Genomic DNA, 57,671 nt, shown 5'->3' on the forward strand with positions numbered 1-57,671 from the left:
TTCCGCTGGAGTTAATCACAGCCCAGTTTGGCACATTCGATGCCGCAAGGGGCCGTCCACCCATCATTCTATGGCGGAGCAAGGAGCGAAGCGACGCGCAGACCATAGAATCCATGCCGTGAGGTCGAGGCGTTGCCGCGGTGCAGAATTCTGCTCCGCTGCATCCCTCGGCCAAGGTCACGGAATGGATCCTCGGGTCTCCGCGTCCGCTTCGCTTCCGCTCCGCCCGTGGATGACGAAGCTGAGGGGCTTCGGCCAATCACGAACGTTCCGCGAAGCTCAACGAGATAGCCCCTCAACAAAAAACGCCCGCGCCGTTGCCGGGCGCGGGCGTCGATCCCTCGACGGATCATCAGCTCCAAAAACCGCGATGCCAGCGGCCGTGATACCAGAAGCCGGGGTGCCAATGGCGCACATGCATCGGGCGGATAATCACTCGGCCGTTCGGCACGCATCTGCCCCAGCGGTTCATGTGCCAGCCGGGGCCGCAGCGCCAGCCGACGGTTTCGATGGGTAGCGGCACGGCATTGGGTTTGGCCATCGGCATGGCCTGCGAGCCGACGCCGGACAGCATCAAGGTGCCGGCGGCCAAGGCGACGGGCAGAAAGTATTTGGTGAACATGCGTTGTCTCCGTAATTCATCCCTACATCCGTGAAACGGAGGACGGGGCCAAATTCCGTCGGAGCCGCATCGATCACATCTTCGTCAGATCGGTTCGCCGCACGGTTTCGGTCGGTGCGGCTCTATACGGCATGGCAGGCCCCGGCCTTCGCCCCGTAACAAATTGATCCATATCAATGAGCCTGGACGTGTCCCGCACTAGTATCGGCAAGAACCGATCGACAGAAATCCGCGAGGCCGAAGGCCGGCTGAAGGAGATCACACAGATGATGATCCGCACGCTCTCCACCCTGGAATGCACGAAAATGTTGGCGGCCAACCGCACTGGACATCTGGCATGTGCGAAGGACGGACGACCCTACGTCGTATGTTTCAATTACGCCTATGCCGACAGTCACCTCTATGCATTCTCTTTGCCGGGCAAGAAGATCGACTGGATGCGGGCCAATCCCCTGATATGTGCGCAGGTGGGAGAGCACACGCAGGGGCGCGGCTGGAGAAGCGTGATCGTCGACGGCCGCTATGAGGAACTGCCGGACCGAATCGGCCACCGGGTTGAGCGCGACCATGCATGGTCGGTGTTGAGCAAGCACACGGACTGGTGGGAGCCCGGCGCGCTCAAGCCTGTCATGCCTCCCGTCTCAGACAGTTTGCCGCACGTCTTCTTCCGGATCCATGTCGAGGAGGTCTCTGGACGGGAAGCGACCGAATAGCCAATCCGTGGCAACAACTCGCGCGTTACAAAGCCGGCCTATCCGCCCAGCGTCGCCACCGTCTTCAACGCGCCATCGAGCATGTCGCCCTTTTCGTCCTTCAGCGCCGCCTCGCGCAGGCGGCGGATCCAGTCGGCGGCGTCTTCACGACCCTTGAGCATGGCTAGCGCCGACAGCACGCGGTCGAATTTCGACTGGGCGCGGGCATGGGTGTCGCTGTAGCCCTTGATCAGCCGGCGGCAGTTCAGGATCTCGGTGGCCAAAGTGTAGTTGTCCCGCGCATGAGCGAGCGCCAGTTCGTACCAGCGCTCCAGATGCTCGACCTCTATCCTGTGGCGCAGCAGGCGGCGGCGCCAGCGGCGCAGGCCACCGATGAACCACAGCATGGCGAAGCCGGAAAAACTGTCGGTGCGGATGTGGCGGCCGCGATTGATGCGGCGGTCGAGGAAGGCGGCGAGTTTTGGGCGGCTCTCGATGTAGCTGCCCAGGCCCGCCGGCAGCGTGCCGCAGAACTCCTCGATGCGCGGATGGAAATATTCGGTGACCTGCAGCACCGAACCGTCCTTGACGCCGACCTCCTTGCGCACACGCTTGTTGCGGGTCGAGCGCGTCTTCAGATCGGCGACGCGGATCATGTCGTCGTAGCACATGGCGTTGGCGAGATGCTTTGCGGCCGCAATCGACAAAGCATAGCCGCGCGCCGCATCGTCCAGCGCCACCGCTCTGTCCAGCCGGTCGAGATATTCGCGGCCATAGGCGATGTCCTGATAGTCGACGACCTTTTTCAGGCCGCGTTCGGCCATGTCGCGCGGCGATTCCGGCAGCGCCGCGACGCGGCCGGCAAGCTCTTGCCAGCCTTTCAACAGCGTTTCGGGACCACTGACCTTCGCCGTTGGCTTGGGTGAGGCATCGGCAGGCTCCGCCGCTTTTTCGCCGGCCGGCGCTGCCACGACACCGCGTGCGCGATCGCAGGCAGCGCCGAAGGCGGCGAGGCTCGCCTTGACGCCACGGCCGCCGGCGCCGATCGCCTGCTCGTAGCTCTCCCGCGTGAAGGGCAGCGCATCGGCGCCGGCCAGCGCGCCGAGCAGGCTGGCCGAGATCATCGTGCCGTTCTCGGCTGCGATCTTCTCCATGTCGAAGGCGATGAAGCGCTTGGACGCAGCCTGCGCCGTCGCATGCACTTTTTCCGACGAGGCGCGGCCGTCGCCCGGTTCGATCTTTTCCGAGACCGCGGCGATGCGGTGCGAGGAGGTGATCAGTGTCGTGCGCTCGGGCGTGACGAAGCCGCGGATGATGGCGCGGCCGGCTTCCATCAGTTCGGCGGCGATCAGGATATCGACGTCGCCCTGCGAAGGCGACAGCGCGAAGACCGGCAGCCGGCCCGTGTCGCGAGCCATTTCGATGTAATAGATCGTCGCGCCCGTGCGCTGGGCGACGCCCGCGACCGAGGTGGACTGGGCGATGTAGCCGTTGCGCTCGGCGACGTCGGTGATCCAGTCGGCGAGCACACCGCCGCCCTGGCCGCCGACGGCGAGCACGGCAAGCTTGATGACGCGCTCGTCGTCATGGGCGCCCGATTTCGGGCGCAGGGGAGAGGTCTGGTCAAGCATCGGCGAACATCAAGCGGCGGCTCTCGCGGCGGCGCTGCAGGAGGCCGATGACGGCGCGGCGCGCGCTTTCCAGGAACCGGTCCCAACGGCCGGGATTGTGGACGACGTCGGCCCGGTAGAAGGACGGGCAGAGCACGGCGGCATCCGCCACCTCGCCGCAATTGCCGCAGCCGACGCAGTTCTGGTCGATCGCGGCGACCGGATCGTCGCGCAGCGGATCGTCGAGCGACTTCACCGACAGCGACGGGCAGCCGGAGAGCCGCATGCAGGCATGGTCGCCGGTGCAAATGTCCTCGTCGACGCCGAATTTCGGCTTCACCACCCGCTCGCCGCCCTTGATCGCCTTGTCGACCAGCGGCTTCTCGCGGCGCTGCCGGTTGAGCATGCATTCCGACGAGGCGACGATGACCTTCGGCCCCTTCTCTTCGGTGGTCAGCGCGTCGCGCAACGCGGCTCGCATCTTGCCGACATCATAGGTACGGTCGATGTGGCGCAGCCATTTGACGCCCATGCCCTTCACCGCCTCGTCGATCGGATGCTTGGTCGACTTGGTGCGGTTCGAAGCCCGTGAGGACAGGATGTCCTGGCCGCCGGTGGCGGCCGAGTAGAAATTGTCGACGATGACGATGACGCCGTCATTCTTGTTGAAGACGGCGTTGCCGATCGAGGAGGTCAGGCCGTTGTGCCAGAAGCCGCCATCGCCGACGAAGGAGATAGAGCGGCGTTTCGCGTCCGGCGAATTGAAGGCGGAGGCCGAGGCAGGCCCCAGCCCGTAGCCCATCGTCGTGGCGCCCAGCTCGAAGGGGGGCATGATCGAGAACAGGTGACAGCCGATGTCGGAGGCGATGTGGTGCTTGCCGAGCTCCTGCTCGACCAGTTTCGTCGCGGCGAAGATCGGCCGCTCCGGACAGCCGATACAAAAGCCCGGCGGCCGGCCGGGGACGACGTTGATGAGATCGGCCGTATCGACACCCTCGCCCAGCTTGTTCGGCGCGCGCACCTCGCCCGGCAGCAGGTGCGGCGCGTTGGCGTGCAGGAAGGAGCCAATGCCGTCGAGCATCACCTGGCCAGTATATTCGCCGGCCATCGGCAGATGCTCCTTGCCGACCAGCTTCGTGCCGCGCCCGGCCTTGTGCAGCATCGCGGCAAAGGCCTGCTCGATGTAATTGGGCTGGCCTTCCTCGACGACGAGGACCGCCTGCTTGCCTTCGCAGAAGGACAGGAACTCGTCGTCTACCAGCGGATAGACGGCGTTCAGCACATAAACCGGCACGTCGGTGTCGCCATAGGTGTCGGCGAGGCCGAGCCGCTGCAGCGCGCGGATGACGGAATTGTACATGCCGCCCTGCATGACGATGCCGACCGAGCCGTGGTCCGGCCCGAAGAGCTCGTTGATCTTGCGGCTCTTGATGAAATCGACCGCCGCCGGCCAACGCTTGGCGACCTTCTCCTTCTCATGCAGGAAGGAGGCAGGCGGTAAAACAATGCGGCCGGTGTCGCGGCGCGGCGCCGACAGCGCATCGGCGACCGACATCGGCGGGCGCTTGTTGTCCTTGGCGATGAAATGGCCGTGGACGTGGCAGCAGCGGATGCGCACCTGCAGCATCACCGGCGTGTTCGAGACCTCCGACAACTCGAAGCCATCCTCGACCGCCTTGACGATGGAGGGCAGGTTCGGGCGCGGATCGAGCAGCCAGACCTGGCTCTTCATGGCGAAGGCGTGGCTGCGCTCCTGCATGATGGAGGAGCCCTCGCCATAGTCCTCGCCGACGATGATCAGCGCGCCGCCGGTGACGCCGCCGGACGCCAGGTTGGCCAGCGCATCGGACGCGACGTTGGTGCCGACCGTCGACTTGAAGGTCGCGGCACCGCGGATCGGATAATGCACGGAGGCGGCGAGCATGGCGGTGGCGGTGGCTTCGGAAGCGCTCGCCTCGAAATGCACGCCGAGCTCGCCCAGGATATCCTGCGCATCGGCCAGCACGTCCATCAGATGGCTGATCGGCGCGCCCTGGTAGCCGCCGACATAGCCGACGCCGCATTGCAGCAGCGCCTTGGTGATGGCGAGGATGCCCTCGCCGGCGAATTCCTCGCCGGCGCCAAGTCTCAGCTTTTCAACTTCCTTGGCAAAAGACCGTTCGGCCATTTTCGCCTCCTTCCGTTGCCGTCTTCCCGTTGCCTTGGGGAGGCGGCGCGTACATCTAGATTTCGTGCTTGCGAATGTTCTTCAGCATCTTCTGGAGCGTCGCGATCAGCGCCGCGTATTCGGCATCGTCGACATCGTCGAACATCGCCTCGAAAGCGTCATGCATGGCCGGCCAGGCGCGCGTGAACAGTGCCCGTCCATCATCGGTCAGGAACACATGGCGGAAGCGGCTGTCGCTGACGCCCTGCTCGCGCCGCACCAGGCCCTGGCCTTCCAGCGTGTCAAGCGTGCGGCTCAAGGTCGACTGCTCGATAACCGTGTAGACCGAGAGGTCGTTGACGGTGACGCCGTCGGTGACCGACAGCACGGCCAGCGTGCGCACCTGCGGAATGGTCAGGCCCTGCTTGCGGAAGTCGTCACGCAGCGTGGCGTTGTAGCGGCCCATGATGCGGTTCATCAGATAGGGCGCGAACTGCTGCAGGCCAATCTCACCGAGGGTCGAGATGCGCTGGCGCCTTTCAGCGAGCTTCTGTTCCATCACAGCCTCCCCGCCAAGAGGAAGCCGGAGCCACCGCCGAGGCCGGCGCCCGGATGGGTCGAGGCGCCGATATGGTAGAGGCCCTTGATGCCGGTCTCGTGGTTGCGGCTTGCCTTGAACGGTCGCCACAGGAAGGACTGATCGATGGTGGACGAGCCGCCATAGGGATCGCCGCCGACCAGGTTGACATTCATCGCTTCGAGATCGGCCGGTGAATAGGCGCGGCGCGCGATCACGGTCTCGCGGAAACCGTCGATATGGTTGGCGAGGATCGTCTCCACGCGGTCGGCATAGGCCTCGCGCAGCGCGTCGTTCCAGCGACCGTCTGCCGGGGCCTCGAGCTTGCCGGCGGCATCGCCCTTGATGTGGCGCGGTGCCTCCGGCAGTTGCAGCCACAGGATCGCCTTGCCGTCCGGGCAGCGCGTCGGATCGAGCGCGTGCGGCTGGCCGACGCAGATCGTCGGCACCTCCGGCAGCAGGCCGCGCACTGCTTCGTTGCAGGCCTTCGACACGCTATCGAGCCCCGGCGTCAGATGCAGCAGGGCCACCTTGTCGAGGCCCTCGCCGCGCCAGGCCGGCGGCTTGTTCAGCGCATAGTGGATCTGGAAGTTGCCCTTGCCGTAGCGATAAACGCGCGCCGCCTCGACGTCGCGTTCAGGCGCATCCCTGCCGAGCAGGCGGCCGTAGAGCTGCGTCGGCGTGACCGAGCAGATGACGCTCTTCGTGGCGTTCAGCGTTTCGCCGGAAGCGAGCCGCACGCCGCTGGCCCGGCCGCCGCTCTGGACGATCGCGTCAACGTCGGCGTTGACGCGGATCTCGCCACCGCGTTCCTTGATCAGCGCCTCGAAGGCGGCGAGCAGGTTCCTGGCGCCGCCCTTGACGATCGGCGCGCCGGCGGCCTCCAGCGCGAAGGCGATGACCTTGGCGATCTGGCCGGAGAAGGCGTCTTCCGGTCCGAGCCCGGCATGCAGCACCCAGGGCGCCCAGAGCGCGCGGACGAGGTCGGAACTGTAAGTCGTTTCCAGCCAACCCCGCGCGGGCACCAGCGCCTCGCCCATGAAGGCGGCAAGGTCGCGCGGGCCGCGCCGCCAAGCCTCGCCGGCGATGAGCTTCGTCGTCGGATAGGACCAGAGCGCGCCGCCAAGCAGGCCGAACAGCAGCCCGGCATTGCGCTCGATGCCGCCGACATCGCCGCCGTGACGGTCGCCGTCGCCGGGCGCGGTCCGGTTCAGCGCTGCGATGTTGGCGGCGCGGTCCGTGGTGATGACGGCATGGCTGCCGTCGGGCGTGAGCACGCCCGTCGGCGTGGCGGTGTGGCAGAACTCCAGCCCGTGCCGCGCAAGGTCCTTGCCGAGCGCGGCAAAGGCCGGCGAGGTGATGAACAGCACGAAGGTCGTGGCCATCACGTCATGGACGAAGCCCGGCACTGTCGCCTCCTCGGTGCGCATGCAGCCGCCGATGCGGTCGTTGCGCTCGAGCACGAGCACGCTCGCGCCCTTGGCGCCAAGCATCGCCGCGCAGACCAGGGCGTTGATGCCGCTGCCGACGACGATGTGATCGGGGGCGGTCATTGGGGGCTCCCGGGTAAGGGAGCGTCAATCGCTCCATGCCGGGTTCCTTCGCGCCCCCCTCTGCCCTGCCGGGCATCTCCCCCTCTTGGGGGGAGATTGGCAGCTTCGGCGCCCCGCGCCGTCCTGCAATCTTGGAGGTTGGCGAAGGCCGGCGTGACATCCGATCTCCCCCCTGGAGGGGGAGATGTCCGGCAGGACAGAGGGGGGCGCCGTAGAGCACTGACGCTCCAGGACGGCCGCCTCGACCTCGTCATAACTCCATTGCCCTCGAGCATGATCTTCTCCCGAAGACCGCCACCCTGCATTACTTGCCCGGCACCAGCGCCAGGGCGCGGATCGGGCTGCCGGTGCCGCGCTCGATCTTGAGCGGGGCGGCAATCAGGATCGCCCCCTTCGGCGGCAGCTGGTCGAGGTTGCACAGGCTGGCCAGCCCATAGCGGTTGGCCTTGTGCATCAGCGTATGCGCCGGGAATGGCGGCTCCATCCCTCCTGCTTTACCGGCATCGGTGCCGATCGTCTCAGAACCCCAGCCCTTGATATCCTTGCTGATCAGGAACTGGATGGCTTCCGCCGTCGGGCCGGGCGTATGCGGGCCGGTCTCGTTGGCGTTGAGGAACTCGGCTTCCGAGCCGTTGCGCTTGTACCAGTCGGTGCGCATCACCACCCACTCGCCGGGATTGATGGCGCCGTGCTTGGCTTCCCAGGCTTTGATGTGGTCGACGGTGAGCAGGAAATCGTGGTCGGCCGCCGACTCCACTGAGCAATCAATGACGTTGACAGGGCCGATGAAATTCTGCGCCGGAATGGTGTCGGTGGCGCCGTCCGGATAGTCCTTGCCGGTGATCCAGTGCTGCGGCGCGTCGAAATGCGTGCCCGAATGCTCGCCGAGCTTCAGCCAGTTCCAGGCCCACCACGGACCGTTCTTGTCATATTTGGAGATCTCGTGGATCTCGACCTTCGGCGTGTCGACGGCGAGTTCCGGCGGCAGCTTGATCAGTGGCGTGTTCGGCCCGAGCGGCGCCGTCAGGTCGACCACCTTGATGGCGCCTGAAAGCAGCTGGCCGGCGACCTCGCCGAGGAGTTTCTGCGTGTCCATGGTCTTTCGTTCCCTCTTGTCGGTGATCATCAAGGCTCGTTGCGGCCCTTAATATACCTACTAGACGAAAACATATGCATCTGCAATTATCTTTAAGCATAAAGCATTTTTGGGGCGGGGCGTGAGCGAGTTCGACGCCATCTTTGTCGGGGCGGGCCACAACAGTCTGGCATGCGCCGCGCATTTGGCGCTCAAGGGCTGGAAAATAGCGGTTTTCGAGCGCAGCGAGGCAATTGGCGGCGCGGTGCGGACCGCCGAATACACGCTTCCCGGCTTCCGGCACGATTTCGGCGCGATGAATTTGAGCCTCTTCGCAGGCTCCGCCTTCCACCGGAAATATGCAAATGAATTGAAAAATCACGGGCTGGAATTCGCGCCCGTGGCCGATTGTTTCGCCAGCGCCTTCCCGGATGGTAAATGGTTCGGCGTCAGCAACGACCTCGAAAAGACGGCGGCGCGGCTGGCTGCCTTCTCCGCCGCCGATGCAGCCGCATGGCGCCGGCTGGTCGGCGCCTTTCCGGGCGAGGCCGAACACCTGTTCCGCCTGCTGGGCTCGCCGATGAGCGCAAGGGCGCTGGCCGGCACGGGCTGGAATCTGTGGCGCAAGAAGGGCCTGGCCGGCGCGCTCGATACGGTTCGATTGCTGCTGTCATCGCCGCGCGCCTGGCTGGAAGAGAATTTCGAGACGCCGCATGTGCGCACGACGCTGGCGGCCTGGGGCATGCATCTCGACTTCGCGCCCGACATCGCCGGCGGCGCCGTGTTTCCCTACCTGGAATCGATGGCCAACCAGAGTTTTGGCATGGTGCTGGGCAAAGGCGGCGCCGACACCATCATCCGCGCGCTGGCCGGCATGGTGGCCGCGGCCGGCGGCAAGATCGCCACCGGCGCGGAAATCGCCGAGATCACGGTTTCGGGCGGCAAGGCGACCGGGGTTAGGTTGGCATCCGGCGAAACCCATGTCGCGCGCAAGGCCGTGATTGCCGGTGTCGCGCCGAAAGCGCTGCCGGGCAGGCTACTGCCCAATGGCTCCGGCGACGCCGGCTTCGATGCGGCGATGAAGACATTCCGCCATGCGCCGGGCACGATGATGATCCATCTGGCGCTGGACGATCTGCCGGACTGGAGCGCCGGCGCCGAGCTTCGGCAATTCGCCTATGTGCATCTGGCGCCATCGCTCGACGCCATGTCACGTGTCTACCAGCAGGCGATCGCCGGGCAGCTGCCCGACAAGCCGGTGCTCGTGGTCGGCCAGCCGACGGCCGTCGATCCGTCGCGCGCGCCGCAAGGCAAGCATGTGCTGTGGGTGCAGGTGCGCATGCTGCCGGCGGAGATCCTCGGCGATGCGGCCGGCAAGATCGCCCCCGCTCACTGGGACGCGGTCAAGGACGCCTATGCCGAGCGCGTGCTCGACATCATCGAGAGCTACGCGCCGGGATTGCGCAAAAAGATCCTTGGCCATGCGATCTTCTCGCCTCTCGACCTCGAGCGCGAGAACCCGAACCTCGTCGGCGGCGACCAGATCTGCGGCAGCCACCATCTGGCGCAGAATTTCCTCTTCCGTCCGGCGCGTGGCTTCGCGCGCTGGAACACGCCGGTCTCGAACCTCTTCCTCACTGGCGCCGCGACATGGCCCGGCGCCGGGACGGGCGCAGGCTCCGGCTTCATGCTCGCCCAACAGCTGGGAGGGAACTAGAGCAATTCCAGGAAAAGTGTGAGCGGTTTTCCGCCCGGAATTGCGTAAAAACAAAGAGATAGGGCGTTTCGCCGTTTCCGTGAAACGCACTAGAAATTCCGGGATGGACAAGGCGCGGTTGCCCACCACCGAATGAAAACGCCGCGCGGACAAATGACAACCAACAAGGGGAACGACCATGACCATCAACAGACGTGACTTGCTTGGGTATGGCGCCGCGGCGATCGGTGCGGCGACGCTGGGCCTGCCGAAGGCGGCAAAGGCGGCGGACGAGCTCACCATCGCCTACAATGTCAACCTGCCCTCATGGGACCCGACGACCGGACCCTCGGCCGTGAACCCGACCATCCAGGGGCTCTATCAGTCGGTGTTCGACCAGATCATCGGGCAGAAGCCGGACCTTTCCTTCACGCCCGGACTGCTCACCGAATGGGGCTGGAACGACGACCGCACCAAGGTGACGATGACGGTGCGCGACGGCGTGAAATGGCATGACGGCTCGCCCTTCACGGCGGAAGACGTGGTCTGGTCGCTGCAGCGCGCCGGCGACGAGAAGACCGGCAACCCGATCCAGTTCGTCTGGAAAAACGTCAACAACTTCAAGATCGACGGCAACAAGATCACCGGCGATGTCGTGCAGTTCGACCCGGTCTATTTCAAGTGGATGTCGTTCCTGACGGGCTACATCCTGCCGAAGGCCTATTACGAGAAGGTCGGCGCCGAGGGCTTCGAGAAGGCGCCAATCGGCACCGGTCCGTATATGGTCGACAAGTTCGAGCGCAACGCCTTCCTGCGGCTGAAGGCCAATCCGCACTATTGGGGCACGAAGCCCGCCTTCGAGAATGTGACGATCAAGTTCGTCACCGACGCGGCGAGCCGCGTCGCCGAGATCGAATCCGGCTCCTCGCAGGTGACGCTCGAAATTCCCTATGAGGAATATGACCGCCTCATCAAGAAGGACGGGCTGGCCGGCTCGATCAAGAATGTCTCCGACATCGGCATGATCTTCTTCAACGACATCGAGGCGATGCTGGACAAGAACGTGCGCCAGGCGGCCGTGATGGCGGTGGACAAGGAGCTGCTGGTCAAGCGGCTGCTGCGCGGCTACGGCCAGCCGATCGCCACGCTGGAGACGCCGGAATACACGGCCTTCGATCCGTCGATCAAGGTCGAGCACAATCCGGAAAAGGCCAAGGAACTGCTCGCCGCTTCCGGCTATTCGACCAAGAAGCCGGTGAAATTCACTATACAGACCACCAAGGGCTTCAAGCCCAAGGACTATGAGATGATCCAGGCGATCGTCGGCATGTGGCGCAAGGTCGGCATCGAGGCCAATATCGAGGTCTACGAGATCGCCAAGCACTACGAGCTGCGCGCCGCCGACAAGCTGGCGCCGGCGGCCTTCTACAATTGGGGCAACTCGATCGGCGACCCGACCACCTCGACCGGTTTCGCCATGTACGGCCCAAGCCCGCACTCGGTGTGGGACAGCCAGGACCTGATCGACATGATCAACCCGCTTTGGGGCGAGAAGGACGAGGCCAAGCGCATCGCCGGCTGGAAGGCCGTCGACAAGTACATCGCCGAGCAGGCCTATGTGCTGCCGCTGATGCAATATGCGCAGCCGATCGTGCACTCGAAGAAAGTCAATGTCGTGCAGCATGTGTCCGGCGCGCTGCTGCCGGCGCTGATGACCCCGGCCGCCTGATCCTCGGTCCTGGATTACCACGCGCGCCGTCCGCAAGACGGCGCGCATTTTCATCCGGACATATGGGCGCATGCTGCTGCAGAGATTCCTCGTTCGCCTGTTGACGATGCTGGTGACGCTGTTCGGCGTCGCCATCGTCGTCTTCGTGGTCATCCGCGTGGCGCCGGGCGACCCGATCGCCATGATGCTGCCCCCCGGCGCCAGCAATGACGACATTGCGCGGCTGCGCGCGCTCTACGGGCTCGATAAGTCGATCGTGCAGCAGTTCTTCATCTGGCTCGGCGGCGTGCTGCATGGCGATTTCGGCACCTCGATCTCGCTGCGCCAGGACGTGCTCGGCCTGGTGTTCAATCGGCTGCCGGCGACGCTGGAGCTTGCGACCGTGGCGCTGCTGATGGCGATCGCGATCGGCGCCACGGCCGCGATCCTTGGCGCGCGCTCGCGCGGCACGGCTGTCGAAGCGGGCATCGACATCGCCAGCGGCGCTACGCTTTCCATTCCCGATTTCCTCTGGGGCCTGGTACTGATCCTGCTGTTCGGCGTGCTGGTGCCTGTCTTCGACATTTCAGGGCGAGTTTCGCCGCAGCTCGATTTGCCTTTCGTCACCCAGTTCTATCTCGTCGAGAGCATTCTCAGACTTCGCTTCGACCTCACCTGGGACCTGCTGAGGCACATGCTGATGCCGGCCGTGGCGCTGGCGCTGCCGCTGGCGGCGATCATCGCCCAATTGCTCAAACAGTCGCTGAAGGAAGTGCTGGACCTCGACTATGTCGTGCTGGCGCGGGTCAAAGGTTTTTCCGAGACGCAGGTGATCCTGCGCGAGGCGCTGAAGAACGCCGCGCTGCCGACGCTGACGCTGGTCGGCGTACAGTTCACGTTCCTCATCGGCGGCACCGTCATCGTCGAACGGCTGTTCTCCTACGAGGGCCTCGGCAACATGGCGATCGATGCCGTCATCAATCGCGACCTGCCGCTGATCCAGGGCATCGTGCTGGTGTTCGCGCTGCTCTTCGTGCTGATCAACCTTGCCGTCGACATGATGTATGCGCTGCTCAATCCGAGGTTGCGCCATGGATGAGGCGCGCATTGCCCGACGCGGCCTGAGCCCGCGGCTGTGGCTGGCCGGCGGCTGGCTGCTCTTGGCGCTGCTGGCGGCGATCTTCGCGCCACTGATCGCGCCGCAGGACCCGCTGGCGCAGGACCTGATGCTGGAGCGCCTGCCGCCCTTCTGGCTGGACGGCGCCGAGCCAGGCTATTGGCTGGGCACCGACAGCCTCGGCCGGGATCTGTTGTCACGGCTGATCTTCGGTGGCCGCATCGCCTTCATCGTCGCTTTCGCCGCCGCGACGTCCGCCTGCCTCATCGGTTCGGCGCTCGGGCTGATCGCCGGTTATTTCGGCGGCTGGGCCGACCGCATCATCTCGCGCATCGTCGATGTCTGGATGGCCTTCCCGCCGGTGCTGTTCGCGATCCTCCTGGTCGCGGTGCTGGGCACGGGCCTGAGCTCCGTCATCCTCGCCATCGCGATCATCGACTGGACGCGCTTCTGCCGGGTGATCCGAGCTGAGGCGATGAGCCAGGCGCGCATGGACTATGTCGAGAGCGCGCGCATCGCCGGCTATGGCCGGATCGGCATCATGCTGCGCGAAGTGCTGCCCAATGTGTTGCCGTCGGTGGTGGCGCTCCTGTCGCTCGAAATGGGCATCGCCGTGATCGTCGAGGCGATCCTCTCCTTCGTCAATCTGTCGATCTCGACCGACGATCCGACCTGGGGCAGCATCATCGCCGAGGGCCGGCTGTCGATCCATCAGGCCTGGTGGGTGCTGGTGTTCCCGCTGATCACGCTGATCCTCACCGTGCTTTCCTTCAGCCAGTTCGGCGAAGCGCTGAAGGCGCGTTTCGATCCGGTGCTGCGATGAGCGCGTGCCTCGACATCCGCCGCTTGAGCGCTGTGCTGCCCAACGGCCAGCGCGTGCTGCGTTCAGTGTCGCTTGCCGTCCAGGCGGGCGAAGTGCGGGCGCTGGTCGGCGAAAGCGGCGCGGGTAAGACGATGATCGGCAAGGCGGTGCTCGGCGTGCTGCCGAAAAGCGTGCGTGTCGTCGAAGGCGAGATGCTGATCGAGGGCGAGGACCTGGGTCGGCTCGATGCCAAGGCGCGGCGCAATCTGATCGGAGCGCGCACGGCGCTGATCCCGCAGGATCCACTCACCGCGCTCAACCCCTCGCGCCGCATCGGCGCGCAGATGACCGACCGGCTGGTGCGCATCCTCGGCTGGAGTGGCGAAAGAGCCGACAAGCGTATCCGGCAGTTGCTCGACGAGGTGCAGATCCGCGACCCGGAACGCGTGCTGAAAAGTTACCCGCACGAATTATCCGGCGGCATGCGCCAGCGCGTGCTGATCGCGGCGGCCTTCGCGGCGGAGCCGAGGCTGATCGTCGCCGACGAGCCGACGACGGCGCTTGACGTGACGGTGCAGAAACAGATCCTGCGGCTGATCGCGCAACTGCAGCGCGACCATGGCACGGCGATCCTGTTCGTGACCCACGATCTCGGCGTCGTCGCCAAGATCAGCCAGAAAGTGTCGGTGCTCTATGCCGGCAAGATGGTCGAGGAGGCCGAAACCGCAGCCCTCTTCGCGGCCCCGCAACACCCCTACACGCGGGCGCTGATCGCGGCGACGCCGCGCTACACCGATCCCTACGCCTCGCTAAAGCCCGTCGACGAGAGCGTGCTTGCGGGGCTGGCGGCCGAGATTGCAGCGGCCGACAAGGAGTGGAGGCCCGGCCATGGCTGAGCCGCTGTTTTCCGTGCGGGGGCTGAAGGTGGCGTTGCCCGACATGACGCGCAAGCCGCTGATCGGCCGCGCGCCGTTGGCAGAAATCCTGAAAGGGCTGGACTTCGATCTGCCCAAGGGATCGGTCACCGGCATCGTCGGCGAGTCCGGCTCCGGCAAGTCGACGCTCGGACGCGCGCTGGTCAGGCTGCTCGAGCCGAGCGCCGGCTCGATCGGTTTCGAGGGGCGCGACATCAGCCGTCTTTCGGAAGCCGAGCTGAGGCCGCTACGCCGCGACCTGCAGATGATCTTCCAGGATCCGATGTCGTCGCTCAATCCGCGGCATACGATCTTCAACATCATCGCCGCCCCCTTGAGGCAGAACGGGCTTGGCGACCGGCTGAAGGAACGCGTCGCGGAAGCCCTGCAGCGCGTCGGCCTGCCGCAGAGCTTTGCCAGCCGCTACCGCCACGAACTGTCAGGCGGCCAGCGGCAGCGCGTCGGCATCGCGCGAGCATTGGCGTTGTCGCCGAAATTCGTTCTGGCCGACGAAATCGTCTCCGGCCTCGACGTCTCGACGCAGGCGCAAATCCTGACGCTGCTGGAGAAGCTGGCGGCCGAGATGGGGCTGACCGTCGCCTTCATCAGCCACGATTTGTCGGTGATCCGGCGGCTCTGCCAGCAGGTCATCGTCATGCGCGAAGGCAGGATCGTCGAGGCCAGTGCCACCGACGCGCTGTTCGACAACCCGAAGGAAACCTACACGCGCGACCTGCTCGCCGCCATTCCGCTGCCGGAGATCGATCCGGACTGGCTGCAGCCTCGGGCGCCGGCATGAGGTGAGTTTTGACTATCCGCACGCCGACCAGCGGGCCTCGGATGTGCGCAGGGACAAGTCGACCCGCCAACGGAGGGTGACATGAAATACGCAATCCAGGCGGCGGTCTTCGCGGCCTCCTTGTTCGGCGCAATGGGAGCCGCCTCGGCGGATTCGATCCCCGGCATGCGCGGACACGACCATACCGGCATCACCGTGCCCGACATGAAGCAGGCCGTCGACTTCTTCACCAATGTCGTCGGCTGCAAGAAGGCGATGTCCTTCGGGCCGTTCGCCGACGACAAGGGCACCTTCATGCAGGACCTGCTCGGCGTCGATCCGAAGGCAGTGATCGAGGAGATCACCATGGTGCGCTGCGGCTACGGCTCGAACATCGAGCTGTTCAAATACACAGCGCCCGACCAGAAGGATGCAACGCCCAAGAACAGCGATATCGGCGGCTATCACATCGCCTTCTATGTCGACGACGTCGCCGCCGCGAAGACCTATCTGGAGGCCAAGGGCGTGAAGACACGATTGGGGCCGCTGCCGGTGAAGGAAGGCCCGGCCGCGGGCCAGACCATCCTCTATTTCCAGGCACCGTGGGGGCTGCAGCTGGAAGCGATCAGCTACCCGACCGGCATGGCCTATGAGAAGGGCGCGGAGACGGTGCTGTGGAGCCCAAAAGACCCGACAAAATGATCCGACCGCATCCATCGTCCGATCATCGTTCAATTATGAAACTTTAAGCTTGAAATAATTTCCGTCGAGGTTGATACTGATATTCGGAGCCGCTGGTCCATTCGGCGGCTCCGGAGACCCTTAGAGCGTTTACGCAATTCCGCACGGAAAACCGCTACGCACTTTTCCTGGAATTGCTCTAGAGGAGATCGCAAGACATGAAGGTTGCGGTTCTCGGCGGCGGGCCGGCCGGACTCTACTTTGCCATCTCGCTCAAGCTGCGCGACGCCGCGCATGAGGTGACGGTCTATGAGCGCAACCGCCCGGACGACACGTTCGGCTGGGGCGTGGTGCTGTCGGCGGAAACGCTGGAAAACCTGACCAAAAACGACCCGGTCAGCGCCGTCTGGATCAAGAAGCATTTCGCCTATTGGGACGACATCGCCGTCATCCATGACGGCGTGCGCACCGTGTCTTCCGGCCACGGCTTCTGCGGCATCGGCCGCAAGCGGCTCTTGATCCTGCTGCAGCGGCGCGCCCGCGAGCTCAACATCAACCTGAAGTTCGAGACCGATATCGCCGATCCCAGGCCGTTCATGGAAACGCATGACCTGGTGGTTGCCGCCGACGGCTTGAACTCGAAGTCGCGCGCGGCCTTCGCCGATGTCTTCAAGCCGGACATCGACACCCGCAAATGCAAGTTCGTGTGGCTGGGTACGACGCAGAAATTCGACGACGCCTTCACCTTCATCTTCGAGAAGACGGAGCATGGCTGGGTGTGGGCGCATGCCTACCAGTTCGACAGCGAGACCGCGACCTTCATCGTCGAATGCAGCGAGCAGACCTGGAACGCCTTCGGCTTCGGCCAGATGACCCAGCAGGAATCGATCGCGGTCTGCGAGCGCATCTTCGCAAAACATCTCGGCGGCCATCCGCTGATGACCAACGCCAACCACATCAGAGGTTCGGCCTGGATCAATTTCCCGCGCGTGCTGTGCGAGCGCTGGTCGTACAAGAACCTGGCGCTGATGGGCGACGCGGCGGCTTCGGCGCATTTCTCGATCGGCTCCGGAACCAAGCTCGCGCTGGAGAGCGCGGTGGCGCTTGCCGACTATGTCGAGTCCGAACCCGACCTCGAGGCGGCTTTCCGCAAATATGAGGATGCGCGGCGCACCGAGGTGCTCAAGCTGCAATCGGCGGCGCGCAATTCGCTCGAATGGTTCGAGGAGGTCGAACGATATCTCGGTCTCGATCCAGTTCAGTTCAACTATTCGCTGCTCACCCGCTCGCAGCGCATCAGCCACGAGAACCTTCGCCTGCGCGACGCGGAATGGCTGGCGGGCGCCGAGGAATGGTTCCAGCGCAAGGCCGGCGCCGGCGGCAACAGCTTGCGCCGCGCGCCGATGTTCGCGCCGTTCAAGCTGCGCGACATGACTTTAGCCAACCGCATCGTCGTTTCGCCGATGGCGCAGTACAAGGCCGTCGACGGCTGCCCGACCGACTGGCATTTTTCGCACTACGCCGAGCGCGCCAAGGGTGGTGCCGGGCTTCTCTATATCGAGATGACCTGCGTCAGCCCCGAAGGGCGCATCACGCCTGGATGCCCGGGCTTCTACAAACCGGAACATGAGGTCGCCTGGAAGCGGCTGGTCGATTTCGTCCACGCCGAGACCGAGGCAAAGATCTGCGCCCAGATCGGCCATTCCGGCGCCAAGGGCTCGACCCGTGTCGGCTGGGAAGGAACCGACGTGCCTTTGCCCTCCGGCAACTGGCCGGTGATGGCACCTTCGGCCGTGCCATGGTCGCCGAAGAACCAGGTACCGAAGGCAATGGGCCGCGCCGACATGGATCTGGTCCGCGATCAGTTTGTCGCCTCGGCTCAGATGGCCGAGCGCTGTGGCTTCGACATGCTGGAGATCCACGCCGCGCATGGCTATCTGCTGTCGGCTTTCATCACGCCGCTGACCAACCGCCGCACGGACGACTATGGCGGCTCGCTGGAAAACCGCATGCGCTATCCGCTGGAGATCTTCCACGCAGTGCGCGCGGTGTGGCCGGCGGAAAAGCCGATCTCGATGCGCATCTCGGCCAATGACTGGGTGGGGATCGAGGGCGTCACCCCGGCCGACGCGGTCGAGATCGCAAAACTGCTGCGCGAGGCCGGCGTCGATCTCTGCGACGTCTCGGCCGGACAGACCTCGATCGCGGCCAAGCCGGTCTATGGCCGCATGTTCCAGACGCCGTTTTCCGACCGCATACGCAACGAGGTCGGCATGGCGACAATGGCGGTCGGCAACATCTACGAGCCCGATCACGCCAACTCGATCCTGATGGCCGGGCGCGCCGACCTGGTGGCGCTGGCCAGGCCGCATCTGGCCGATCCCTACTGGACGCTGCACGCGGCGGTGACGCTCGGCGACCGCGGTGTCAAATGGCCCGATCCCTATCTGCCCGGGCGCGATCAGATCTACCGGCTGGCCGAGCGCGAAGCCGCAGCGGGGCTCAAGGTATGAGCGCCGCGCGCGAAATGGCCGGCAAGCACGCGCTGGTCACCGGCGGCGGTTCCGGCGTCGGCAAGGCCATCGCGCTGGCGCTGGCGAAAGCAGGCGTAGCCGTCACCATCTGCGGGCGGCGCGAGGCGGCGCTGGCCGAGGTCGCGAAGCAGAATGACCGCATCTTTGGACTCGCCGCCGACGTCACCAACGAGGCCGAAATGGCGGTCCTGTACCAGAAGGCGGAGGCCGCGCGCGGGCCGTTCGACATCGTCGTCGCCAATGCCGGCATGGCGGGCAGCGCGCCGGCGCACAAGATCGCGCTGGCCGACTGGCAGCGCACGCTCGACGTCAACCTCACCGGCGCCTTCCTGACGGTGAAGCCGGCACTGGCGGGCATGCTCGCGCGGAAGACGGGTCGGATCGTTTTCGTCGCTTCGACCGCAGGCCTCAAAGGCTATGCCTACGTCGCGCCCTATGTGGCTGCCAAGCATGGCGTCGTCGGGTTGATGCGGGCGCTGGCCGCAGAGACCGCCAAATCCGGCGCGACCGTCAACGCCGTCTGCCCGGGCTTCGTCGAAACCGACATGCTGGAGGAATCCGTCCAGCGCATCGTCGAGAAGACGGGGCGCTCCACCGACGAGGCGCGCGCGAGCCTTGCGACGACGAACCCGCAAGGGCGTTTCGTCCAGCCGGAAGAAGTCGCGGCGGCGGTCCTTTGGCTGTGCAGCGACGCCGCGCGGTCGATCACCGGGCAGGCGATTTCGGTCTCGGGAGGTGAAACATGGTAGCGGGACCGACATCCATCGGACCGGGCAAGGACAGGCTGCGGCTGTGGATACGCCTGCTGCGCGCCTCGCGCACCATCGAGGCCGAGCTGCGCGAGCGGCTGAAGAAGGAGTTCGACACGACGCTGCCGCGCTTCGACGTGATGGCGGCGCTCTACCGCGTGCCGGAAGGCATGCTGATGAGCGACCTGTCGCGCTTCCTCTTGGTATCGAACGGCAATGTCACCGGCATTGTCGACCGCCTGGTTTCCGAAGGGCTGGTGACGCGGTCGCGGCGCAACGGCGACCGGCGCACCTCGATGGTGCGGCTGACCGAGGAAGGCACGAAATCTTTCGCCGCGATCGCCGCCGCGCATGAGAGCTGGGTCGGCGAGCTGCTCGGCAATGTCAGCGAGGACGAGGCACGGCGGCTGGCCGGCATGCTGAAATCGTTCCGCAGCAATTGGGAGGGACGCGAATGAGCGCCATGGCAAAGCTCAAGCCCAAGCACTTTCTCTGGCAGGTCGACGGTCGGGTCGCGAAAATCCGGCTCGACCGTCCCGAGCGCAAGAACCCGCTGACCTTCGACAGCTATGCCGAGCTGCGCGATACCTTTCGCGACCTCGTCTATGCCGACGATGTCGACGCCGTGGTGTTCCTGCCCAATGGCGGCAATTTCTGCTCGGGCGGCGATGTTCACGACATCATCGGGCCACTGGTCAAGATGGACATGAAGCAACTGCTCGCCTTCACGCGCATGACCGGCGACTTCGTCAAGGCGATGCTGAATTGCGGCAAACCGATCATTGCGGCGGTCGACGGCGTGGCGGTCGGCGCCGGCGCGATCATCGCCATGGCCTCCGACATCCGCATCGCGACGCCGGAGGCGAAGACCGCTTTCCTGTTCACCCGCGTCGGCCTCGCCGGCTGCGACATGGGCGCCTGCGCGATCCTGCCGCGCATCATCGGCCAGGGCCGCGCCGCCGAGCTGCTCTACACCGGCCGCACCATGAGCGGGGCCGAGGGCGAGCGCTGGGGGTTTTACAATCGCCTTGTCGAGCCGGCGGCACTCGAACCCGATGCGCTCGACATGGCGGCGCGCATCGTTTCCGGCCCGACCTTCGCCCACGGCATCACCAAGACGCAGCTCAACCAGGAATGGTCGATGGGGCTCGACCAGGCGATCGAGGCCGAAGCGCAGGCGCAGGCGATCTGCATGCAGACCGGCGATTTCGAGCGAGCGTATAACGCGTTCGTGGCCAAGGAAAAGCCGGTGTTCGAGGGGAATTGAGGATGGGTGCGTTACTGGCAACGCTGGCGGGACAGCGCCCCCCTCTGTCCTGCCGGACATCTCCCCCTCTAGGGGGGAGATCAGCTGTCATCTCGGCTTTCGCCAATCGCCAAAGCCGCAAGAATGAGCGGAGCGCTGAAACTGCCAATCTCCCCCCTAGAGGGGGAGATGTCCGGCAGGACAGAGGGGGGCGCCGTAGAGCGCTAGCCTCGCAGAACTGCGGAGGCACAAATGCCTGACCGTTCCTTCCTCAACTGGCCCTTCTTCGAGGACCGCCACCGTGACCTCGCCGAACGCCTCGACGCCTGGTGCGCGAAAAACCTCCCCGTCGATCATCACGATGTCGATGCGGCCTGCCGCGACCTCGTGGCGAAACTCGGCCGCGATGGCTGGCTGAAGCCGACGGCGCTCGACCCGGTCGCTCCCGGACCGCTCGACGTGCGCACGCTCTGCATCACGCGCGAGACGCTGGCGCGCCATGACGGGCTCGCCGATTTCGCCTTCGCCATGCAAGGGCTCGGCACCGGGGCGATCACGCTGTTCGGCACGCCGGACCAGCAGCGCTGGCTGGAAAAGACCCGGGCCGGCCGGGCGATTTCCGCCTTTGCCCTCTCCGAGCCACGCTCGGGATCGGACGTCGCCAACATGGAAATGACGGCCACGCGCGACGGCGGCGACTATGTGCTTTCCGGCGAAAAGACCTGGATCTCCAATGGCGGCATCGCGGATCTCTATGTCGTGTTCGCCCGCAGCGGCGAGGCGCCCGGCGCCAAGGGGATTTCCGCTTTCATCGTTCCCGCCGACACCAAGGGTCTCGGCATCGCCGAACGGCTGGAGGTGGTCGCCCCTCACCCACTGGCGCGACTGTCCTTCGACAACGTCCGCATCCCGGCTTCCGCGCTGATCGGCAAGCCCGGCGATGGTTTCCGCATCGCCATGTCGGTGCTCGACGTGTTCCGCTCGACGGTGGGCGCGGCGGCACTCGGTTTCGCGCGGCGCGCGCTGGACGAGAGCGTGAAGCGTGCGTCCGAACGAAAACTGTTCGGCGCGCCGATGGCCGAGTTGCAGATGGTGCAGGGCCACATCGCCGATATGGCGCTCGATGTCGACGCCGCCGCGCTCCTCATCTACCGCGCCGCCTGGACCAAGGACATGGGCGCCGCGCGGGTGACCCGCGAGGCGGCGATGGCCAAGCTGTTCGCCACCGACAAGGCGCAGGAGGTGATCGACAAGGCGGTGCAACTGCATGGCGGCGACGGCGTGCGCAAAGGCCACATCGTCGAGAGCCTCTATCGCGAGATCCGGGCGCTGCGCATCTATGAGGGCGCCTCGGACGTGCAGAAGGTGGTTATCGCCAGGCAGGTGATGGGCGGGGCATGACGCGATGCCTTGCGAAGAAAATTTGAAATAGGGGGAGGCCAGACATGCACACGATCCTGCAGCCCGAAGGCTGGGCCAAGCCGATCGGCTACGCCAATGGCGTGGCCGCGCGTGGCCGGCTTGTCTTCATCGGCGGTCAGGTCGGCTGGAATGCCGAATGCAAATTCGAGACCGACGACTTCGTCGGCCAGGTGCGCCAGACGCTGGCCAACGTCGTCGCCGTGCTGGCCGAAGCCGGTGGCGAGCCGCGGCACATCACCTCGATGACCTGGTACTTCACCGACAAGGCCGAGTATGTCGGCAATCTGAAGGGGATCGGCGAGGCTTATCGCGACGTGATCGGCCGGCATTTTCCGGCGATGGCCGCCATGCAGGTGGTGGCGCTGGTCGAGGACCGGGCCAAGATCGAGATCCAGGCGACCGCGGTGATACCGGAGTAGCTACTGGCGAAGCCCCGCCTGCCTCAGCAGCGGCAGAACGTGGTCGCAGAAATAGGGCAGTTCCTGGGTGTAGTTGACGAAGGACAGCGCGATGCCCTGGTAGCCATGTCCGGCAATTTCCGCCATGTCGGCGGCAATCGTCTGCGGCGTGCCGATCAGCGGATAGGTGCCGGCGCCGCCGGCAAAACGCTGGCGGTAGCGGTCATAGGAATGGGGGTCGTGCGACTGCGAGAATTCCTTCTTGCCGGCCATATGGGCATCGACCGCTTCGTGGTCCGCCATCGTGACGGCGTAGCGCGTGTAATAGGCCTGCGCTTCTTCCATGGTCGGGCGGCAGACGACATGCGCCACGGTGTAGACCCCGACGTCGCGGCCGACCTTGGCGGCGCGCTCGCCGATATCGGCGACATGCTTGCCGGCATCGCTCATCTCGGAGAAGGTCGTGAACAGGTAGTCGCATCGGGCGGCGGCGAAATCGCGGCCCGGACCGCCGAAAGCGGCGTTCATCGTCACCGGGCGCGGCACCTGCAGGCTGGCCGGCCGGCTCACAGCTTCCTTCAACCGGAAATAAGTGCCCTCATAGTCGAGCGGCTCGCTTGAAGCATAGAGACGTTCGAGTATCTCGATCCACTCGGCGGCCTGGTCATAACCCTTCTCGACCAGCGGCGTGCCGAACATGCCGAATTCCTTCGGGTTCCAGCCGCAGACGATGTTGAGCCCCGCCCTGCCCTGGCTGACATGGTCGACCGTCGCCAGCGCCTTGGCGGCGTAGAGCGGATGCACCAACGGCACATGCACTGTCATGAACAGGCCGATCTGCTCGGTCGCGGCGGCAAGCGCGGCTGCCCATGTGAACGTCTCGAAGGAGAATTCGCGCACCTTGTTGCGGCCGCCGAAGCCGCGCCAGCGGGCGATCGGCAGCATGAATTCGAGGCCCGCGCGGTCGGCTATCTGCGCCGCCGTCAGATTATCCTGCCAGCTTGCCGTCCAGCGCTCCGGCACATCGGTGATGGCCAGCCCGCCATCGGCGTTGGTGGAAAAGACGCCGAGCTTCAGTCTGTTCGGGCCGTGCAGGGGATGCGTTTTGATCATGTCTCTAACTCGCGGCGGAAGACCCACACGCTAGGCTTGGGCAAAAATATTTCAAGCCTGAAACAGCTTCGCGTCACCGTCGTTTGCGGATATGCATTTGGGCAACAGGAAAAGGGGATGGACATGAGCGAGTTCCGCCAGAAATGCATCGGCAAGACGAACCTCATAGGGTCCTTCGCCGCCATTCCCCACCCGGTCGCGGTCGAAGTGATGGCATCGTCCGGCCTCGATTTCCTCTGCATCGACTGGGAGCACGCACAGATCTCGCGCGACATGATCGAGGCCATGGTGCGCGCCGCCGACGTGCATCGCGTGCCGGCCATGGTGCGGGTTCCCGGCCATGCGCCCGAAGCCATCCAGGCGGCGCTGGACAGTGGCGCGCAAGGCGTGCTCGTGCCTCGCGTCTCGACCGCCGCGCAGGCCGAGATGGCGGTGAGAGCCTCGCGCTATCCGCCGCTCGGCGAGCGCGGTGTCGGCCCCGGCCGGGCCGCCGGCTACGGCTATCGCATTCCCGAATATCTTGCCGCCGCGAATGAGCGGATTATCGTTGCCATTCAGGTCGAGACCGCCGAGGGGCTGGCCAATATCGAGGCGATCGCAGCCGTCGACGGCGTCGACCTGATTTTCGTCGGCCCAGGCGATCTCTCGGTGTCGATCGATGCCGTCGGACCGGCGGGCGCAGAGAAGCTCTCCCAGGCTATCAGGACGATCATCGCCGCGACCGTCGCGCAGGGCCGGACCGCCGGCATATTCTGCGCCAGCCCGCAGAATGTCGGCCGATGGGCAGCCATGGGCGCGAGCTTCTTCATGCTGGCCAGCGACACGATGTTTCTAGGCGCCGGCGCGGCGGCGAACGCTACCGCCGCGCGCGCAGAGCTAGACTAGCCAAAGGGCCTATCGGCGAGGCAACGGGCCAAGAAACTTTTTAAGCTTAAAACTTTTGCCTTGAAAAGTGCAGCGCTTTGGATAGCATCCGAAGCTGATGCGACCGCCGTGGCGGAGGGGCTTTTCCGGTCGGTCCATCGTTGGTGGAAGGGGTTTCAGTCCTTGTCGTTCGTGTTGCCCCAGTCGTCGTCCAGCGCGCGCTATGCTTTCGATGGCGTGCGGGCGCAAATTCGCGACCTGCACACGGAGAACATCGCAAACCTGGCGGTCCGCGCACGTGAGCTCGGCGATGTCATCGCGCTCTGGTACGGCGAAGGCGACGTGGTGACGCCGGCCTTCATCCGCGATGCGGCGAAGGCCGCTTTCGACGAGGGCTTGACCTTCTACGTGCCCAACATGCGCGGGTACGGACCTCTGAACGAGGCGCTGTCGGACTACCAGACCCGCATCCATGGCCGCTCCATCCCGATCGCCCGCACCACGGTGACGCCGGGCGGCATGCAGGCGCTGTACCTGGCGCTGGAACTTCTGGTCGATACCGGCACCAACGTCGTCTATGTCGCGCCGCAATGGCCCAACATCCACAACGCCATCCACCTGATCGGCGGTGAGCCGCGTCCGTTCTCGCTCGACTTCAAGGGCGACTGGCAACTCGATCTCGACCGGCTGTTCGCAAGCTGCGATGCGCGCACCCGCGCGATCTTCCTGTCGACGCCGTCCAACCCTACCGGCTGGACCGCGACGCGCGCGGAGATGCAGGCGCTGCTCGACTTCAGCCGGCGCACCGGCATCTGGATTATCTCCGACGAGGTCTATGGCCGCCTCTATTTCGACGGTGACGTCGCGCCCTCGATCCTGCAGATCGCCGAGGACGGCGACCGGGTGCTGTCGGTCAACAGTTTTTCCAAAGCCTGGGCGATGACCGGGTGGCGCATCGGCTGGCTGACGCATCCATCGGGCGTTGCCGACCAGCTCGGCGCGATGACGCAATATATCAACAGCGGCACAGCGGCACCGATCCAGGCGGGCGCCGTTGCTGCCATCCGCCAGGGCGAGCCGCTGGTCGAGGAAATCAGGCAGCGGATCAGGACCGGCCTCGACCTTGCCTATGACAGGCTGGCGCAAATCCCCGGCATCATCCTGCCGACCAAACCGCGCGGTGGCATGTATGCCTTCTTTGCCATGGAAGGCGAAAGCGATGCGCGGCAGGTCTGCGCCAGGATCCTGGAAACCGCGCGGGTCGGGCTGGCGCCCGGTCATCTGTTTGGAAATTCGGCCGCAGCGTTCCTGCGCATGTGCGTGTGTCGCGACAGCGGCCAGATAGAAACGGCGCTCACCCGCATGGTCGCCGCCATGAATTGACGCCCCGCTGGGAGGCGGGACGGCAAGAAACCGTGCGGGGTCAGCCCCGCCCGATCAACACCCAGAGGGAAACCAAATGAGCTTTACGCGTCGCAACCTGCTTGTTCTGGCCGCCGCCATCGGCATCGCCGCCGGCCCCGCCACCGCTTATGCCGCCGATGTGCTCAATGTCGGTGCCTACCCGACCAATCCGCCCTTCGAATACAAGAACGAGAGCGGCACTTTCGAGGGCTTCGAGGTCGACATCATCAACGAAGCGGCCAAGCGCATCGGTATGACCACCGATATCGCCGATCTCGGCTTCCAGGCGCTGTTTGCGGCTGTCAGCTCCAACCGCATCGATGTCGCGATCTCCTCGATCACCATCACACCGGAGCGCCTGAAAACGCTGTCGTTCACCCAGCCCTACTATGATTCCGACATGGGCATCGCCACCAAGACCGACAGCGCGATCAACACCGAGGCCGACCTCAAGGGCAAGATCGTCGGCGTGCTGTCCGGCTCGACCGGCGAGACCTGGGTCAAGAACCACCAGGCGGCCGACGGCTATAGCGACGTGAAGGGCTACGACACGCAGCAGAACCTTTTGCTCGACCTCAGCGCCGGCCGCGTCGACGCCGCCGTCAGCGACATTCCCGGCATGCAGTACTCCTTCCAGAAGATGAAGGACCTCGTCGTCAAGCAGCGCATCAAGACCGGCGAGCAGTACGGGCTGATGATGAGCAAGGACCATCCGCTGCTCGGCAAGCTGAACGACGCGCTGACGGCGATGAAGAAGGACGGCACGCTGGCCGCCATCCACAAGAAGTGGTTCGGCACCGACGCGCCGGCCGATTCCTCGACCGTCAAGGAAATGCCGCTGCCCAAGGCCTGAGCGGCCATTGGCGAAACGAGCGACGTGCCGGCTCCAAAGGCCGGCACGTCTTGTTTGACGCATGAGGTCCCCGGAACGACCGTGCTTTCGGCTAATCCGATCTCGATCGTCCGGGCCCTGTTAGGGCATCGCATGACGCAACACGGTTCGGGAACGCTCCCATGTCGCTGATCGACACCTTCTTCAATCCCGACGTCATTGCGTCGAGCCTGCCGGCGCTGCTGCGCGGCTTCCTCAACACGCTGCTGCTCGGGGTGATGAGCATCGTCATCGGCATCGCGGTCGGGCTGGTGATCAGCCTGCTGCGGCTCTACGGGCCGAGGCCGCTGCGCTGGCTCGCCATCGGCTACACAGATATCTTCCGCGCCCTTCCGGTGCTGGTGGTGCTGATCCTGATCTACTACGCGCTGCCTTTCCTCGGCATCCGCTTGTCGTCATGGGCCTCGGCCGTCACCGCTTTCGCCATCATCATGTCGGCCTATTCGGCCGAAGTGTTCCGCTCCGGTATCGAGAGCATTCCGAAGGGCCAGTTCGAGGCGGCGCAGGCGCTTGGCCTGCCGTTCATGCTCACCTTGCGCAAGGTGGTGCTGCCGCAGGCGATCCGCGTCGTCATACCGCCGATGACCAGCAACTGCGTCTCGATGTTCAAGGATACCTCGCTGGCCTCGACCGTGGCGCTGCCGGAACTTTTGAAGGAAGCGACCAATGCGCAGTCGCTCTACGCCAACCCCTCGCCGCTGATCGGCGCCGCGCTGGTCTATCTCATCTTCCTCTGGCCGATGGTTCGCCTCGTCAGCCTGCTCGAGCGCCGCTTCCAGACAGAGAAGACGCGCTGACGCCAACCAAGTCCCCATCCAAGTCCTTCGCAGGAGCTTACCCGTGAACAAGCACCAGACCGACAACACGAACGCCGCCGCGTTCCCCGTCGAAAAAATCCGCTCCATGTTTCCGGCGCTCAAGCAGGCCGGCGACTTCATCTTCATGGACAATGCCGCCGGCGCGCAGATCCCGCAAAGCGTGCTCGACGCGGTGACCAACCACCTCGTGTCGCACAATGTGCAGCGCGGCGGCCGCTATGGCCGCAGCGTCACCGTCGACCAGTCGGTCGCCGAGGCGCGGGAGAGCGTTGCGTTGCTCATCAACGCCTACAGCCCCTCCGAAATCTGCTTCGGCATGAACGCCACCTCGTTCATCCGCCTGGTCAGCCTCGGCATCGGCCAGATGCTTGCCAAAGACGGTGATGGGGAACGCGACGAGATCGTCATCACCGACATGGACCACGACGCCAACATCGCCACATGGCTGGCGCTGGAATCGGCCGGCGCCAAATTCAAATGGTGGCGCATGCGTGAGGACGGCAATCTCAATGTCGACGACCTCAAGCCGCTGGTGTCGGAGCGGACGCGGCTCGTCGCCTGCACGGTGACGGCGCATTCGATCGGCTCGATCGTCGACGTCGCCTCGGTGGCGAAAATCGCCCATGCCGCCGGCGCCGAAGTGTTCCTCGACTGCGTGCATTACGGACCGCACGGATTGATGGACGTGCAGGCCTGGCAGTGCGACTATCTCGTCTGCTCCGGCTACAAGAATTTCTCGCCGCATATGGGCTTTCTCTGGGGCCGCTTCGACACCCTGAAGCGGCTGCCGACCTTCCGAGAGGACTTCATTCCCGACGAGCCGCCCTACAAGGTCGAGGCCGGCACCTTCATCTACGAGAACGTGTCGGGCATGGACGCGGCGGTGCGCTACCTGGAATCGATCGGCCGCAATTTCCTGCCTGAGAACAACCGCTCGCGCCGCGACAACATCGCAGCCGGCATGAACGCCATCCGTGACTATGAGCTCATGCTGGCGCGCGAGATGATGAAGGTGCTGAAGGATTGCGGCGCCACGATCTACGGCGTCGCCGACGAGGCGCGCATCCACGAGCGCGTGCCGACCTTCTGCTTCAACATCGGCACGCTGTCGCCGCAGCGCATCGTCGAGGAGATGGCGGCCATGCAGATCGGCATCCGCGATGGCCATATGTATGCGCCAAGGCTGATGAAGCGGCTCAATTTGTCGATGGACAGCGGCGCGATCCGCGCCTCGCTGGTGCATTACAACACGGTGGAAGAAGTGCGCCGGTTTGGGGAAGCGCTGCGGGCGATTATTGCGAAGCTGTCGTAGGCTGGACGCTTTCCCCACCCGGCCCCCCCCACGAGGGGGAGGTAGGGGACGCAACCATTCCAATGTCGTCATCCACGGGCGGAGCAAGGAGCGAAGCGACGCGGCGCAGACCCGAGGATCCATGCCGTGACGTATGAGCGCCGCTCACGGTGCAGAATTCTGCACCGCTGCGCCTTTCGAGTGAGGTAACGGCATGGGTCTGCGCGCTGCTTCGCAGCGCTCCGCCCTAGAATGACGACCCCTAGGCCAGCGCCCTCTAGGAGGACGAAGCAGACGTCAAGCCGCCTTCTTCTTCGCCAGCCTTGCCTTGATGCTCGCGATGTCGGCGCGCGGCGTCGCGGCGAAGAGCGTCTTGGTGTAGGCGTGCTTGGGGTCGGAGAAGACCTCGTCGCGCGGGCCGTATTCGACGGCTTCGCCGAAATACATGACCATCACGTCGTCGGCGATGTAGCGCACCACCGAGAGGTCGTGGCTGATGAAGACGTAGGTCAGCTTGAACTCGTCCTGCAGGTCGGCAAGCAGGTTGAGCACCTGCGCCTGCACCGACAGGTCGAGCGCCGAAACCGGTTCGTCCAGCACAAGGAGGCTCGGGTTCAGCATCAGCGCGCGGGCAATGGCGATGCGCTGGCGCTGGCCGCCCGAGAACATATGCGGGTAGCGGTTGTAGTGCTCGGGTCCGAGGCCGACCTTCTTCAGCATCTTCATCGCCAGGTCGCGGCGCTCTTCGGCCGGCTTGTCGGTGTTGATGAGCAGCGGCTCGCCCAGCACATCGCCGATCTTCTGGCGCGGGTTAAGCGACCCATAGGGGTTCTGGAAGACGATCTGCACCTTGCGGCGCATTTCCTTGGTGAGCCCGTCCCTGGCGATGTCGACCTTGTTGCCGTCGATGAAGAGCTCGCCGGAGGTGGCCGGATCGATCAGCGTGATGATGCGGGCGAGCGTGGACTTGCCGCAGCCGGACTCGCCGACGATGGCAAGCGTCTTGCCCTTCTCGACACTGAAGGAAACGCCCTTCACCGCATGCACGGTGCGCGCGCCGCGGAACAGGCCGCCGCCGACATGGTAGTCGCGCTTGATGTCCCTGCCTTCGACGACCTTGGTCATGTGCCGGCTCCTGAAGGCGCAGGTTCGAACAGCATGTCGGAGACGGTCGGCAGCCGGTCGCCGACGGCGTTCTCCGGCAGCGCCGAGAGCAGCGCGCGCGTGTAGTTGCTCTTCGGCGATTCAAAGAGCGACAGCACGTCGGCCTCTTCCATCTTGCGGCCCTTGTACTGGACGATGACGCGGTCGGCGGTTTCGGCCACCACGCCCATATTGTGGGTGATCATGATCAGGCCCATGCCGTATTTGGCCTGCAGCGAGACCAGCAGATCGAGGATCTGCTTCTGGATGGTGACGTCGAGCGCGGTGGTCGGCTCGTCGGCGATCAACAGCTTCGGATTGCAGGCGATCGCCATGGCGATCATGACGCGCTGGCACTGGCCGCCCGACATCTGGTGCGGGAAGGAATTGAGCCGATCGGCGGGTTCCGGAATGCCGACCTGCTTGAAAAGCTCGATGGCGCGGGCGCGGCGCTGGGCCTTGTCCATGCCCATATGGAAGCGCAGCACTTCCTCGATCTGCATGCCGACGGTGAAGCAGGGGTTGAGGCTGGCGACCGGCTCCTGGAAGATCATGGCGACGTCCTTGCCAATGATCTTGCGGCGATCGGCCGGGCTGATCTTCAGCAGGTCGCGGCCATTGAAGGTCATGCGGTCGGCGGTGACGCTCGCTGTCCACGGCAGCAGGCCCATGACGGCCAGCATCGACACCGATTTGCCGGAGCCGGATTCGCCGACAATAGCGAGCACCTCGCGCTCGTCGACATGGAGCGAGACGCCGTCGACAGCACGGAAGGGACCGGACGCGGTCTGGAACTCAACGACGAGGTTCTGGATGTCGAGCAGCGCCATCACGACCTCCTCAGCTTGGGATCGAGCGCATCGCGCAAGCCGTCGCCGACAAGGTTGATGGCAAGCACGGTGATCAGGATGGCGAGACCCGGGAAAGTCACCACCCACCAGGCGCGCAGGATGAACTCGCGCGCCGTGGCAAGCATGGTGCCCCATTCCGGCGTCGGCGGCTGCGCGCCCAGACCCAGGAAGCCGAGAGCGGCGGCTTCGAGGATGGCGTTGGAGAAGGACAGCGTGCCCTGGACGATCAGCGGTGCCAGGCAGTTGGGCAGGATGGTACGCAGCATCAACCGGGTATGACCGGCTCCCGCGACCTTCGCCGCCACGACATATTCGCGGCTTTTCTCGGCCATGACAGCGGCGCGCACCAACCGCGCGAAATGCGGCTGCAAGACAAGCGCGATGGCCAGCATCGCATTGAACAGGCCGGGGCCGAGGATGGTGACCAGCACCAGCGCCAGAAGCAGCGACGGGAAGGCCAGGATCAGGTCCATGACGCGCATGATCGCGACGTCGACCCAGCCGCGGAAATAGCCGGCGAGCAGGCCGAGCGTGATGCCGCCGGTGAGCGCCAGCGTAACGACGACGGCGCCGATGAGCAGCGAGAAGCGCGCGCCGTAGAGCAGGCGCGAGAGAATGTCGCGGCCGACTGGGTCGGTGCCGAGCAGATACTGCGCCGAGCCGCCGTCCTGCCAGGCGGGGGGCCGCAGGAACGCCGTCTTGTCCTGCACATCGGGCGCATAGGGCGCGAGCAGCGGCGCGAATAGCGCCGCCAGCACCAGCAGGATGAAGACGAACAGGCCGATCACCGCACCGCGGTTGACCGAGAAGTAATGCCAGAAGGTCTTCAGGCCGGTGAGACGGTCCGGGTTGCCGGCGGCCATAGGGGCGATTTCGGTCTGGCTCATTTATGCCGCCCTGATGCGTGGGTTGATGACGGCGTAGAGCACATCGACGATCAGGTTCACCGCCATGACGATGAGAGCGATCAGGAGCAAGCCGGACTGCACGACGACATAGTCGCGCTTGGATATGGATTCCACCATCCACCTGCCGATGCCCGGCCAGGAGAAGATCGTTTCGGTAAGGATGGCGCCGGCGAGCAACGTGCTAACCTGCAGGCCGATGGTGGTGACCACCGGAATCAGCGCATTGCGCAGGGCATGCACGCCGATGACTCGGGCCGACGAAAGGCCTTTGGCGCGGGCAGTCCGCACGTAATCCTCGCCCAGCACCTCGAGCATGGCGGAGCGTGTCTGGCGCGCTATCACAGCCAGCGGAATTGTGCCGAGCACAATTGTCGGCAGCACCAGGTGGCGCAATACCGAGCGAAACGCATCCCATTTGCCGTAGAGCAAGGTGTCGATAGTCATGAAGCCGGTGATCGGCTTGAAGAAGTACTGCAGGTCGATGCGGCCGTTGACCGGTGTCCAGCCGAGATAGCCGGAGAAAAAGATGATGAGCAGCAGGCCCCACCAGAAGATCGGCATGGAGTAGCCGACGAGCGCCGTGCCCATCAGCGACTGGTCGAACCACGAGCCACGCTTGATCGCCGCAAAGATGCCGGCCGGAATGCCGAGCGCCATGGCGAAAATCATGGCGAAGAAGGACAGTTCCAGCGTCGCCGGGAAGAGCGTCTTGAACTCCTCGAGAACCGGGCGCTTGGACGAAATCGAGACGCCGAAATCGCCGGTAGCGACCTCACTGACATAACGCGCGTACTGCTCCCAGATCGGCAGATTGAAACCGAACTGCTGCTTGAGTTCTTCATAGCGGGCGGGGGCAACGCCATGCTCGCCGGCCATGGCGAGGATCGGATCGCCGGGCAGCAGCCGCACGAACGCGAAGGCGCAGATGGTGATGCCGACCAAAGTCGGGATCAGGAGGGCGATTTTGTTGAGAAGATATCTGAGCATCGTCAAATGGAATGGGGCGGCGCTGGAATTGCGCCGCCCCGTTCGCAATATTATTCGGCCTTGTCAACGCCGTCGAAGCGATGAATGCCGAGCGGGTCCATCTTGAAGCCGCTGACATTATTGCGAACGACCGCGTAAACCTGGCTGTGGGCCAGCAGGAAGGCGGGCGCTTCCTTGGCGAAGATCACCTGGGCCTGTTCATAGAGCTTGGTGCGCTCGGCCTGGTCGCTCGTCTTCTTGGCTTTCTGGATCAGGTCCTCGAAGTCCTTGTCGCACCAGCTTGAGTAGTTCGAGACGCCGATGGCAGAGCAGGCGAAGAGAGTGGCGAAGAAGTTGTCCGGATCGCCATTGTCACCGGTCCAGCCGATCTGGAAGGCGCCGGGACGGTCCTTCTTCTTGCCTTCCGAGCGATACTTGGTCCACTCGTAGTTGACGATCTCTGCCTTGACGCCGACCTTGGCCCAATCGGCCTGGATCAGCTCCGCCGCACGCTGGAAGTTCGGGTTGTACGGACGAACGCGGTCGGAAGCCCAGAGCTGGATGTCCTTCAGCCCGGCATCGGCCAGCACCTTCTTGGCCGCGTCCGGATTGTAGGCGTCGGCCTTCACGTCCTTGTTCCACGACCACATGGTCGGCGGGATCAGGTTTTCGGCAGGCGTGGCGCCGGCATCCTGGAACAGCGACTTGATCAGCGCTTGCCGGTCGATCGCCTGGTTGAGCGCATGGCGCACTTCCGGTTTGTCGAGCGGTGGGATCGTGGTGTTGTAGCTCATATAGCCGATGTTCAGGCCGGCCTGATCCATCAGGGTCACGTCCTTGTTGGCCTTGATGGTGGCGATGTCGGCCGGGTTCGGATACGGCGCGATATCGCATTCGCCGGCCAGCACCTTCTGGATGCGGGCGGTCGCGTCAGGCGTGATGGCGAAGACCAGGTCGTCGATCTTTTCCTTGCCCTTGAAGTAGTCCGGATTGGCCGCGTAGCGGATGACCGAATCCAGCTGATAGTCGACGAACTGGAACGGGCCGGTGCCGATCGGCTTGGTCGAGAAGTCGGCCATCTTGCCGTCCTTCTGGAGCTGGTCGGCATATTCCTTCGACACGATCGAGGCGAAGTCCATACCGAGGTTTGCCAGCATCGGCGCGTTCGGCTCGGTCAGCGTCAGCTTGACGGTGAGGTCATCGACCTTCTCCCACTTGGCGACGTATTTCGGCATGTCCATGCCCGTGTAATAGTCCCAGGTCAGGTTCGGCAGATACTTGTCGCCGTTCCAGGGATTTTCCTTGTTGAACTGGCGATCGAAGGAGAAGACGACGTCGTCGGCGTTGAGGTCGCGCGTCGGCTTGAAATAATCGGTGGTCTGGAACTTCACACCCGGATGCAGATGGAAAGTATAGACCAGGCCGTCGTCGGAGATTTCCCACTTGTCGGCAAGACCCGGCTCGACCTCGGTGCCGCCGTGCTTGAACTCGACCAGTCGCGAATAGACCGTGCGCGACGAGGCGTCGAAGTCGTTGCCGCCAGTCGTCGTACCCGGATCGAAATTGGCCGGCGACGCTTCCGAGCAATAAACGAGCGTCTTAGCACTGGCCATGCCGCTGAGGACGCTTGCAGCCAGCAACGCGGCTGCAAAAGTCATTGTCTTTTTCATTGAGCACTCCCTGATGTTCTCTCAAGCCCCTCTATCAGGCTCGCGAAGGGCGCATATAAGCACCGTTTCTTCGCCTTTGGAACACCCCGTTTGCGTACCCCATGGGAAGCAGGAAAAGAATCTAGTTTTTGCTCAAAAAGTAGAAAAGGTGAGTAGTTTTTTCTGCTCACGACATTATTAACGACGGCATTTTTTTATTGATTGCTCGCCTTGAGAAATGGGCTCAGGGGGCCTGACTGCCTGAGGTCTGCCTGCTGCCCGGGCACGATATATGAGGCCGCCGAGGCATAGGATTTTGACCGCAAATCTTTCCCCGCCCTTGCCGCTGGGGCAAGGCTTGCACGCTCGCCGATAGAGGCAATACATAGACGATGGGCGGGATTTCCCGGAAAATCCGCAACCGGCGTGGAGGACGCTTCCTTGAAGCGCGCGCCCGGATAGAAGGCGACAGGGAGAGACAGGTGGCAAAAGCAGCCAAGACGACAGCCGCGGCGAAAGCAAAGGCCAAGGCCGCCGCCGAAAGCGAAGCGCCCAAGGCTGCCAAGGCCAAAGCAACGCCCAAGGCAAAGGCGGCGGCAAAGCCGGCCGCCGCCAAGCCCGCGGCGACAAAGACCAAGGCCGTAGCCACGAAAGTGGGCAAACCGGCAACCGCAAAAGCGGAGGCTGCCCAGCCGAGCGCCGCCAGGCCTGTCTCGAAGAGCCTGCCGAAGGCGATCACCGCGCTCACTGTCGGCCTGCCGGAAAAGCCGTGGCTGAAAAGCTATCCGAAGAACATGCCGGCCGAGATCGGCGCCCTGCCCTACAAGTCCATCGGCGAGTTCCTGGTCGGCGCCTGCAAGCAATTCGGCGGGCAGCCGGCCTTCGTGTGCATGGGCAAGTCGATCACCTATGCCGAGCTCGAGCGGCTATCGGCCGCGTTCGGCGCCTATCTGCAGGCGAGAGGCCTGGAGAAGGGCGCGCGCGTGGCGCTGATGATGCCGAACGTGCTGCAGTATCCGGTGGCAATGATGGCCATACTGCGCGCCGGCTATATCGTGGTGAACGTCAATCCGCTCTACACACCGCGCGAACTGGAACATCAGCTGAAGGATTCCGGCGCGCAGGCGATCGTCATCCTCGAAAACTTCGCCGGCACGCTGCAGGCGGTGATCGCCAGGACGCCGGTCAAGCATGTCATCGTCGCCGCGATGGGCGACATGCTGGGCGGCCTCAAGGGCGCCATCGTCAACATCGTCGTGCGGCGGGTGAAGAAGATGGTTCCGGCGTGGTCGCTGCCCGGCCATGTCAAGTTCAACGCCGTGCTCAAGACCGGCGCGACCATCGCCTTCAAGCCGCCCACGGTCTCCGGCGACGACATCGCCTTCCTGCAATATACGGGCGGCACCACCGGCGTCTCGAAAGGTGCCGTGCTGCTGCATCGCAACGTGCTTTCGAACGTCGCGCAGAATTCGCTGTGGGTGGAGGACGCCTACACGGTCAAGCCGAAGCCGGCGCATCTCAACTTCATCTGCGCGCTGCCGCTCTATCACATCTTCGCGCTGACGGTGAACGCGCTGATGGGCATGCAGCAGGGCGCGCAGAACGTTCTGATCCCCAACCCGCGCGACATTCCGGGCTTCGTCAAGGAACTGGCGAAATACCCGATGCACATCTTCCCAGGCCTCAACACGCTGTTCAACGCGCTGCTCAACAATGAGGAGTTCCGCAAGCTGGACTTCAAGCCGCTGATCCTGACGCTGGGCGGCGGCATGGCGGTGCAGAAGGGCGTCGCCGAACGCTGGAAGGCGCTGACCGGCTGTCCGGTGAGCGAAGGATACGGGCTCTCCGAAACCTCGCCTGTGGCGACCGCCAACAAGTTCAGCTCCAGCGACTTCACCGGTACGATCGGACTGCCGCTGCCTTCGACCGAAATCGCCATCCGCGACGACGACGGCAACAACGTGCCGCTAGGCGAAGTGGGCGAGATCTGCATCCGCGGTCCGCAGGTGATGGCCGGCTACTGGAACCGGCCCGACGAGACCGCCAAGGCGATGACCGAGGACGGCTTCTTCAAATCCGGCGACATGGGCTTCATGGACGAGCGCGGCTACACCAAGATCGTCGACCGCAAGAAGGACATGATCCTGGTCTCCGGCTTCAACGTCTATCCCAACGAGCTGGAGGAGGTGGTGGCGCATCATCCGGGCGTGCTCGAAGTGGCGGCGATCGGCGTGCCGGACGAGCACTCCGGCGAAGTGCCTAAATTGTTCGTGGTGAAGAAGGATCCGGCGCTGACCATCGAGGCGCTGATGGCCTATTGCCGCGAGAACCTGACCGGCTACAAGCGGCCGAAGTTCATCGAATTCCGCACCGAGCTGCCGAAGACGCCGGTCGGCAAGATTCTGCGGCGGGCGCTGCGGGACCAGGCTTGAGCGATTCCGCCGGCGAGACACCGGAGCGAGGCAAGCGGCTCGATCCGACGGAATTCATCAAGGCGAACATGCGGCTGGCGCCGGTGCCGTCGCTGCCGGAGGTCCGGCTCTATCAGGCGCATCCCGGCAGCGGCCTGCGGCAGCTGCTCGAACCGGACGACGACAACGGTGTGGACGAGGCCGAGTCGCAGCCGCCCTACTGGGCCTATGCCTGGGCGGGCGGCGCGGTGCTGGCCCGCTATATCCTCGACCGTCCGTCGATCGTCGCCGGTAAGCGCGTGCTCGACCTCGGCGCCGGCTCGGGGCTGGTCGGCATCGCGGCGGCAAAAGCCGGAGCGCGCGCGGTGATCGCGGCGGAGATCGACCGCAACGGGGTGGCGGCGCTCCGCCTCAACGCAAAAGCCAATGGTGTCGCCATCGAGATCGTCGACAAGGACATTACCGCCGGTCCACCGCCGGCGGTCGACGTGGTGCTGGCGGGCGACGTCTTCTACGCGCAGGACGTCGGGCAGCGGATGATGCCGTTCCTCGACCGCTGCCTCGCCGCCGGCATCGACGTGCTGGTCGGCGATCCCGGCCGCGCCTGGCTGCCCAGGCCACGGCTTTGCCTGCTCGGCGAATACCAGGTGCCGGATGTCGGCGGAAACGGCGGCAGCGAGCCCAGGCCAAGCGCCGTGTTCGCTTTTGTTGCGAAATCCGGTTAGAGCAATTCCAGGAAAAGTGTGAACGGTTTTCCGTCCGGAATTGCGTAAAAACAAGGAGATAGAGCGGTTTGCCGTTTCCGTGAAACGGCAAACCGCTCTAGCCCGCCGGAACGTTCACCCGCGCGGCCAGAAAATCCGGCAGGTCGGCGACCGAATCCAGAACGATGTCCGCCATCGGCGCCAGCGAGTCGCGCGTGCCGGTGCCGGAGAGCACGCCCACCGCCAGGCCGCAGCCGCCGGCGCGTGCCATTTCCAGATCATGGCGGTTGTCGCCGACCATGGCGATCTCGCCGGGCTTCAACCCGGTCAGGTCGCAGAAGGCGACCACCGTGTCGGGCGCCGGCTTGGAGTTGGCGACGGCGTCATAGCCGAAGGCGGCGTCGAAGAGCTGCGCGATGCCCAGCGTGGCGAGCGTCCGTTCGGCGCCGCTGGTCGAATCGTTGGTGGCGACGCCCATGCGATAGGATCGTTTGTGCAATGTCCGCAACGAGTCGATGACGCCCGGCAGCGCGACCGCCATGGCCGACCCTTGCACCGAGGTAATCTCATTGAAGCGGGCAACGGCGTGCATCTGGTCCTCGTCGGACAGACGCGGGAACCAGAGCTCGACGACGTCCATGTTCGAGCCGGAGGCGAAGATCGAATCGGGCTTGAAGCGTTTCGTGACGAAGTCGAAGCCGGCGGCGGCCAGCAGCCGATCCGCTTTCCAGCGGTCGCCCTCGGCGGCATCCATCGCCATGAAGTCGGCGACGCCGAGCCAGGTTGTGTTGAAGTCGACAAGCGTGCCGTCCTTGTCGAAGAGAATTCCCTTGATGTCTGCCAATCCTTTTACTCCGAACCGCGCAAGTGGTGGATGTGTCCCACCAGACCGGCAGTCGAGGCGTCGCGTTTTGCGGCAGTCTCCTTGCCCTCAACGACAGGCAGCAGGCCCGTCGCCAATTCCTTGCCGAGTTCGACCCCCCACTGGTCGAAGGAATTGATGTTGAACAGCGTGCCCTCGACGAAGACGCGATGTTCATAAAGCGCGATAAGCCGACCCAATGTACGCGGATCGAGCTTGCGGTAGAGGATGGTGAGCGACGGGCGATTGCCCGAGAAGACGCGGTGCGGCGCGATGCGGTCGACGTCGGCCGGCTTCATTCCCTTGGCCAGCATCTGCGCGCGCGCCTCTTCCAACGTGCGCCCCTTCATGAAGGCCTCCGACTGCGCCAGGCAGTTGGCGAGCAGAAGGTCGTGCTGGTGTTTCAATTCGGGCTCGTGACCGACAGCGGCGGCGAGGAATTCGACCGGGATGAAGTCGGTGCCCTGGTGCAGGAGTTGGAAGAAGGCATGCTGGCCGTTGGTGCCGGGCTCGCCCCAGACCAGCGGCCCGGTCGGCGTGGCAACCGCGGTGCCGTCCAGCGTGACGCTCTTGCCGTTCGATTCCATGTCGAGCTGCTGCAGATAGGCCGGCAGACGCGACAGGCGCTGGTCGTAAGGGATGACGGCACGGGCCGGATATTTGCAGACGACGCGATGCCACCAACCGATCAGCCCGAGCAGCACCGGCAGGTTCTTCTGCATCGGCGCGGTACGGAAATGCTCGTCCATCTCATGCGCGCCGTCGAGGAAAGCGCGGAAGTTGCGCGGGCCGACGGAAATCATCACCGGCAGGCCGATGGCGCTCCAGACCGAGTAGCGGCCGCCGACCCAATCCCAGAAGCCGAAGACGCGGTCTTCTTCGATGCCGAATTTGGCCACGAGGTCGAGCGCGGTCGAGACGGCGGCGAAATGCTTGCCGACCGCTTCCTTGCCCAGCGCCTTCTGCACCCAATCGCGCGCCGTCTCGGCATTCGTCATCGTCTCGACCGTGGTGAAGGTCTTGGAGGCGATGATGAACAAGGTCGTTTCCGGGGAGAGGCCCTTCAGCGTGTCATGGATATGGGCGCCGTCGACATTGGAGACATAGTGCGCGCGCGGCCCGTCGTGATAGGGCGCGAGCGCCAGCGTCACCATCGCCGGGCCGAGGTCCGAGCCGCCGATGCCGATGTTGACGATGTCGGTGATCTTCTTGCCGGTGGCGCCGGCCGCCTTGCCCGAGCGGATGGCGTCGGCGAAGGCGCCCATGGCGTCGAGCACGGCAATCACGTCGGCCTTGGTGTCCTGGCCGTCGACGATCACGCTCTTGCCGGTCAGGTTGCGCAGCGCGGTGTGCAGCACGGCACGGTTCTCGGTGATGTTGATCTTCTTGCCTTCGAACATCGCCGCGCGGCGTCCCGCGAGATCGGCCGCGCCCGCGAGCTTTTCCAGCATCGTCATCGTGTTCGCGTCGACCGCGCATTTCGACCAGTCGAGCAGAAGGTCTCCATCGGTGGCGGAAAATGTCTCGAAGCGCTTGGGATCGGCGGCGAAGGCCTCGCGCATCGAGCCCTTGGCCGCCGCGCGCTGATCGCGCAAGGCAGCAAGTTGCTTGTCGAAGGATGACTGGTCCACTGGCGGGCTCCTGGCGGGTTTTTAAACCATTTTAACAGGCCGGATGTTTCCGGCGCGTGTCGGCGCGTCATTCTATCGAGCCGATTTCCATTTCGTTCAAGCGTGGGATTGCCGCACTGCATCACGCTTTGATGAGGGTGGTGTTGGACGGTGAAGGGGTACCGTGCGCCGGTGGCGACGATGCTGCGCATCGCGCCTTTATGGTGCCGCGACGATGCTTCGCATCGCGCTTTGACGCGGGGCGACGACGCTGTGCGTCGCGCTTGGGTCGGTGCCGCGACGATGCTTCGCATCGCGCTTTGACGCGGGGCGACGACGCTGTGCGTCGCGCCTGATAGATCACTGGCATAAATCCCAGCGATCAGAAAAATTGATTGGCGCAACCCCTTATGCCACCCATACACTCCACTGGTCCAGCCAAGTGAAAACAGCTGGCCATCCGAGGAAGATTTCCCATGCCACAGCGCAATGACACGGCCATATGGTCCGGCCTGTTCCGGATTTCGGCTGAATCCGGCCAGACCCTCCAGGCGCAGATCCGCCAGGCGATCGTCGCGGCCATTCTCGACCGACAGATCGCCGCCTCGATGCCGTTGCCGTCGTGCCGAATTCTCGCGGAAAAACTTGGAGTTGCCCGCGGCACGGTGGTACTGGCCTTTCAGCAGTTGGTCGACCAGGGGTTCCTGGTGGCGCGCGAGCGGCGCGGCCATTTCGTCAATCCGGACGTGCTGGCCACCCCCGCCAAGCCGCATCAGAAGGCGCCCGACCAGCAGAACGAGATCGACTGGAAGGCGCGCCGGCAGATCGCCGCAAGCGACATGCCGCCGCCGGCCAAGCACGACAACTGGATCAAGTCCTCCTATCCGTTCGTCTACGGCCAGTTCGATCCGGCGCTGTTTCCGACCGCCGAATGGCGCGAGTGCAACCGCATGGCGCTGGCGGTGCTCGAGATCCGCAACTGGGCGTCCGACATGGTCGACCGCGACGATCCGCTGCTGATCGAGCAGATCCAGGCCAGGCTTCTGCCGCGGCGCGGCATCTTCGCCAATCCGGACGAGATCATCGTGACGCTGGGGGCGCAGAACGCGCTCTACATGCTGGCCACGCTGTTGATGACCAAGGGCTCGAAGGTGGCGATGGAAGACCCAGGCTACCCGGACGCGCGCTCGATCTTCCGGTTGGCCGGCGCCGATATTCAGCCGGTCCCGGTCGACCAGTCGGGCATCGTAACGTCTTCTATTCCCAGCGATTCCGGCTTCGTCTTCGTCACGCCCAGCCACCATTGCCCCACCATGGTGCCGCTGTCGGCGGAGCGGCGGCAGGATCTCCTGGCGCGCGCCAACCGCAACAACCAGATCATCATCGAGGACGGTTATGACAGCCAGTTGCTCGACGAGGCGCCGCAGCAGGCGCTGAAGAGCCTCGATCGCTCGGGCCGCGTCATCTATGTCGGCTCGATGTCGAAGACATTGGCTCCAGGTCTCAGGCTCGGCTACATCGTCGCCTCGGCGGGGCTGATCGCCGAGCTTCGCGCGCTGCGCCGCTTCATGCTCAGGCACCCGCCGGCAAACAACCAGCGCGCCGTCGCGCTGTTCCTGTCGCTCGGCCATCACGAGGCGCTGGTGCGCAGGCTTTCCACCGCCTTCGACGAACGGCGCAAGCGTCTGGTCCATGCGATTTCCGCTTTCCTGCCAGAATGGCGCTCGACCGACTCGGCGGGCGGCACATCGCTCTGGCTGGAGGGGCCGCGCGGCACCGATTCACGCGGACTTGCGGAAGCCGCCGCTTCGCGCAGCGTCATCATCGAGCCAGGCGACCGGTTCTTCGACCGCAGCGAAAAGCCCTCTCGTTTCATGCGCTTGGGCATCTCCTCGATCTCGCTGCAGCATATCGAGCCGGGCATCCGCGAACTTGCCACCGCGGCCGGACGCAGGCCCGCCGCCGCCTGATCGCCACAGACATCCTGAAAAGGAGCCGGCGCAGCGCCGGCTCTTTTTGTTTTGGCGCGCACCTGTTGCTTTAGAGCCCTGGCATATTCGACGGAAATGGCTGGCCCATAGGCTGTGCCAATGCCGGCGGCATAGTCGGGGCCAGAAGGGGACGAGGCAGACCGATGGTGGACCAACCGCCGCGGACCGCCTCGCAGATAAAAGACAAAGGTGGAGTGCTTCCATGTCAGTGGCTCTTGAGAAGCAGGAAGCGTCGGCGGACCAGCGTTCGCGGCGTTCCGGCGGACGCGAAGCGCGCCGCGCGATGCGGGCGGCGCCTTTGGCCGACGATATCCGTCCGGTGCGGGCGGGGCTTGAAGGCGGCAGCTATGGTCCGTTGAGCCAGAACGACCGCGAACGCATCCACGAAGCAGTGCTGACGCTCCTCGAGACGGTCGGCTTCGCCAACGCCATCCCGTCATGCATCGAAGCGCTGACCCGGGTCGGCGGCATTTATGGCGACGACGGCCGCATCCGGCTGCCGCGCGCGCTGGTGCTGGACACGATCAAACGAGCGGCGCGCAACTTCACCCTCTACGGCCAGGATCCGAAGCACGACATGCTGATCCAGGGCAAACGCGTGCACTACGGCACAGCGGGCGCGGCGGTGCATCTGGTCGACGTCGAGAAGCGCGAATATCGCGAATCGCTGCTGCAGGATCTCTACGACGCCGCCCGTCTCGTCGACGGGCTGGACAATATCCATTTCTTCCAGCGCACCATGGTGCCGCGCGACATCCCCGATCCGCTCGATATGGATTTCAACACGCTCTATGCCTGCGTGATGGGGACGTCCAAGCATGTCGGCACCTCGTTCACCGTGCGCGAGAACGTCAAGCCGGCGCTGGAAATGCTCTACGCGATCGCCGGCGGCGAGGAGAATTTCCGCGCGCGGCCGTTCGTGTCGAACTCGAACTGCTTCGTCGTGCCGCCAATGAAGTTCGCCGAGGACGCCTGCGGCGTGCTCGAAGCCTGCGTCGAAGGCGGCATTCCGATCCTGCTGCTCTCCGCCGGCCAGGCGGGCGCTACGGCACCCGCCGCGATCGCCGGCGCCGTCGTGCAGGCGGTGGCGGAAGTGCTGATGGGCCTAGTCTATGTCAATGCCATCAAGCCTGGGCATCCGGCGATCTTCGGCACCTGGCCCTTCGTATCCGACCTCCGCACCGGCGCCATGTCGGGCGGCTCGGCCGAACAGGCTATGCTGACCGCGGCCTGCGCGCAGATGGCGCAATATTACGACCTGCCCGGCGGCTCGGCCGCCGGCATGACGGATTCGAAACTGCCCGACATCCAGTCTGGCTATGAAAAGGGCATCACCGACGTGATGGCCGGTCTTGCCGGCCTCAATCTCGTCTATGAGTCGGCCGGCATGCATGCCTCGCTGCTTGGCTTCTGCCTGGAAAGCCTGATCATCGACAACGACATGCTGGGACACTGCCTGCGCTGCGTGCGCGGCATCGAGGTGACCGACGAGGCGCTGTCGATCGACACCATCGCCGATGTCTGCATGAAGGGTCCCGGACACTATCTCGGCAACGATCAGACGCTGAAGCTGATGCAGACCGAGTATTTCTATCCCGCCGTCGGCGACCGTTTCTCCCCCAAGGAATGGAACGAAAAGGGCCGGCCCGACATCCTGTCGCGGGCAATCGCGGAGAAGAAGCGCGTGCTTGCCGAGCGTTTCCCGCGCCACGTCTCGCGCCTGCTCGACGACAAGCTGCGCGCCCGCTTCGGCGAGATGATCAAGCTGCCGCGCAGCGGCATGGGCGGGTGAGCTCCATCATTCGACGGTCAGCCGGTAGCGCTCGACGACTTCGGCATTGATCAGCTTGGCGTGCAGCGTCATCAGCACGATCTGCGCATCAAAGCTGTCGCCGGCCTCCAGCGCCGCCTCGATGCGGCGCTCGACCGCCAATGTCGGCTCCCGGCCGTTGGCCTGCTCGAACACCTCCGGTCCGGCAACGCAATAGCCGCAGAGCTGCGCCACGGATTGATAGGCGTCCGCCGGCGGTTCGTCCGGCCAGCGGTCGTTCATCAGGTTGACGATGGTGAGCTTCACGCCCTCGGGAACCAGGGCGGGATGCAGGTCGGCCGCACGCAGCGCCTCGTCGAGCTGGCGCAGATCGCCGGAGCGGCCGAACATGCCGAGGAAGCCGAGGGAAGAACGCCGTTTCGCCACTATATCTCTCCCCTTCGCAGGCTGCCGAGGTCGAGCTTATCTGTGGGTTCCGTCGAGACAAAACAAGGGCAACAGAAAAGGGCGACCCGCCATCGGCGAGCCGCCCTCATGATTTAGCCGACTACACGATCAGTGATTGTCGCGCGGCACGCCGCTGGTGTGCGCGACGTCCTGGTACTTCACCGCCGGCTTCAGCACCATGCCGGCCGAGAACTGGTCGACCATGCCGCGCTGGATCTCCTGCCAGGGCGTCTGGTGCTTGGGATAGTGATAACCGCCATTGCCCTGCAGCGCGGCGCGCCGCTTGGCGATCTCCTCGTCGCTGACGAGGATATTGGCCGTGCCCTTCTTGAGGTCGATGCGGACGCGGTCGCCGGTCTTGAGCAGCGCAAGGCCGCCGCCGATCGCGGCTTCCGGCGAGGCGTTGAGGATCGACGGCGAGCCGGAGGTACCGGACTGGCGGCCGTCGCCGATGCAGGCCAGCGCATGGATGCCCTTCTTGATGAGGTAGGCTGGCGGCTGCATGTTGACCACCTCGGCGCCGCCCGGATAACCGACCGGACCGGCGCCGCGCATGAACAGGATCGTGTGCTCGTCAATGCCCTGCGCCGGGTCGTCGATGCGGGCGTGGTAATCCTCCGGCCCGTCGAAGACCATGGCGTTGCCTTCGAAAGCCTCAGGGTCGTTCGGGTTGGAGAGATAACGCTCCCGGAATTCGGGCGAGATGCCGCTGGTCTTCATGATGGCGGAATCGAACAGATTGCCCTTGAGATTGATGAAGCCGGCATTGGCCTTGAGCGGCTTGTCGGCGCTGCGGATGACATCCTGGTTCTCGTTGACGGCATCCCTGCAATTGTCGCCCATCGACTTGCCGTTGACGGTGATGGCATCGGGATGCGGCAGCAGGCCGCCCTTCATCAGTTCGGCAACGACGGCCGGCACGCCGCCGGCATGGTGATAGTCCTCGCCGAGATACTCGCCCGTCGGCTGCAGGTTGACCAGCAGCGGAATGTCGAGGCCGATCTTCTGCCAGTCGTCATTGTCGAGCGGCACGCCGAGATGGCGTGCGATGGCGTTGAGGTGGATCGGCGCGTTGGTCGAGCCGCCGATGGCCGAGTTGACGACGATGGCGTTCTCGAAGGCCCCGCGCGTCATGATGTCGGACGGTTTCAGGTCCTCATGCACCATGTCGACGATGCGCTTGCCCGTCTCGTAGGCGATCTGGCCGCGTTCGCGATAGGGCGCGGGGATGGCGGCCGAGCCCGGCAACTGCATGCCGAGCGCCTCTGCCAGCGAATTCATCGTTGTGGCGGTGCCCATGGTGTTGCAATAGCCGGTCGAGGGTGCCGAGGAGGCGACGATGTCCATGAACTCGTCATAGTCGATCTCGCCGGCCGAAAGTCTTTGCCGGGATTCCCAGACGATGGTGCCGGAGCCGGTGCGCTTGCCCTTGTGCCAACCGTTCAGCATCGGGCCGACCGACAGCGCGATCGCCGGAATGTTGACGGTGGCCGCCGCCATCAGCAGCGCCGGCGTGGTCTTGTCGCAGCCGATGGTCAGCACGACGCCGTCGAGCGGATAGCCGTAAAGCACCTCGACGAGGCTGAGATAGGCAAGGTTGCGGTCGAGCGCGGCGGTCGGGCGCTTGCCGGTCTCCTGGATCGGATGGCACGGAAACTCGAACGGGATGCCGCCCATCGAGACGATGCCCTCGCGCACGCGCTTGGCGAGTTCGAGATGATGCCGGTTGCAGGGCGAAAGGTCGGAACCGGTCTGCGCGATGCCGATCAGTGGCTTGCCCGACATCAGCTCGGCGCGCGTCAGGCCGTAATTGAGGTAACGCTCGAGATAGAGCGCCGTCATGCCCGGATTGTCGGGATTGTCGAACCACTCCTGCGAGCGAAATTTCTTCTTCTTGGTGGGGGCGCCTGCCATGGTGGTCTCCGTATTTGTATGACAAATCGATAGGACAATGCGCTCATGCAGGCAAGAGGCAGGCGCAGCCAGAACCCGGACTTTGGTGCGATAGACTTGTCCCGGCCCGCGCGCTACGACCAATCGGCATCAGCAAACGCGGGAGGTCTTGATGGCTTTGGTGATCGAAGGCGAGGAGCGGATCGCCGCACCCGTCGAGAAAGTGTGGGAAGCCCTCAACGACCCGGAAATCCTGAAGGAGGCGATTCCGGGCTGCCAAAGCCTGGAAAAGACCTCGAACACCGAGATGGCGGCGACCGTGGTGCTCAAGATCGGGCCGATCAAGGCGACCTTCAACGGCGAAGTCACGCTGAAGAACCTCAAGCCACCGCATTCCTACACCATTCAGGGTGAGGGCAAGGGCGGCATTGCCGGCTTCGCCAAGGGCGGCGCCGACGTGACGCTGACCGCCGAAGGGCCGGATGCGACAGTGCTCACATATGCCGCCAAGGCCGAGGTCGGCGGCAAGATCGCCCAACTCGGCAGCCGACTGATCCAGTCGACTTCGAAGAAACTGGCCGGGCAGTTCTTCTCGACATTCGGCGAGAAGGTCGGCGCCTGACCCTCCCCTCGAGGGAAAGGGTTTATTCGAACACGATGCTGGGCACGGCGGCTTCGGCCGCGCCGCGCTCTTGCTGGACCCGATCCCAGACCTTCAATGCGATGTCGCGGTAGATCTTCGCCTCGGCGCCCTCCGGCTTCGAGGCGACGACCGGGGCGCCGGCGTCCGAGCTCTCACGGATGCCCATTTCCAGCGGCACCTCGCCGAGGAAGGTGACACCGAGGCGCTCGGCCTCGCGGCGCGCGCCGCCATGGCCGAAAATGTCGTAGCGCTTACCGGTGTCCGGCGCGAGGAAGTAGCTCATATTCTCGACGATGCCGAGCAGCGGCACATCGACCTTCTTGAACATGTTGAGGCCCTTGCGCGCGTCGATCAGCGCCAGGTCCTGCGGCGTCGAAACGATGACGGCGCCGGCGAGCGGCACCTGCTGGGCCATGGTGAGTTGGGCATCGCCGGTGCCGGGCGGCATGTCGACCACCAGCACGTCGAGCGGACCCCATTCGACTTCGCGCAGCATCTGCGTCAGCGCCGACATCACCATCGGGCCGCGCCAGATCATCGGCGTCTCCTCATCGACGAGGAAGCCCATCGACATCACCTTGAGGCCGTAATTCTGCATCGGCTTCAGGATCTTGCCGTCGACGGTCTGCGGCCGGCCGTGGATGTTGAGCAGCCTGGGCATCGATGGGCCATATATGTCGGCATCGAGCACGCCGACCTTCAACCCGTTGGCAGCAAGGCCGAGCGCCAGGTTGACGGCGGTGGTCGATTTTCCGACGCCGCCCTTGCCGGAGGCGACCGCGATGATGGCGTCGATGCCTGGCACCCCGCGCTTGCCATGGCTCTGCGATGCGGGCGCGTGCGGCGCGGGACGCTGCGGCGGCGGAGCGGCGGGCCGCGGGGCGGCAGGGCGCGCCGGAACCGGCGCTTCCATGCCGCCGCCCTTCTTCTCCGCCGTCAGCGCGACGACGGCGCTGGCGACGCCGGGGATCGCCTTCACCGCGCGTTCGGCGGCGGCGCGCAACGGCTCCAGCTCCTGGGCGCGGGCGGCGGGAACGGTGATCGAGAAGAATACCTTCGAATCGGCGATGAAAATCTCCGAGACCATGCCGAGATCGACGATGTTGCCGGTAAAATCCGGCCCGTTCACCGTCTTCAGGCGCTCGACGACGGATTCCTTGGTAACGGACATGATCTTTCCTCGGGGCTTTGGCGTTCCAGATAGTGCAGTTTGCCGGCAGAACCAAGCCGTGGCGCAATGGCTCGCCCGGCGTGCCCCGGAAAGCGACGGATGGCGTCGGATTTGGCCAGGGCCATGGTTCAGATTCGGGGCCAGGTCGTAGCCAAACGGCGCGCCCGCGCTATTTCCATTGCCATCACGACAACCGGGGAAGGAGACAGCCATGCTCGAAAACAGCAATGTGACAGCCAATCTCGCGGTGAAGGACATCGCCAAGGCAAAGGCGTTCTACGAGGGAACGCTGGGCCTCAGCCAAGTGGACGACATGGAGGGCGAACTGATCGTCTACAAAAGCGGTGACACCCTCATCAATGTCTATCACTCGCAATTCGCCGGCACCAACAAGGCGACGGCCGCAACCTGGGCAGTGGGCGACCGGATCGAGCCTATCGTCAAGTCGCTGAAGTCGAAGGGCATCACCTTCGAGCACTACGATATGCCTGGACTGTCGCTCGAAGGCGACATCCATGTCGGCTCCGGCATGAAGGTGGCCTGGTTCAAGGACCCCGACGGCAACATCCTGAACCTGGTGGGCGAATAATGCCGCAGCCGCGATCCGGGCCGCATCATGCGGCCAAGCGCGTCGCGAGATAGGTCAGTGCGGAGATCGCCGCCGTCGCCGGCAGCGTGATCACCCAGGCGACGACGATGTTGCCGGCGATGCCCCAGCGCACGGCGGAGACGCGGCGGGCGGCGCCGACGCCGATGATGGCGCCGGTGATGGTATGCGTCGTCGAAACCGGAACGCCGAGCCAGGTGGCGGCGAAAAGCGTCAAGGCGCCGCCGGTCTCGGCGCAAAACCCCTGCATCGGGTTCAGCCGCGTGATCTTCGAGCCCATGGTGTGGACGATGCGCCAGCCGCCGAACAGCGTGCCCAGCGCCAGCGCCGACTGGCAGGTGAGCACCACCCAGAGCGGCACATAGAAAGTCGGGCCGAGCGCGCCTTGCGAATAGAGCAGCACGGCGATGATGCCCATGGTTTTCTGCGCGTCGTTGCCGCCATGCCCAAGCGAATAGAGCGAGGCGGAAAAGAACTGCAGCACGCGGAACGTGTTGTCGACGGCGAACGGCGTCTGGCGCACGAACAGCCACGAAACAATGAGAACAAGGACGAGCGCCAGCACGAATCCGGTCGCCGGCGACAGCACGATGGCAGCGACCGTCTTGCCGAGCCCCGACCAGACGATGGCGCCGGTTCCGGCCTTGGCGACACCGGCGCCGACCAGCCCGCCGATCAGCGCGTGCGAACTGCTCGACGGGATGCCGGCGACCCAGGTGACGATGTTCCAGACGATGGCCCCGACGAGCGCGGAAAAAATCACCGCCGGCGTGACGATGCTGGCGTCCACGATGCCTTTTCCGACCGTCTCGGCGACATGAAGGCCGAAGAACAGGAAAGCGATGAAATTGAAGAAAGCCGCCCAGAACACCGCGTAATGCGGCCTCAGCACCCGGGTGGAGACGATGGTTGCAATCGAATTTGCGGCGTCGTGCAGGCCGTTGAGGAAATCGAAGAACAGCGCCACGGCGACGAGGCCGATCAGCAGGGGAAAAGCGATCGTGGCTTCCATCGCCTAGACGTTCTCGATGACGATGCCGCTGATCTCGTTGGCGACATCCTCGAAACGGTCGACCACCTTCTCCAACTGGCCATAGATCTCCGAGCCGATCAGATAGGCCATGGCGTCGCCGCGGCCGTGGCGCCTGAACAGGTCCTTCAGGCCCTGCTCGTGCAGATCGTCGGCGCGGCCCTCGACGCGCATCACCTCCTCGGCGATGGCGTTGAGGCGCGCTGCGTTGGCGCCTACCTTGCCGAGCAGCGGGATTGCCTCCGCGACCAATCGGGCGGCCTGGACGATGACGCCGCCCATTTCCCGCATCAGCGGGTCGAACTCGCTGACCTCGAACAATTTCACCGTCTTGACCATCTTGTGCATCATGTCGATGGCGTCATCCATCGACTGGATCAAGTCCTTGATGTCGCCGCGGTCGAACGGGGTGATGAAGGAGCGTCGAACGGCAAGCAGAACCTCAGCGGTGATGCCGTCGGCCTCGTTTTCGAGATCGACGATCTTCTGGCACCAGCGGTCGATGTCCTTGCCCTGGAGAAGCTGCTCAAGGGCCTCGGCGCCGCCGACCACGGTGCGCGAATGCCGCTCGAACAGATCGAAGAAGCGATCCTCGCGCGGCAACAGCTTGCGAAACCAGCCCAGCATGTCGTCCCTCCTTGCTTCCGCCTATCCCACATAACGCCATGGGCGGCGCGGGAAAACAGATAGCCGGCTCAAAAATGTGGACGAGGTCGATTGCGCATGCGTCTTGCGAAGCGGGGCGATTTCCCCGACCTTGGGCAAACCGCTGCGGATCGGACGGCATGATCGACAAACTGGAATTCTTCATCGCTTTGGCCAAGGAGGAGCATTTCGGCCGGGCCGCGGAGGTGTGCGGCGTGACCCAGCCGACTTTGTCGGCCGGCATCAAGCAGCTCGAGGAGCAGCTCGGCGTCATGCTGGTGCTGCGCGGCTCGCGCTTCCAGGGCCTGACGCCGGAAGGCAAGCAGGTGCTGACCTGGGCGCGCCGCATCGTCGGCGACACAAGGACGATGCGCGAGGAGATGCGCGCGGCGCGCCACGGCCTTGCCGGCCGCATCCGCATCGCGGCGGTCCCCACTGCGTTGGCCATGGTGGCGCGGCTGACGACGCCGTTCCGCGAAAAGCATCCGGGCGTCACCTTCTCGGTGCTGTCGCGCACCTCGATCGAGGTGCTGACGCTGCTCGGCAATTTCGATGTCGATGCCGGCATCACCTATCTCGACAACGAGCCGCTCGGGCGCGTCACCAGCGTGCCGCTCTATGACGAGCGCTACCAGCTGATCACGGCGGTCGGGAACCCATATTCCGACCGCGACAAAGTGACGTGGGCCGAGATCAGCCAGCTGCCGCTGTGTCTTCTCACGCCGGATATGCAGAACCGCCGCATCATCGATCAGCATTTGGCGGAAGCCGGCGTGCAGGTGCGGCCGACGCTGGAATCCAATTCGATGATCGTGCTCTTCTCGCATATCCGTACCGGCAAATGGTCGTCGATCATGCCGCTCAACCTTGCGGAAACATTCGGCTTTTCCGAACCGATCCGGGCGATCCCGATCGTCGAGCCGGATGCCAGCCACACGGTCGGGCTGGTGGCGGCGCCGGGCGAGCCGCACACGCCGCTGGTGCAGGCGCTGCTGGACGAGGCGATGGCGCTGGCGGACGATTTCCGCGCCCACCGCTAGGTTAGACAATGCGGGCTACCCGATTTCGATAGAAATTTTCTATCGAGCGACGGGAGCGCTTTATTGATTTCGGAGGTTTCCTCTGATTTCGTAAGGACTTAGCGATATTGCGCCCTATGCATGTCGTTGCCCCGAAACCGCACTATATCCAGGGGTGACATACATTGGCCGCCACGACCAGGGAGGGCGCTGCGTGATCATGCAGGCCGCAAGTACCGAGATCGCGTTGCGCACGGCGGCGATCATTGACGAGATGAAGGGCCTGGAAGGCCCGCTGCTGCCGATCCTGCACAGCATACAGGAAGAGTTCGGGCACGTTCCGAAGGACGCGCTGCCGGTGATCGCCGACGGGCTGAACCTCTCCCGAGCCGAAGTGCACGGCGTGGTCAGCTTCTATCACGATTTCCGCGCCAAGCCAGCCGGACGGCACGTGCTGAAGCTTTGCCAGGCAGAAGCCTGCCAGTCGATGGGCTCGGACGCCGTCGCGGCCAAGGTCAAGCAGTTGCTCGGCATCGATTTCCACGAGACCACGCGCGACGGATCGGTTACACTGGAGCCGGTCTACTGCCTCGGGCTTTGCGCCTGCTCGCCGTCGGCGATGCTCGACGGCGAAGTCATCGGCCGGCTCGATGACGAGAAGATCGAAGAGATCGTCGCGGAGGTACGTTCATGATCCCGCGCATCTATATCCCGGCAGACTCCGGCGCGCTGGCGCTCGGCGCCGAAAAGGTCGCCAAGGCGATCGAGAAGGAACTCAAGGAGCGCGGCGTCGAGGCCAAGATCGTGCGCAACGGCTCGCGCGGCGCCTATTTCCTGGAACCGATGGTAGAGGTCGCGACCGCCAACGGCCGCGTCGCCTACGGACCGGTGAAGGCGTCCGACGTCAAGAGCCTGTTCGACAGCGGCTTTCTCACCGGCGGCCACCACAAGCGCTGGCTCGGCTCGCCCGATAAGATCCCCTTCTTCGCCAAGCAGACGCGGCTGACCTTCGCGCGCTGCGGCATCAACGACCCGCTGTCGCTCGACGCCTACAAGTCGCTGGGCGGTTTGCGCGGCCTGCAGAACGCCGTCGCCATGACGCCGGCCGATGTGGTCAAGCAGGTGACCGAGTCCGGCCTGCGCGGTCGCGGCGGCGCAGGTTTCCCGACCGGCATCAAGTGGAAGACGGTGCTGGATACGGCGGGCGAGCAGAAATACATCGTCTGCAACGCCGACGAGGGCGACAGCGCCACGTTCGCCGACCGCATGATCATGGAAGGCGATCCCTTCGTGCTGATCGAAGGCATGGCGATCGCCGGCGTCGCCACCGGCGCGACCAAGGGTTTCGTGTATATCCGCTCGGAATATCCGCATGCGGTGGCGACGATGAACAAGGCCGTCGCCATCGCCCGCAAGGCGGGCGTGCTGGGCGTCAACGTGCTGGGTTCGCCCAACGCTTTCGACATGGAGATCCGCGTCGGCGCCGGCGCCTATGTCTGCGGCGAGGAAACCTCGCTGCTGAACAGCCTCGAGGGCAAGCGCGGCGTGGTGCGCGCCAAGCCGCCGCTGCCCGCCATTCAAGGGTTGTTCGGCAAGCCGACGGTGATCAACAATGTGATCAGCCTGGCCTCGGTGCCGATCATCATGGACAAGGGCGCCGCCTACTACAAGGATTTCGGCATGGGCCGCTCGCGCGGCACGATCCCGATCCAGATCGCAGGCAACGTTCGCAATGGCGGCCTGTTCGAGACGGCCTTCGGCCTGACGCTCGGCGAAATCGTCGACGACATCGGCGGCGGCACGGCTTCGGGACGTCCGGTCAAGGCGGTGCAGGTCGGCGGCCCGCTCGGCGCCTATTTCCCGCGCGCTTTGTTCGACACGCCCTTCGACTACGAGGAATTCGCCAAGCGCGACGGTCTGATCGGCCATGCCGGCATCACGGTGTTCGACGACACGGCCGACATGCTGAAGCAGGCGCGCTTCGCCATGGAGTTCTGCGCCATCGAAAGCTGCGGCAAGTGCACGCCCTGCCGCATCGGCTCGACGCGCGGCGTGGAGGTTCTGGACAAGGTCGCCGCAGGCATCGAGGCGGAGAAGAACCTCGCTCTGGTCACCGACCTCTGCAACACCATGAAGTTCGGATCGCTCTGCGCGCTGGGCGGCTTCACGCCCTATCCGGTGATGAGTTCGATCACGCATTTCCCCGAGGATTTCAAGCCCGCGCCGGCGCGCGTGGCGGCTGAATAGGAGCTGGCAGATGAACATCAAGGCCGACTTCCCGACACTCATCGAAGAGATCGACTACGGAACGCCGGAGTCGAAGGCAACGAAGCAGATCACGCTGACCGTCGACGGGCAAAGCATCACCGTGCCGGAAGGCACGTCGATCATGCGCGCGGCGATGGAAGGCGGGGTCGAGATCCCGAAACTCTGCGCCACCGACATGCTGGACTCCTTCGGCTCCTGCCGCGTCTGCCTGGTCGAGATCGAAGGGCGCGGCGGCACGCCGGCCTCCTGCACGACGCCGGTCGGCGAAGGCATGGTGGTGCGCACGCAGTCGGACCGGCTCGACGCCATCCGCCGCGGCGTCATGGAACTCTATGTCTCGGACCACCCGACCGGCTGGAACGAGAAGGCCGGCACCGGCGCCAGCGAATTCGACGCGGTGGCAAAGTCGGTCGGTCTCTCCGAGAACCGCTACGGCGTTGAAGGCCGCAACCACGTCAAGGAAGAAGGCGGTGTGGCGCCCGGCCATGGCTCGCTGGCGGTCGACTACATCGCCCGCGACGAATCCAACCCCTATTTCACCTACGATCCGGCGCAGTGCATCGTCTGCTCGCGCTGCGTGCGCGCCTGCGAAGAGGTGCAGGGCACCTTCGCGCTGACCATCGAGGGCCGCGGTTTCGAGTCGCGCATGGTCGCCGGCATGCATGAGGATTTCATCGCTTCCGAATGCGTCTCCTGCGGCGCCTGCGTGCAGGCCTGCCCGACCGACGCGCTGCGCGAGAAGACCGTGCTCGAAAAGGGCATGCCGGAGCGCTCGGCCGTCACCACCTGCGCCTATTGCGGCGTCGGCTGCTCGTTCAAGGCCGAAGTCAAGGATGACGAGGTCATCCGCATGATGCCCTACAAGGACGGCAAGGCGAACCACGGCCATTCCTGCGTCAAGGGCCGCTTCGCCTATGGCTATGCCACGCACAAGGACCGCATCCTGTCGCCGATGGTCCGCGAGAAGATCACCGACCCGTGGCGCGAAGTGAGCTGGGAAGAGGCGATCGCCCACACGGCGAAAGAGTTCCGCCGCATCCAGTATCAGTATGGACGCACCGCGATCGGCGGCATCACCTCCTCGCGCTGCACCAACGAGGAGACCTACCTCGTCCAGAAGCTGGTGCGGCAGGGCTTCCGCAACAACAATGTCGACACCTGCGCCCGCGTCTGCCACTCGCCGACCGGCTACGGTCTCGGCCAGACCTACGGCACCTCGGCCGGTACGCAGGATTTCGACTCGGTCGAATTCACCGACGTCGCCGTCATCATCGGCGCCAATCCGGCTTCCGCCCATCCCGTCTTCGCCTCGCGGCTGAAGAAGCGGCTGCGCCAGGGCGCCAAGCTGATCGTGCTCGATCCGCGCCGCACCGAGATGGTCAAGTCGGCGCATGTCGAGGCCGACTATCACCTGCCCTTGAAGCCCGGCACCAACGTGGCGGTGCTGACGGCGCTGGCGCATGTCATCGTCACCGAAGGCCTGTTCGACGAGGCCTTCATCCGCGAGCGCTGCGACTGGGCCGAGTTCCAGGACTGGGCGTCCTTCGTTGCGCTGCCTGAAAACAGCCCGGAAGTTGTCGGCCAGTTGTCCGGCGTCGATCCGGAACTGATCCGGGGCGCCGCGCGCATGTATGCCAAGGGCGGCAACGGCGCGATCTATTACGGCCTCGGCGTGACCGAGCACAGCCAGGGCTCGACCACGGTGATGGCGATCGCCAATCTCGCCATGGCGACCGGCAATATCGGCCGTCCCGGCGTCGGCGTGAACCCGCTGCGCGGCCAGAACAATGTGCAGGGCTCCTGCGACATGGGTTCCTTCCCGCATGAATTGCCCGGCTACCGGCATATCTCGGGCGAGGCGGTGCGCGACATCTATGAGAGCCTGTGGGGCGTGAAGCTGGACGACGAGCCCGGCCTGCGCATCCCCAACATGCTCGACGCCGCCGTCGACGGTTCGTTCAAGGGCATCTACATCCAGGGCGAGGATATCCTGCAGTCCGATCCCGACACCAAGCATGTCGCCGGCGGCCTTGCGGCGATGGAATGCGTGGTGGTGCACGATCTCTTCCTCAACGAGACGGCGAACTACGCGCATGTCTTCCTGCCTGGCTCGACCTTCCTCGAGAAGGACGGCACCTTCACCAATGCCGAGCGCCGCATCAACATGGTGCGCAAGGTCATCGAGCCGAAGGCGCGCTATGCCGACTGGGAAGCGACGCAGGAACTCGCCCGCGCCATCGGGCTCGACTGGAACTACACGCATCCCTCGCAGATCATGGACGAGATCGCCAAGACGACGCCAAGCTTCGCCAATGTTTCGTTCGAGCTGCTCGACCGCGTCGGCTCGGTGCAGTGGCCCTGCAACGACAAGGCGCCGCTCGGCACGCCGATCATGCATGTCGACGGCTTCGTGCGCGGCAAGGGCAAGTTCATCCGCACCGAATATGTGGCGACGGACGAGCGAACCGGCCCGCGCTATCCGCTGCTGCTGACCACCGGGCGTATCCTGTCGCAATACAATGTCGGCGCGCAGACCAGGCGCACCGAGAATTCGATGTGGCACGCCGAGGACCGGCTGGAGATCCATCCGCATGACGCCGAAGTTCGTGGCGTGCGCGAAGGCGACTGGGTGCGGCTGGCAAGCCGTTCGGGCGAAACCACGCTGCGCGCGCTGATCACCGACCGTGTCTCGCCGGGTGTCGTCTATACGACGTTCCACCACCCGGACACGCAGGCCAACGTGATCACGACCGATTTCTCGGACTGGGCGACCAATTGTCCGGAATACAAGGTCACCGCCGTGCAGGTGGCGCCGTCCAACGGCCCGACCGACTGGCAGAAGGACTATAACGAGCAGGCCAAGCAGAGCCGCCGCATCGCTCCGCTGGCGGCGGCGGAGTAGTCTTGACCGCGCGGCGCAAAGCCACGACGCAAATCTCGCGGCTGGCGCATCGCGCCGGCGGCACCGCGGCCGCGAACCGCATGGTGCCGGAGGAGACGCCAGTGGCGTTCTCCTTTGCCGGCACAACGCATGCGGTGATGATGGCAAGCCCCGCCGATTTCGAGGATTTCGCGCTCGGCTTCTCGCTGACCGAAGGCATCATCGCCGACCCGAAAGAGATCGAGGCGATCGAGGTCGAGGATCTTGGCGCCGGCATCGATATCCAGATCCGGCTGAAGGACCAGGCCAACACGCGCTTCCAGGCGCGGCGGCGCCGGCTTGCCGGGCCGGTCGGCTGCGGCTTGTGCGGCATCGAATCCATCGAGGAAGCGATGCGCTCGGTCGACGCAGTTGGTGCGTCGCGGCTTACGCTTCAGGCGGAGGACATCACCAGCGCCGTCCGGCTGCTGTCGAAGGTGCAGCCGCTGCACGCCGAGACTGGCGCGGTGCATGCAGCCGGCTTCTACGTTCCCGGCAAGGGCATCGTGATGGCGCGTGAGGATGTCGGCCGCCACAACGCGCTGGACAAGCTTGCCGGCGCGCTGGCCAAGGCCGGCATCGATGGTGCCGCCGGCGCCGTCGTCGTGACCTCGCGCGTGTCGGTGGAGATGGTGCAGAAGACGGCCGCCATCGGCGCTTCGATCATCATGGCGGTTTCGGCGCCGACCGCGCTTGCCATCCGCACCGCCGAGGCCGCCGGCATGACGCTGGTGGCGCTGGTTCGCGGCGACGATTTCGATATTTTCACCCACCCTGAACGGGTGGTTTCCGGAGTTGCCAAGCATGTCGCATGACGAAGACCACATCGCCAACACCAGGGAAAAGCTGGTGCGCATGGCCAACCAGATCGCCACCTTCTTCCATTCGAAGCCGCGCGAGGAAGGCATTGCCGGCGTTGCCGAGCACATCAACAAGTTCTGGGAGCCGCGGATGCGGCGCCAGTTCTTCGAGATGCTGGACGCCGGCACCGAGAATTTCGACGACCTCGTGATCGCCGCCTCGGCCAGGATCAAGCGGCCACCGACACCGGATCAGGCCGACAAGAGCCTCGGCTACGCCAGGCAGGCATAGGCGGCGCGCGCTGTTTCACGCTGACAGCGCCACACGCTCCGTCGGCGGCAAAGGTCTTATATTTCACCTCTCTAAAGTTATGCTGCCTTAGACGGCCCGCTTCTGCTATGGTCGGCGACAGGAAATCGTCTGGCCGGGCGGGATAGCTTGCGTGAGGCCGATCGAGACCAGATACGCGCGCAGCGGAGAGGTGCGGATCGCCTATCAGGTGGTCGGCCAGGGTTCGTTCGATCTCGTCTTCGTGCCGGGCTTCATCTCCAATCTCGACCTGCATTGGGAAGACGAAGGCTACAGCCGCCTGTTGAAACGGCTCTCCGCCTTCTCGCGGCTGATCCTGTTCGACAAGCGCGGCACCGGGCTTTCCGACC

51 protein-coding genes (1 of these 51 running past the window's edge) are annotated in these 57,671 nt (G+C 64.7%); 32 read left to right on the forward strand and 19 right to left on the reverse strand.

All coding sequences use genetic code 11. From position 1 onward, the window contains the following. Positions 1–352: 352 nt before the first annotated feature. The gene (locus RFM52_RS25735; RefSeq protein ID WP_320294434.1) at positions 353–622 is read right to left on the reverse strand and encodes a GCG_CRPN prefix-to-repeats domain-containing protein; all 270 of its coding nucleotides are present in this window, start codon (positions 620–622) and stop codon (positions 353–355) included. Positions 623–888: 266 nt separating this feature from the next. On the opposite strand from RFM52_RS25735, the gene RFM52_RS25740 reads away from it, so the two are divergent. Further along, positions 889–1,335, forward strand: a complete 447-nt coding sequence (locus tag RFM52_RS25740; RefSeq protein ID WP_320294479.1) for a pyridoxamine 5'-phosphate oxidase family protein — start codon at positions 889–891, stop codon at positions 1,333–1,335. A gap of 38 nt (positions 1,336–1,373) precedes the next feature. Here RFM52_RS25740 and RFM52_RS25745 read toward each other — a convergent pair whose 3' ends face one another. The 5 genes from RFM52_RS25745 to RFM52_RS25765 form a co-directional block, all read right to left on the reverse strand. Further along, positions 1,374–2,945: an indolepyruvate oxidoreductase subunit beta family protein gene (locus tag RFM52_RS25745; RefSeq protein WP_320294433.1), complete on the reverse strand. Its 1,572-nt coding sequence runs from the start codon at positions 2,943–2,945 to the stop codon at positions 1,374–1,376. Then, entirely contained in the window at positions 2,938–5,091 is a 2,154-nt protein-coding gene (locus tag RFM52_RS25750; protein ID WP_320294432.1) for an indolepyruvate ferredoxin oxidoreductase subunit alpha, read from the reverse strand. The genes RFM52_RS25745 and RFM52_RS25750 overlap by 8 nt, the downstream gene beginning before the upstream one ends. Positions 5,092–5,146: 55 nt before the next feature. Further along, entirely contained in the window at positions 5,147–5,629 is a 483-nt protein-coding gene (locus tag RFM52_RS25755) for a MarR family winged helix-turn-helix transcriptional regulator (protein ID WP_320294431.1), read from the reverse strand. Beyond that, positions 5,629–7,200, reverse strand: coding sequence for a phytoene desaturase family protein (locus tag RFM52_RS25760; protein ID WP_320294430.1), 1,572 nt, complete (start codon positions 7,198–7,200; stop codon positions 5,629–5,631). The genes RFM52_RS25755 and RFM52_RS25760 overlap by 1 nt, the downstream gene beginning before the upstream one ends. Positions 7,201–7,504: 304 nt before the next feature. After that, the gene (locus RFM52_RS25765) at positions 7,505–8,296 is read right to left on the reverse strand and encodes a cyclase family protein (protein WP_320294478.1); all 792 of its coding nucleotides are present in this window, start codon (positions 8,294–8,296) and stop codon (positions 7,505–7,507) included. A gap of 121 nt (positions 8,297–8,417) precedes the next feature. Here RFM52_RS25765 and RFM52_RS25770 point away from each other — a divergent pair, with 121 nt between their 5' ends. The 13 genes from RFM52_RS25770 to RFM52_RS25830 all read left to right on the forward strand — a co-directional run bounded on the left by RFM52_RS25770 (position 8,418) and on the right by RFM52_RS25830 (position 22,341). Beyond that, positions 8,418–9,992, forward strand: coding sequence for a phytoene desaturase family protein (locus RFM52_RS25770; protein WP_320294429.1), 1,575 nt, complete (start codon positions 8,418–8,420; stop codon positions 9,990–9,992). 178 nt (positions 9,993–10,170) lie between these two features. Further along, positions 10,171–11,700, forward strand: coding sequence for an ABC transporter substrate-binding protein (locus RFM52_RS25775; protein ID WP_320294428.1), 1,530 nt, complete (start codon positions 10,171–10,173; stop codon positions 11,698–11,700). A gap of 70 nt (positions 11,701–11,770) precedes the next feature. After that, positions 11,771–12,778, forward strand: coding sequence for an ABC transporter permease (locus RFM52_RS25780; RefSeq protein ID WP_320294427.1), 1,008 nt, complete (start codon positions 11,771–11,773; stop codon positions 12,776–12,778). Continuing rightward, positions 12,771–13,619, forward strand: a complete 849-nt coding sequence (locus RFM52_RS25785; RefSeq protein WP_126062915.1) for an ABC transporter permease — start codon at positions 12,771–12,773, stop codon at positions 13,617–13,619. Before RFM52_RS25780 ends, RFM52_RS25785 begins: the two co-directional genes overlap by 8 nt. Further along, complete coding sequence (locus RFM52_RS25790) at positions 13,616–14,494, forward strand: ABC transporter ATP-binding protein (RefSeq protein ID WP_320294426.1); 879 nt, start codon at positions 13,616–13,618, stop codon at positions 14,492–14,494. Before RFM52_RS25785 ends, RFM52_RS25790 begins: the two co-directional genes overlap by 4 nt. Then, positions 14,487–15,311 carry an ATP-binding cassette domain-containing protein gene (locus tag RFM52_RS25795; protein ID WP_320294425.1) on the forward strand — a complete coding sequence of 275 codons (825 nt, stop codon included), beginning with the start codon at positions 14,487–14,489 and terminating at the stop codon, positions 15,309–15,311. The genes RFM52_RS25790 and RFM52_RS25795 overlap by 8 nt, the downstream gene beginning before the upstream one ends. An 81-nt stretch (positions 15,312–15,392) precedes the next feature. Further along, positions 15,393–15,992, forward strand: coding sequence for a VOC family protein (locus RFM52_RS25800; protein WP_320294424.1), 600 nt, complete (start codon positions 15,393–15,395; stop codon positions 15,990–15,992). 197 nt (positions 15,993–16,189) lie between these two features. Further along, positions 16,190–18,484 carry a bifunctional salicylyl-CoA 5-hydroxylase/oxidoreductase gene (locus RFM52_RS25805; RefSeq protein ID WP_320294423.1) on the forward strand — a complete coding sequence of 765 codons (2,295 nt, stop codon included), beginning with the start codon at positions 16,190–16,192 and terminating at the stop codon, positions 18,482–18,484. Beyond that, entirely contained in the window at positions 18,481–19,254 is a 774-nt protein-coding gene (locus tag RFM52_RS25810; protein WP_320294422.1) for an SDR family oxidoreductase, read from the forward strand. The genes RFM52_RS25805 and RFM52_RS25810 overlap by 4 nt, the downstream gene beginning before the upstream one ends. Further along, positions 19,248–19,712, forward strand: a complete 465-nt coding sequence (locus tag RFM52_RS25815; RefSeq protein WP_320294421.1) for a MarR family winged helix-turn-helix transcriptional regulator — start codon at positions 19,248–19,250, stop codon at positions 19,710–19,712. The genes RFM52_RS25810 and RFM52_RS25815 overlap by 7 nt, the downstream gene beginning before the upstream one ends. After that, on the forward strand, positions 19,709–20,521 hold the full coding sequence (locus RFM52_RS25820; RefSeq protein WP_320294420.1) for an enoyl-CoA hydratase family protein: 813 nt from the start codon (positions 19,709–19,711) through the stop codon (positions 20,519–20,521). Before RFM52_RS25815 ends, RFM52_RS25820 begins: the two co-directional genes overlap by 4 nt. 231 nt (positions 20,522–20,752) lie before the next feature. After that, positions 20,753–21,901: an acyl-CoA dehydrogenase family protein gene (locus RFM52_RS25825; protein WP_320294419.1), complete on the forward strand. Its 1,149-nt coding sequence runs from the start codon at positions 20,753–20,755 to the stop codon at positions 21,899–21,901. A gap of 44 nt (positions 21,902–21,945) precedes the next feature. Continuing rightward, the gene (locus tag RFM52_RS25830; RefSeq protein ID WP_320294418.1) at positions 21,946–22,341 is read left to right on the forward strand and encodes a RidA family protein; all 396 of its coding nucleotides are present in this window, start codon (positions 21,946–21,948) and stop codon (positions 22,339–22,341) included. Here RFM52_RS25830 and RFM52_RS25835 read toward each other — a convergent pair whose 3' ends face one another. Further along, positions 22,342–23,433 carry an LLM class flavin-dependent oxidoreductase gene (locus tag RFM52_RS25835; protein ID WP_320294417.1) on the reverse strand — a complete coding sequence of 364 codons (1,092 nt, stop codon included), beginning with the start codon at positions 23,431–23,433 and terminating at the stop codon, positions 22,342–22,344. A 123-nt stretch (positions 23,434–23,556) separates the two neighbouring features. On the opposite strand from RFM52_RS25835, the gene RFM52_RS25840 reads away from it, so the two are divergent. The 5 genes from RFM52_RS25840 to RFM52_RS25860 all read left to right on the forward strand — a co-directional run bounded on the left by RFM52_RS25840 (position 23,557) and on the right by RFM52_RS25860 (position 28,723). Continuing rightward, positions 23,557–24,318: an HpcH/HpaI aldolase family protein gene (locus RFM52_RS25840; protein ID WP_320294416.1), complete on the forward strand. Its 762-nt coding sequence runs from the start codon at positions 23,557–23,559 to the stop codon at positions 24,316–24,318. A 162-nt stretch (positions 24,319–24,480) separates the two neighbouring features. Then, on the forward strand, positions 24,481–25,680 hold the full coding sequence (locus RFM52_RS25845; RefSeq protein WP_430699228.1) for a pyridoxal phosphate-dependent aminotransferase: 1,200 nt from the start codon (positions 24,481–24,483) through the stop codon (positions 25,678–25,680). A gap of 76 nt (positions 25,681–25,756) precedes the next feature. After that, positions 25,757–26,554, forward strand: a complete 798-nt coding sequence (locus tag RFM52_RS25850) for an ABC transporter substrate-binding protein (protein WP_320294415.1) — start codon at positions 25,757–25,759, stop codon at positions 26,552–26,554. Between the two features lie 161 nt (positions 26,555–26,715). Next, positions 26,716–27,390, forward strand: a complete 675-nt coding sequence (locus tag RFM52_RS25855) for an amino acid ABC transporter permease (RefSeq protein WP_320294414.1) — start codon at positions 26,716–26,718, stop codon at positions 27,388–27,390. A 43-nt stretch (positions 27,391–27,433) separates the two neighbouring features. After that, entirely contained in the window at positions 27,434–28,723 is a 1,290-nt protein-coding gene (locus tag RFM52_RS25860; protein WP_320294413.1) for a cysteine desulfurase-like protein, read from the forward strand. Positions 28,724–28,999: 276 nt separating this feature from the next. Here the strand turns inward: RFM52_RS25860 and RFM52_RS25865 are convergent, their stop codons facing one another. The 5 genes from RFM52_RS25865 to RFM52_RS25885 are packed head-to-tail and all read right to left on the reverse strand — an operon-like array spanning position 29,000 to position 34,240. Further along, positions 29,000–29,827 carry a dipeptide ABC transporter ATP-binding protein gene (locus tag RFM52_RS25865; protein ID WP_320294412.1) on the reverse strand — a complete coding sequence of 276 codons (828 nt, stop codon included), beginning with the start codon at positions 29,825–29,827 and terminating at the stop codon, positions 29,000–29,002. Beyond that, complete coding sequence (locus RFM52_RS25870) at positions 29,824–30,675, reverse strand: ABC transporter ATP-binding protein (protein ID WP_320294411.1); 852 nt, start codon at positions 30,673–30,675, stop codon at positions 29,824–29,826. Before RFM52_RS25870 ends, RFM52_RS25865 begins: the two co-directional genes overlap by 4 nt. Next, the gene (locus RFM52_RS25875; RefSeq protein ID WP_430699227.1) at positions 30,675–31,583 is read right to left on the reverse strand and encodes an ABC transporter permease subunit; all 909 of its coding nucleotides are present in this window, start codon (positions 31,581–31,583) and stop codon (positions 30,675–30,677) included. The genes RFM52_RS25870 and RFM52_RS25875 overlap by 1 nt, the downstream gene beginning before the upstream one ends. Further along, positions 31,584–32,591 carry an ABC transporter permease subunit gene (locus RFM52_RS25880; RefSeq protein ID WP_320294410.1) on the reverse strand — a complete coding sequence of 336 codons (1,008 nt, stop codon included), beginning with the start codon at positions 32,589–32,591 and terminating at the stop codon, positions 31,584–31,586. 50 nt (positions 32,592–32,641) lie between these two features. Next, positions 32,642–34,240, reverse strand: coding sequence for an ABC transporter substrate-binding protein (locus RFM52_RS25885; protein ID WP_320294409.1), 1,599 nt, complete (start codon positions 34,238–34,240; stop codon positions 32,642–32,644). 461 nt (positions 34,241–34,701) lie between these two features. Between RFM52_RS25885 and RFM52_RS25890 the strand changes: the two genes are divergently transcribed. Next, on the forward strand, positions 34,702–36,651 hold the full coding sequence (locus RFM52_RS25890) for a long-chain fatty acid--CoA ligase (RefSeq protein ID WP_320294408.1): 1,950 nt from the start codon (positions 34,702–34,704) through the stop codon (positions 36,649–36,651). 68 nt (positions 36,652–36,719) lie between these two features. Further along, positions 36,720–37,355, forward strand: a complete 636-nt coding sequence (locus RFM52_RS25895) for a class I SAM-dependent methyltransferase (protein ID WP_320294475.1) — start codon at positions 36,720–36,722, stop codon at positions 37,353–37,355. 97 nt (positions 37,356–37,452) lie between these two features. Here RFM52_RS25895 and RFM52_RS25900 read toward each other — a convergent pair whose 3' ends face one another. Continuing rightward, positions 37,453–38,178, reverse strand: a complete 726-nt coding sequence (locus RFM52_RS25900) for an HAD family hydrolase (RefSeq protein WP_320294407.1) — start codon at positions 38,176–38,178, stop codon at positions 37,453–37,455. A 5-nt stretch (positions 38,179–38,183) separates the two neighbouring features. Then, a complete protein-coding gene (gene pgi, locus RFM52_RS25905) occupies positions 38,184–39,827 on the reverse strand; it encodes a glucose-6-phosphate isomerase (protein ID WP_320294406.1) in 1,644 nt (547 codons plus the stop codon). 455 nt (positions 39,828–40,282) lie between these two features. Between pgi and pdxR the strand changes: the two genes are divergently transcribed. Together pdxR and RFM52_RS25915 are read left to right on the forward strand one after the other, a co-directional pair. Continuing rightward, positions 40,283–41,776 carry a MocR-like pyridoxine biosynthesis transcription factor PdxR gene (gene pdxR / locus RFM52_RS25910; RefSeq protein ID WP_140647084.1) on the forward strand — a complete coding sequence of 498 codons (1,494 nt, stop codon included), beginning with the start codon at positions 40,283–40,285 and terminating at the stop codon, positions 41,774–41,776. A gap of 223 nt (positions 41,777–41,999) precedes the next feature. Next, positions 42,000–43,589: a trimethylamine methyltransferase family protein gene (locus RFM52_RS25915; protein WP_320294405.1), complete on the forward strand. Its 1,590-nt coding sequence runs from the start codon at positions 42,000–42,002 to the stop codon at positions 43,587–43,589. 6 nt (positions 43,590–43,595) lie between these two features. On the opposite strand, the gene RFM52_RS25920 is transcribed toward RFM52_RS25915, so the two are convergent. After that, positions 43,596–43,994, reverse strand: a complete 399-nt coding sequence (locus RFM52_RS25920; protein WP_320294404.1) for a hypothetical protein — start codon at positions 43,992–43,994, stop codon at positions 43,596–43,598. 129 nt (positions 43,995–44,123) lie between these two features. Further along, positions 44,124–45,929 carry an IlvD/Edd family dehydratase gene (locus RFM52_RS25925; RefSeq protein WP_320294403.1) on the reverse strand — a complete coding sequence of 602 codons (1,806 nt, stop codon included), beginning with the start codon at positions 45,927–45,929 and terminating at the stop codon, positions 44,124–44,126. Between the two features lie 151 nt (positions 45,930–46,080). On the opposite strand from RFM52_RS25925, the gene RFM52_RS25930 reads away from it, so the two are divergent. Beyond that, positions 46,081–46,530 carry an SRPBCC family protein gene (locus tag RFM52_RS25930; protein WP_320294402.1) on the forward strand — a complete coding sequence of 150 codons (450 nt, stop codon included), beginning with the start codon at positions 46,081–46,083 and terminating at the stop codon, positions 46,528–46,530. Between the two features lie 22 nt (positions 46,531–46,552). On the opposite strand, the gene RFM52_RS25935 is transcribed toward RFM52_RS25930, so the two are convergent. After that, positions 46,553–47,722, reverse strand: a complete 1,170-nt coding sequence (locus tag RFM52_RS25935; RefSeq protein WP_320294401.1) for an Mrp/NBP35 family ATP-binding protein — start codon at positions 47,720–47,722, stop codon at positions 46,553–46,555. 211 nt (positions 47,723–47,933) lie between these two features. Here RFM52_RS25935 and RFM52_RS25940 point away from each other — a divergent pair, with 211 nt between their 5' ends. Beyond that, positions 47,934–48,311 (forward strand): VOC family protein, encoded by a 378-nt coding sequence (locus tag RFM52_RS25940; protein ID WP_320294400.1) that lies wholly within the window; start codon positions 47,934–47,936, stop codon positions 48,309–48,311. A gap of 25 nt (positions 48,312–48,336) precedes the next feature. Here RFM52_RS25940 and RFM52_RS25945 read toward each other — a convergent pair whose 3' ends face one another. Beyond that, the gene (locus RFM52_RS25945; RefSeq protein ID WP_320294399.1) at positions 48,337–49,341 is read right to left on the reverse strand and encodes an inorganic phosphate transporter; all 1,005 of its coding nucleotides are present in this window, start codon (positions 49,339–49,341) and stop codon (positions 48,337–48,339) included. Positions 49,342–49,344: 3 nt separating this feature from the next. Continuing rightward, on the reverse strand, positions 49,345–49,986 hold the full coding sequence (locus tag RFM52_RS25950; protein ID WP_320294398.1) for a DUF47 domain-containing protein: 642 nt from the start codon (positions 49,984–49,986) through the stop codon (positions 49,345–49,347). Between the two features lie 158 nt (positions 49,987–50,144). Between RFM52_RS25950 and RFM52_RS25955 the strand changes: the two genes are divergently transcribed. The 7 genes from RFM52_RS25955 to RFM52_RS25985 all read left to right on the forward strand — a co-directional run. Then, positions 50,145–51,044 carry a LysR family transcriptional regulator gene (locus RFM52_RS25955; protein WP_320294397.1) on the forward strand — a complete coding sequence of 300 codons (900 nt, stop codon included), beginning with the start codon at positions 50,145–50,147 and terminating at the stop codon, positions 51,042–51,044. Between the two features lie 193 nt (positions 51,045–51,237). Next, positions 51,238–51,717: a formate dehydrogenase subunit gamma gene (locus RFM52_RS25960; RefSeq protein ID WP_320294396.1), complete on the forward strand. Its 480-nt coding sequence runs from the start codon at positions 51,238–51,240 to the stop codon at positions 51,715–51,717. Next, positions 51,714–53,270 carry a formate dehydrogenase beta subunit gene (locus RFM52_RS25965; RefSeq protein WP_320294395.1) on the forward strand — a complete coding sequence of 519 codons (1,557 nt, stop codon included), beginning with the start codon at positions 51,714–51,716 and terminating at the stop codon, positions 53,268–53,270. The genes RFM52_RS25960 and RFM52_RS25965 overlap by 4 nt, the downstream gene beginning before the upstream one ends. Positions 53,271–53,280: 10 nt before the next feature. Then, positions 53,281–56,193, forward strand: coding sequence for a formate dehydrogenase subunit alpha (fdhF, locus tag RFM52_RS25970; RefSeq protein WP_320294394.1), 2,913 nt, complete (start codon positions 53,281–53,283; stop codon positions 56,191–56,193). Positions 56,194–56,195: 2 nt separating this feature from the next. Then, complete coding sequence (gene fdhD, locus RFM52_RS25975) at positions 56,196–57,026, forward strand: formate dehydrogenase accessory sulfurtransferase FdhD (protein ID WP_320294393.1); 831 nt, start codon at positions 56,196–56,198, stop codon at positions 57,024–57,026. Then, on the forward strand, positions 57,016–57,303 hold the full coding sequence (locus RFM52_RS25980; RefSeq protein ID WP_320294392.1) for a formate dehydrogenase subunit delta: 288 nt from the start codon (positions 57,016–57,018) through the stop codon (positions 57,301–57,303). Before fdhD ends, RFM52_RS25980 begins: the two co-directional genes overlap by 11 nt. 151 nt (positions 57,304–57,454) lie before the next feature. After that, positions 57,455–57,671: the 5' portion of an alpha/beta fold hydrolase gene (locus RFM52_RS25985; RefSeq protein ID WP_320294391.1), read on the forward strand. The gene runs 1,337 nt beyond the window's last position; the window shows 217 of its 1,554 coding nt (coding positions 1–217); it begins with the start codon at positions 57,455–57,457; its stop codon lies off the right edge, out of view.

The organism is Mesorhizobium humile (assembly GCF_033977215.1).
Classification (GTDB): Bacteria; Pseudomonadota; Alphaproteobacteria; order Rhizobiales; family Rhizobiaceae; genus Mesorhizobium; species Mesorhizobium humile.

Coding starts and splice junctions, on each gene's coding strand:
- RFM52_RS25735 (WP_320294434.1), bottom strand. CDS start 622: ATGTTCACCAAATACTTTCTGCCCGTCGCCTTGGCCGCCGGCACCTTG.
- RFM52_RS25740 (WP_320294479.1), top strand. CDS start 889: ATGATGATCCGCACGCTCTCCACCCTGGAATGCACGAAAATGTTGGCG.
- RFM52_RS25745 (WP_320294433.1), bottom strand. CDS start 2,945: ATGCTTGACCAGACCTCTCCCCTGCGCCCGAAATCGGGCGCCCATGAC.
- RFM52_RS25750 (WP_320294432.1), bottom strand. CDS start 5,091: ATGGCCGAACGGTCTTTTGCCAAGGAAGTTGAAAAGCTGAGACTTGGC.
- RFM52_RS25755 (WP_320294431.1), bottom strand. CDS start 5,629: ATGGAACAGAAGCTCGCTGAAAGGCGCCAGCGCATCTCGACCCTCGGT.
- RFM52_RS25760 (WP_320294430.1), bottom strand. CDS start 7,200: ATGACCGCCCCCGATCACATCGTCGTCGGCAGCGGCATCAACGCCCTG.
- RFM52_RS25765 (WP_320294478.1), bottom strand. CDS start 8,296: ATGGACACGCAGAAACTCCTCGGCGAGGTCGCCGGCCAGCTGCTTTCA.
- RFM52_RS25775 (WP_320294428.1), top strand. CDS start 10,171: ATGACCATCAACAGACGTGACTTGCTTGGGTATGGCGCCGCGGCGATC.
- RFM52_RS25780 (WP_320294427.1), top strand. CDS start 11,771: ATGCTGCTGCAGAGATTCCTCGTTCGCCTGTTGACGATGCTGGTGACG.
- RFM52_RS25785 (WP_126062915.1), top strand. CDS start 12,771: ATGGATGAGGCGCGCATTGCCCGACGCGGCCTGAGCCCGCGGCTGTGG.
- RFM52_RS25790 (WP_320294426.1), top strand. CDS start 13,616: ATGAGCGCGTGCCTCGACATCCGCCGCTTGAGCGCTGTGCTGCCCAAC.
- RFM52_RS25795 (WP_320294425.1), top strand. CDS start 14,487: ATGGCTGAGCCGCTGTTTTCCGTGCGGGGGCTGAAGGTGGCGTTGCCC.
- RFM52_RS25800 (WP_320294424.1), top strand. CDS start 15,393: ATGAAATACGCAATCCAGGCGGCGGTCTTCGCGGCCTCCTTGTTCGGC.
- RFM52_RS25805 (WP_320294423.1), top strand. CDS start 16,190: ATGAAGGTTGCGGTTCTCGGCGGCGGGCCGGCCGGACTCTACTTTGCC.
- RFM52_RS25810 (WP_320294422.1), top strand. CDS start 18,481: ATGAGCGCCGCGCGCGAAATGGCCGGCAAGCACGCGCTGGTCACCGGC.
- RFM52_RS25815 (WP_320294421.1), top strand. CDS start 19,248: ATGGTAGCGGGACCGACATCCATCGGACCGGGCAAGGACAGGCTGCGG.
- RFM52_RS25820 (WP_320294420.1), top strand. CDS start 19,709: ATGAGCGCCATGGCAAAGCTCAAGCCCAAGCACTTTCTCTGGCAGGTC.
- RFM52_RS25825 (WP_320294419.1), top strand. CDS start 20,753: ATGCCTGACCGTTCCTTCCTCAACTGGCCCTTCTTCGAGGACCGCCAC.
- RFM52_RS25830 (WP_320294418.1), top strand. CDS start 21,946: ATGCACACGATCCTGCAGCCCGAAGGCTGGGCCAAGCCGATCGGCTAC.
- RFM52_RS25835 (WP_320294417.1), bottom strand. CDS start 23,433: ATGATCAAAACGCATCCCCTGCACGGCCCGAACAGACTGAAGCTCGGC.
- RFM52_RS25840 (WP_320294416.1), top strand. CDS start 23,557: ATGAGCGAGTTCCGCCAGAAATGCATCGGCAAGACGAACCTCATAGGG.
- RFM52_RS25850 (WP_320294415.1), top strand. CDS start 25,757: ATGAGCTTTACGCGTCGCAACCTGCTTGTTCTGGCCGCCGCCATCGGC.
- RFM52_RS25855 (WP_320294414.1), top strand. CDS start 26,716: ATGTCGCTGATCGACACCTTCTTCAATCCCGACGTCATTGCGTCGAGC.
- RFM52_RS25865 (WP_320294412.1), bottom strand. CDS start 29,827: ATGACCAAGGTCGTCGAAGGCAGGGACATCAAGCGCGACTACCATGTC.
- RFM52_RS25870 (WP_320294411.1), bottom strand. CDS start 30,675: ATGGCGCTGCTCGACATCCAGAACCTCGTCGTTGAGTTCCAGACCGCG.
- RFM52_RS25875 (WP_430699227.1), bottom strand. CDS start 31,583: ATGAGCCAGACCGAAATCGCCCCTATGGCCGCCGGCAACCCGGACCGT.
- RFM52_RS25880 (WP_320294410.1), bottom strand. CDS start 32,591: ATGCTCAGATATCTTCTCAACAAAATCGCCCTCCTGATCCCGACTTTG.
- RFM52_RS25885 (WP_320294409.1), bottom strand. CDS start 34,240: ATGAAAAAGACAATGACTTTTGCAGCCGCGTTGCTGGCTGCAAGCGTC.
- RFM52_RS25895 (WP_320294475.1), top strand. CDS start 36,720: ATGCGGCTGGCGCCGGTGCCGTCGCTGCCGGAGGTCCGGCTCTATCAG.
- pdxR (WP_140647084.1), top strand. CDS start 40,283: ATGCCACAGCGCAATGACACGGCCATATGGTCCGGCCTGTTCCGGATT.
- RFM52_RS25915 (WP_320294405.1), top strand. CDS start 42,000: ATGTCAGTGGCTCTTGAGAAGCAGGAAGCGTCGGCGGACCAGCGTTCG.
- RFM52_RS25925 (WP_320294403.1), bottom strand. CDS start 45,929: ATGGCAGGCGCCCCCACCAAGAAGAAGAAATTTCGCTCGCAGGAGTGG.
- RFM52_RS25930 (WP_320294402.1), top strand. CDS start 46,081: ATGGCTTTGGTGATCGAAGGCGAGGAGCGGATCGCCGCACCCGTCGAG.
- RFM52_RS25935 (WP_320294401.1), bottom strand. CDS start 47,722: ATGTCCGTTACCAAGGAATCCGTCGTCGAGCGCCTGAAGACGGTGAAC.
- RFM52_RS25940 (WP_320294400.1), top strand. CDS start 47,934: ATGCTCGAAAACAGCAATGTGACAGCCAATCTCGCGGTGAAGGACATC.
- RFM52_RS25945 (WP_320294399.1), bottom strand. CDS start 49,341: ATGGAAGCCACGATCGCTTTTCCCCTGCTGATCGGCCTCGTCGCCGTG.
- RFM52_RS25950 (WP_320294398.1), bottom strand. CDS start 49,986: ATGCTGGGCTGGTTTCGCAAGCTGTTGCCGCGCGAGGATCGCTTCTTC.
- RFM52_RS25955 (WP_320294397.1), top strand. CDS start 50,145: ATGATCGACAAACTGGAATTCTTCATCGCTTTGGCCAAGGAGGAGCAT.
- RFM52_RS25965 (WP_320294395.1), top strand. CDS start 51,714: ATGATCCCGCGCATCTATATCCCGGCAGACTCCGGCGCGCTGGCGCTC.
- fdhF (WP_320294394.1), top strand. CDS start 53,281: ATGAACATCAAGGCCGACTTCCCGACACTCATCGAAGAGATCGACTAC.
- RFM52_RS25980 (WP_320294392.1), top strand. CDS start 57,016: ATGTCGCATGACGAAGACCACATCGCCAACACCAGGGAAAAGCTGGTG.